Source organism: Cryptosporangium sp. NPDC048952, from assembly GCF_043197895.1.
In the GTDB taxonomy this organism is placed as follows: Bacteria; Actinomycetota; Actinomycetes; order Mycobacteriales; family Cryptosporangiaceae; genus Cryptosporangium.
Map to the genome: position 1 here is coordinate 83,958 of NZ_JBICTY010000003.1, position 57,671 is coordinate 141,628.

General features: G+C 70.3%; 50 protein-coding genes and 1 tRNA gene (1 of these 51 only partly in view). 34 read left to right on the forward strand and 17 right to left on the reverse strand.

What is annotated here, in order from left to right; genetic code table 11:
• Positions 1-462 precede the first annotated feature (462 nt).
• From ACGFY5_RS16475 to ACGFY5_RS16490, 4 genes are all read right to left on the reverse strand, one after another.
• A tRNA-Arg gene (locus ACGFY5_RS16475) sits at positions 463-534 on the reverse strand.
• A 55-nt stretch (positions 535-589) separates the two neighbouring features.
• Positions 590-1,150: a DUF3105 domain-containing protein gene (locus ACGFY5_RS16480; RefSeq protein WP_392720650.1), complete on the reverse strand. Its 561-nt coding sequence runs from the start codon at positions 1,148-1,150 to the stop codon at positions 590-592.
• A 485-nt stretch (positions 1,151-1,635) separates the two neighbouring features.
• Complete coding sequence (locus tag ACGFY5_RS16485; protein WP_392720651.1) at positions 1,636-2,439, reverse strand: DUF305 domain-containing protein; 804 nt, start codon at positions 2,437-2,439, stop codon at positions 1,636-1,638.
• A 13-nt stretch (positions 2,440-2,452) separates the two neighbouring features.
• On the reverse strand, positions 2,453-3,307 hold the full coding sequence (locus ACGFY5_RS16490) for a DUF3105 domain-containing protein (RefSeq protein WP_392722477.1): 855 nt from the start codon (positions 3,305-3,307) through the stop codon (positions 2,453-2,455).
• 585 nt (positions 3,308-3,892) lie between these two features.
• Between ACGFY5_RS16490 and argS the strand changes: the two genes are divergently transcribed.
• From argS to ACGFY5_RS16610, 24 genes are all read left to right on the forward strand, one after another.
• Entirely contained in the window at positions 3,893-5,548 is a 1,656-nt protein-coding gene (gene argS, locus ACGFY5_RS16495; protein WP_392720653.1) for an arginine--tRNA ligase, read from the forward strand.
• 55 nt (positions 5,549-5,603) lie between these two features.
• Complete coding sequence (lysA, locus tag ACGFY5_RS16500) at positions 5,604-6,992, forward strand: diaminopimelate decarboxylase (RefSeq protein ID WP_392720654.1); 1,389 nt, start codon at positions 5,604-5,606, stop codon at positions 6,990-6,992.
• Between the two features lie 23 nt (positions 6,993-7,015).
• A complete protein-coding gene (locus tag ACGFY5_RS16505; protein ID WP_392722479.1) occupies positions 7,016-8,314 on the forward strand; it encodes a homoserine dehydrogenase in 1,299 nt (432 codons plus the stop codon).
• A complete protein-coding gene (thrC, locus tag ACGFY5_RS16510) occupies positions 8,311-9,399 on the forward strand; it encodes a threonine synthase (RefSeq protein ID WP_392720656.1) in 1,089 nt (362 codons plus the stop codon). The genes ACGFY5_RS16505 and thrC overlap by 4 nt, the downstream gene beginning before the upstream one ends.
• A 122-nt stretch (positions 9,400-9,521) precedes the next feature.
• Positions 9,522-10,442 carry a homoserine kinase gene (gene thrB, locus ACGFY5_RS16515; RefSeq protein ID WP_392722481.1) on the forward strand — a complete coding sequence of 307 codons (921 nt, stop codon included), beginning with the start codon at positions 9,522-9,524 and terminating at the stop codon, positions 10,440-10,442.
• 398 nt (positions 10,443-10,840) lie between these two features.
• Positions 10,841-13,231 (forward strand): transcription termination factor Rho, encoded by a 2,391-nt coding sequence (gene rho, locus ACGFY5_RS16520; protein WP_392720657.1) that lies wholly within the window; start codon positions 10,841-10,843, stop codon positions 13,229-13,231.
• 85 nt (positions 13,232-13,316) lie between these two features.
• Complete coding sequence (locus tag ACGFY5_RS16525) at positions 13,317-14,081, forward strand: family 16 glycosylhydrolase (protein WP_392720659.1); 765 nt, start codon at positions 13,317-13,319, stop codon at positions 14,079-14,081.
• A 273-nt stretch (positions 14,082-14,354) separates the two neighbouring features.
• Positions 14,355-14,585 (forward strand): 50S ribosomal protein L31, encoded by a 231-nt coding sequence (gene rpmE, locus ACGFY5_RS16530; protein WP_392720661.1) that lies wholly within the window; start codon positions 14,355-14,357, stop codon positions 14,583-14,585.
• Positions 14,586-14,667: 82 nt separating this feature from the next.
• Positions 14,668-15,744 (forward strand): peptide chain release factor 1, encoded by a 1,077-nt coding sequence (gene prfA / locus ACGFY5_RS16535; protein WP_392720662.1) that lies wholly within the window; start codon positions 14,668-14,670, stop codon positions 15,742-15,744.
• Positions 15,745-15,865: 121 nt separating this feature from the next.
• Entirely contained in the window at positions 15,866-17,299 is a 1,434-nt protein-coding gene (gene mptB / locus ACGFY5_RS16540; protein ID WP_392720663.1) for a polyprenol phosphomannose-dependent alpha 1,6 mannosyltransferase MptB, read from the forward strand.
• A gap of 10 nt (positions 17,300-17,309) precedes the next feature.
• Positions 17,310-18,173 (forward strand): peptide chain release factor N(5)-glutamine methyltransferase, encoded by an 864-nt coding sequence (gene prmC / locus ACGFY5_RS16545; RefSeq protein ID WP_392720665.1) that lies wholly within the window; start codon positions 17,310-17,312, stop codon positions 18,171-18,173.
• Complete coding sequence (locus ACGFY5_RS16550; protein ID WP_392720666.1) at positions 18,170-18,865, forward strand: L-threonylcarbamoyladenylate synthase; 696 nt, start codon at positions 18,170-18,172, stop codon at positions 18,863-18,865. Before prmC ends, ACGFY5_RS16550 begins: the two co-directional genes overlap by 4 nt.
• Positions 18,862-19,452: a phosphotyrosine protein phosphatase gene (locus ACGFY5_RS16555; RefSeq protein ID WP_392720668.1), complete on the forward strand. Its 591-nt coding sequence runs from the start codon at positions 18,862-18,864 to the stop codon at positions 19,450-19,452. The genes ACGFY5_RS16550 and ACGFY5_RS16555 overlap by 4 nt, the downstream gene beginning before the upstream one ends.
• A 216-nt stretch (positions 19,453-19,668) precedes the next feature.
• Positions 19,669-20,142, forward strand: a complete 474-nt coding sequence (locus ACGFY5_RS16560; RefSeq protein WP_392720669.1) for a hypothetical protein — start codon at positions 19,669-19,671, stop codon at positions 20,140-20,142.
• Positions 20,142-20,582, forward strand: a complete 441-nt coding sequence (locus tag ACGFY5_RS16565; protein WP_392720671.1) for a hypothetical protein — start codon at positions 20,142-20,144, stop codon at positions 20,580-20,582. Before ACGFY5_RS16560 ends, ACGFY5_RS16565 begins: the two co-directional genes overlap by 1 nt.
• A complete protein-coding gene (gene atpB / locus ACGFY5_RS16570; protein WP_392720673.1) occupies positions 20,579-21,370 on the forward strand; it encodes a F0F1 ATP synthase subunit A in 792 nt (263 codons plus the stop codon). Before ACGFY5_RS16565 ends, atpB begins: the two co-directional genes overlap by 4 nt.
• 73 nt (positions 21,371-21,443) lie before the next feature.
• A complete protein-coding gene (gene atpE, locus ACGFY5_RS16575; protein WP_073250254.1) occupies positions 21,444-21,647 on the forward strand; it encodes an ATP synthase F0 subunit C in 204 nt (67 codons plus the stop codon).
• A gap of 5 nt (positions 21,648-21,652) precedes the next feature.
• Positions 21,653-22,219, forward strand: a complete 567-nt coding sequence (locus ACGFY5_RS16580; protein WP_392720675.1) for a F0F1 ATP synthase subunit B — start codon at positions 21,653-21,655, stop codon at positions 22,217-22,219.
• Entirely contained in the window at positions 22,219-23,121 is a 903-nt protein-coding gene (locus tag ACGFY5_RS16585) for a F0F1 ATP synthase subunit delta (protein WP_392720676.1), read from the forward strand. The genes ACGFY5_RS16580 and ACGFY5_RS16585 overlap by 1 nt, the downstream gene beginning before the upstream one ends.
• A gap of 83 nt (positions 23,122-23,204) precedes the next feature.
• Entirely contained in the window at positions 23,205-24,827 is a 1,623-nt protein-coding gene (atpA, locus tag ACGFY5_RS16590; protein WP_392720677.1) for a F0F1 ATP synthase subunit alpha, read from the forward strand.
• A 3-nt stretch (positions 24,828-24,830) separates the two neighbouring features.
• Positions 24,831-25,763: a F0F1 ATP synthase subunit gamma gene (locus tag ACGFY5_RS16595; protein WP_392720679.1), complete on the forward strand. Its 933-nt coding sequence runs from the start codon at positions 24,831-24,833 to the stop codon at positions 25,761-25,763.
• Positions 25,763-27,220, forward strand: coding sequence for a F0F1 ATP synthase subunit beta (gene atpD / locus ACGFY5_RS16600; protein ID WP_392720680.1), 1,458 nt, complete (start codon positions 25,763-25,765; stop codon positions 27,218-27,220). Before ACGFY5_RS16595 ends, atpD begins: the two co-directional genes overlap by 1 nt.
• A 76-nt stretch (positions 27,221-27,296) precedes the next feature.
• Complete coding sequence (locus ACGFY5_RS16605) at positions 27,297-27,581, forward strand: F0F1 ATP synthase subunit epsilon (RefSeq protein ID WP_392720682.1); 285 nt, start codon at positions 27,297-27,299, stop codon at positions 27,579-27,581.
• 28 nt (positions 27,582-27,609) lie between these two features.
• On the forward strand, positions 27,610-28,038 hold the full coding sequence (locus ACGFY5_RS16610) for a DUF2550 domain-containing protein (RefSeq protein ID WP_392720684.1): 429 nt from the start codon (positions 27,610-27,612) through the stop codon (positions 28,036-28,038).
• Here the strand turns inward: ACGFY5_RS16610 and ACGFY5_RS16615 are convergent.
• Positions 28,028-28,600, reverse strand: a complete 573-nt coding sequence (locus ACGFY5_RS16615) for a cob(I)yrinic acid a,c-diamide adenosyltransferase (protein ID WP_392720685.1) — start codon at positions 28,598-28,600, stop codon at positions 28,028-28,030. The genes ACGFY5_RS16610 and ACGFY5_RS16615 overlap by 11 nt on opposite strands.
• Positions 28,601-28,680: 80 nt before the next feature.
• Between ACGFY5_RS16615 and murA the strand changes: the two genes are divergently transcribed.
• A complete protein-coding gene (gene murA / locus ACGFY5_RS16620; RefSeq protein ID WP_392720687.1) occupies positions 28,681-29,964 on the forward strand; it encodes a UDP-N-acetylglucosamine 1-carboxyvinyltransferase in 1,284 nt (427 codons plus the stop codon).
• Here the strand turns inward: murA and ACGFY5_RS16625 are convergent.
• Entirely contained in the window at positions 29,961-30,272 is a 312-nt protein-coding gene (locus ACGFY5_RS16625) for a hypothetical protein (RefSeq protein ID WP_392720689.1), read from the reverse strand. The two genes, murA and ACGFY5_RS16625, sit on opposite strands and share 4 nt — an antisense overlap.
• A 171-nt stretch (positions 30,273-30,443) precedes the next feature.
• Here ACGFY5_RS16625 and ACGFY5_RS16630 point away from each other — a divergent pair, with 171 nt between their 5' ends.
• Together ACGFY5_RS16630 and ACGFY5_RS16635 are read left to right on the forward strand one after the other, a co-directional pair.
• A complete protein-coding gene (locus tag ACGFY5_RS16630; RefSeq protein ID WP_392720690.1) occupies positions 30,444-30,728 on the forward strand; it encodes an STAS domain-containing protein in 285 nt (94 codons plus the stop codon).
• Between the two features lie 91 nt (positions 30,729-30,819).
• Positions 30,820-32,820: a protein meaA gene (locus tag ACGFY5_RS16635; RefSeq protein ID WP_392720692.1), complete on the forward strand. Its 2,001-nt coding sequence runs from the start codon at positions 30,820-30,822 to the stop codon at positions 32,818-32,820.
• On the opposite strand, the gene ACGFY5_RS16640 is transcribed toward ACGFY5_RS16635, so the two are convergent.
• The 3 genes from ACGFY5_RS16640 to nucS all read right to left on the reverse strand — a co-directional run bounded on the left by ACGFY5_RS16640 (position 32,805) and on the right by nucS (position 35,218).
• Positions 32,805-33,821, reverse strand: a complete 1,017-nt coding sequence (locus tag ACGFY5_RS16640) for an arginase family protein (RefSeq protein WP_392720694.1) — start codon at positions 33,819-33,821, stop codon at positions 32,805-32,807. The genes ACGFY5_RS16635 and ACGFY5_RS16640 overlap by 16 nt on opposite strands.
• 93 nt (positions 33,822-33,914) lie before the next feature.
• Entirely contained in the window at positions 33,915-34,535 is a 621-nt protein-coding gene (locus ACGFY5_RS16645) for a DUF4126 domain-containing protein (RefSeq protein WP_392720696.1), read from the reverse strand.
• A 23-nt stretch (positions 34,536-34,558) separates the two neighbouring features.
• Entirely contained in the window at positions 34,559-35,218 is a 660-nt protein-coding gene (nucS, locus tag ACGFY5_RS16650; RefSeq protein WP_392722483.1) for an endonuclease NucS, read from the reverse strand.
• 104 nt (positions 35,219-35,322) lie between these two features.
• Here nucS and ACGFY5_RS16655 point away from each other — a divergent pair, with 104 nt between their 5' ends.
• Positions 35,323-36,729: a DUF2252 domain-containing protein gene (locus tag ACGFY5_RS16655; RefSeq protein WP_392720698.1), complete on the forward strand. Its 1,407-nt coding sequence runs from the start codon at positions 35,323-35,325 to the stop codon at positions 36,727-36,729.
• 382 nt (positions 36,730-37,111) lie between these two features.
• Here the strand turns inward: ACGFY5_RS16655 and ACGFY5_RS16660 are convergent, their stop codons facing one another.
• The 3 genes from ACGFY5_RS16660 to ACGFY5_RS16670 form a co-directional block, all read right to left on the reverse strand.
• Positions 37,112-37,846 carry an SGNH/GDSL hydrolase family protein gene (locus ACGFY5_RS16660; protein ID WP_392720700.1) on the reverse strand — a complete coding sequence of 245 codons (735 nt, stop codon included), beginning with the start codon at positions 37,844-37,846 and terminating at the stop codon, positions 37,112-37,114.
• A 67-nt stretch (positions 37,847-37,913) separates the two neighbouring features.
• Positions 37,914-39,464, reverse strand: a complete 1,551-nt coding sequence (locus tag ACGFY5_RS16665; protein WP_392720702.1) for a methyl-accepting chemotaxis protein — start codon at positions 39,462-39,464, stop codon at positions 37,914-37,916.
• Positions 39,465-39,628: 164 nt separating this feature from the next.
• Positions 39,629-41,731, reverse strand: coding sequence for a S9 family peptidase (locus ACGFY5_RS16670; RefSeq protein ID WP_392722485.1), 2,103 nt, complete (start codon positions 41,729-41,731; stop codon positions 39,629-39,631).
• Positions 41,732-41,802: 71 nt separating this feature from the next.
• Between ACGFY5_RS16670 and ACGFY5_RS16675 the strand changes: the two genes are divergently transcribed.
• Positions 41,803-42,798 carry an LLM class flavin-dependent oxidoreductase gene (locus ACGFY5_RS16675; RefSeq protein WP_392720704.1) on the forward strand — a complete coding sequence of 332 codons (996 nt, stop codon included), beginning with the start codon at positions 41,803-41,805 and terminating at the stop codon, positions 42,796-42,798.
• 46 nt (positions 42,799-42,844) lie between these two features.
• On the opposite strand, the gene ACGFY5_RS16680 is transcribed toward ACGFY5_RS16675, so the two are convergent.
• On the reverse strand, positions 42,845-44,368 hold the full coding sequence (locus ACGFY5_RS16680; RefSeq protein ID WP_392720705.1) for an aldehyde dehydrogenase family protein: 1,524 nt from the start codon (positions 44,366-44,368) through the stop codon (positions 42,845-42,847).
• 204 nt (positions 44,369-44,572) lie between these two features.
• On the opposite strand from ACGFY5_RS16680, the gene ACGFY5_RS16685 reads away from it, so the two are divergent.
• The 3 genes from ACGFY5_RS16685 to ACGFY5_RS16695 all read left to right on the forward strand — a co-directional run bounded on the left by ACGFY5_RS16685 (position 44,573) and on the right by ACGFY5_RS16695 (position 48,129).
• A complete protein-coding gene (locus tag ACGFY5_RS16685; RefSeq protein WP_392720706.1) occupies positions 44,573-46,246 on the forward strand; it encodes a 3-hydroxyacyl-CoA dehydrogenase family protein in 1,674 nt (557 codons plus the stop codon).
• A gap of 295 nt (positions 46,247-46,541) precedes the next feature.
• A complete protein-coding gene (locus tag ACGFY5_RS16690; RefSeq protein WP_392720707.1) occupies positions 46,542-47,339 on the forward strand; it encodes an alpha/beta hydrolase in 798 nt (265 codons plus the stop codon).
• Between the two features lie 13 nt (positions 47,340-47,352).
• On the forward strand, positions 47,353-48,129 hold the full coding sequence (locus tag ACGFY5_RS16695) for an alpha/beta fold hydrolase (RefSeq protein WP_392720709.1): 777 nt from the start codon (positions 47,353-47,355) through the stop codon (positions 48,127-48,129).
• Between the two features lie 46 nt (positions 48,130-48,175).
• Here ACGFY5_RS16695 and ACGFY5_RS16700 read toward each other — a convergent pair whose 3' ends face one another.
• The 4 genes from ACGFY5_RS16700 to mce all read right to left on the reverse strand — a co-directional run bounded on the left by ACGFY5_RS16700 (position 48,176) and on the right by mce (position 55,979).
• Positions 48,176-52,465, reverse strand: coding sequence for a hypothetical protein (locus ACGFY5_RS16700; protein ID WP_392720710.1), 4,290 nt, complete (start codon positions 52,463-52,465; stop codon positions 48,176-48,178).
• 157 nt (positions 52,466-52,622) lie between these two features.
• Complete coding sequence (locus tag ACGFY5_RS16705; protein ID WP_392720712.1) at positions 52,623-53,984, reverse strand: cell division protein DivIVA; 1,362 nt, start codon at positions 53,982-53,984, stop codon at positions 52,623-52,625.
• Positions 53,985-54,141: 157 nt separating this feature from the next.
• Positions 54,142-55,473 carry a crotonyl-CoA carboxylase/reductase gene (ccrA, locus tag ACGFY5_RS16710; RefSeq protein WP_392720714.1) on the reverse strand — a complete coding sequence of 444 codons (1,332 nt, stop codon included), beginning with the start codon at positions 55,471-55,473 and terminating at the stop codon, positions 54,142-54,144.
• 71 nt (positions 55,474-55,544) lie between these two features.
• Positions 55,545-55,979 (reverse strand): methylmalonyl-CoA epimerase, encoded by a 435-nt coding sequence (mce, locus tag ACGFY5_RS16715; protein ID WP_392720715.1) that lies wholly within the window; start codon positions 55,977-55,979, stop codon positions 55,545-55,547.
• A 161-nt stretch (positions 55,980-56,140) separates the two neighbouring features.
• On the opposite strand from mce, the gene ACGFY5_RS16720 reads away from it, so the two are divergent.
• Both ACGFY5_RS16720 and meaB read left to right on the forward strand, forming a co-directional pair.
• Positions 56,141-57,337: an acetyl-CoA C-acetyltransferase gene (locus ACGFY5_RS16720; protein WP_392720717.1), complete on the forward strand. Its 1,197-nt coding sequence runs from the start codon at positions 56,141-56,143 to the stop codon at positions 57,335-57,337.
• 7 nt (positions 57,338-57,344) lie between these two features.
• Positions 57,345-57,671: the 5' portion of a methylmalonyl Co-A mutase-associated GTPase MeaB gene (gene meaB / locus ACGFY5_RS16725; RefSeq protein WP_392720719.1), read on the forward strand. The gene runs 642 nt beyond the window's last position; only the first 327 of its 969 coding nucleotides appear in the window; its start codon is at positions 57,345-57,347; its stop codon lies off the right edge, out of view.

The window sequence follows — 57,671 nt, forward strand, 5'->3', positions numbered from 1 at the left end:
GCGGGAGGTCCGGTGCGGCGCGGGCGTCGCCGCGGGAGGTCCGGTGCGGCGCGGGCGTCGCCGCGGGAGGTCCGGTGCGGCGCGGGCGTCGCCGCGGGAGGTCCGGTGCGGCGCGGGCGTCGCCGCGCGGGGTGCTTCGCGTAGGAGTTCACCGAAGGAGTGCCCGCGGTGGCTCCGATGTCGACGTGCCCGATTGGTCGGGGGCTCACCGCGAGTTGTCGGGCCTACGACCGATTTGCGGGCCTACCTCGGCCGATCGTTGGGCCGGGAACTCGTCGTTAGCCGGAAAACCCGTCGGGGCCGACGTGTTGCGGCCGCGTCAGATCGTCTTCACTCGTCGTGAACGCTCTGACCGGGCCGCCCGGACGGACGGGCCGAAGGCTCGGCTCACACAGTCCGCGATCCCGGCCATCGGCAGTACTTTCCGCGCATCGGCCACTGACCGCCGCGGCGTTCTTTGGGTGCCCCCGGCAGGATTCGAACCTGCGCCCCCGCCTCCGGAGGGCGGTGCTCTATCCCCTGAGCTACGGGGGCTCAGGAACGGCTAAAGCCTAGCAGCCGCCGCGTGAAGCTTGTGCATCGGGCGGGATCAGCGGGTGGCTGTGGTGCCGTTGCTGCATGTGGCGCCCGGCTCGATCGACGCCTCGATGCGGTACTTCTCGAGGAAGGCGTCGATGCGGTCGTCGGCGGCGTCGCCGACCTTCAGTTGGTAGCCCCAGGCTTGGAGGGAAACCGGCTGGTCGAGGCCGGGGAAGGGGCTCATCAGCGTGTAGTCGTTGCCCTTCACCTTGGTGGCCAGATCGGCGACCTGGTCGGCCGGGAGGTCGGGGCGGTAGGTGATCCAGACGGCGCCGTGTTCGAGGCTGTGGACGGCGTTCGGGTTGCCGATCGGGGCGGCGTAGACGTCGCCCTGGCAGTTCTGCCATTCGGCGGCGTGGTTGCCGCCTACCGGCGGGGACACCGGGTAGGTGACGTCGCCTACGACGTGCTGTTGGGTGAGCATGTCGGGTCGGGTAGCGCGGTAGTCGACTACGCCGTCGATGGCGGCGGTTGCGGTGCCGGTGGCGGTGTTGGCGCTGTCGCGCAGGAGGAACAGGCCGGCGACGGCTGCGCCGCCGCAGAGCGCGAGCACGACGACGACACCGATCACGATGCCGGCGATGAGTTTGCCGTTGCTCTTCTTGGGTGCGGGTGCGCCTGGATAGCCCGGTGCGCCTGGATAGCCCGGTGCGGGCTGTGGGTAGCCGCTGGGCGGGTAACCGCCGGCCGGGTAGCCGGGGTGCGCGGCTGGGTCTGGGTAGCCGGGGTGTGTTGTGGCGCCGGGCTGCGTCGGAAAGGGCGGCTGTGCTGGGAATCCGGGCTGTCCGGGGCCGGGCGGCGCTGAGTAGCCGGGGTACTGGGAGGCTCCCGGCGGTGCCGGAAAGCTCGGAGGGGGAGGAAGCGGCGGAGTCGCCGCCCCCTCGGGCGGCGGCATGGGTGCCGCGCTCTCGGCGCCGCTGGTGGGGACCGGGTCGGCCGCGCCGAACGGGCCGCTCGCAGGGGGCGGGCTGTCTGTGGGGGGCGGGGATTTGGCGGGAGGTGAGCCGTCGGTGGGAGACGGGGGCTTGGCGGGGGTGCCGTCTGGTGGTGTCCAGCTCATTTCGACCCGCTCAAGCGCTTCTGCTCCTGCTGCAAGGCGTCGATCTCCGACTCCTGCGACTGTTTGATCTGGTTCGCCAGGTACAGCACCTGGTCGTCTTTCGCCTGTTCGAGCGCGGCGTCGGCCATGTGGATGCCGCCCAGGTGGTGCGCGATCATCAGCTTGATGAACAGCTGATCCCTCGCGGTGCCGGTGAGCGTACGCAGCTGCTGGAGCTGCTCGTCCGTGGCCATGCCCGGCATTCGCCCGTCGACGATCAGAGCACGGCCGCCGTCCGGCATCCAGGCCATCTGGGGTTCCGTGGTCGTCGGGTTCAGGTCCCAGTTCCGCAGCCAGCCGATCATCAGGCCGATCTGGGCCTGCTGGGTGAGCGTGATGTCGACGGAGATTTGACGGAGCGGGGCGTCGTCGGTGACCCGGTATTCCAGGGACGCCATCGTCACGGCCTGGGCGTGGTGGGTGAGCATGTCGCGGGTGAAGCCCGCGTCGGCCGAGTCGTCGGCGGGGCGGTGGGGGAGGCCGACCCAGACGCCGATGCCGAAGCCGATGGCCAGCACGAGGACGCCGGCCATCGCGGCGCGGAAGATCCGCGTCTTCCGCCCGGCCCGCGACCGCCCGCCTTCCGCGTCGTCGTCGCCCTCGTCGAGGTCCGCGTCCCCGTCGTCGTCCATGTACGCGGACGACGACGCGGCGCGCGTTTCCAACGCGCCGGGGAGGGCGGCGGCGTCGGCCGACATGTCGGCTGCTTCCAGCTCGTCGAGCCGACGCCGCGCGCTCGCGAACCCCCGTCCGTGCGCCACTACGTGCTCCGAATCAGCTGCCGGTGTTCGCGTCCGCGTCGCCGTTCTCCTGCGGCGTGTCACCGGTCACGGTGACGCCGTTGGAGCAGGCCGCGCCGGATTCGACGCTCGCGTTCAGCCGGAACTGGGTGATGAACTCGTCGATCCGCTTGTCGCTCGCGTTGTCGACCTTGAGCTGCAGGCCCCAGGCCTGCAGGGAGATCGGCTTGTCGAGCCCCGGGTACGGGCTCATCAGCATGTAGTCCTTGCCCTTGACCTTCTTGGCCAGCTCCTCGATCTGAGCGGCCGGGAGGCTCGGGTTGTAAGTCACCCACACCGCACCGTGCTCGAGGCTGTGCACCGCGTGCTCGTTCGGGATCTGCTTGGTGTAGACGTCGCCCTGGCAGTTTTCCCACGACCCGTTGTGGTTGCCACCCGCGGGCGGGCTGGTCGCGTACTTGACCTTGCCGGTGACGTGGTTCCGCTCGGTGACCCACTTCGCGTCTTGCGCGCGGTAGTTCTGCATGCCGTCGATCTGCTGCGCGCGACGCTCACCGAACGGCTGGCTGGCGTCCCACGAGTACCAGATGCCGTAGCCGACGATGCTCAGCGCCACGATGCCGACGATGCCGCCCAGGACGATGTTTCCCCAGGGCAGGCCCGTGCTCTTGACTTTCACCGGCTGTCGGCCGCGGCCACCGCCGCCCTTGCCGGCCGGACCCTTGCCCGGCCCACGGCCGCCCGGGCCCTTGCCGCCGCCGGATCCGCCGCGCCCGGGTGCGGTCTTCGCGCCCGCCTTCGTCCCCGTGGCCTTTGCCCCGGTCGTCTTCGCAGCGCCGGGCTTGGAAGCCCCGGCCTTCGCAGCCGCCTTCGGCGCGCCCGCCTTCACAGCCGAGTTCGCAGCGCCAGCCTTCGCCGCGCCACCCTTGGCCGTGCCCGCCTTGGCCGCGGTCGCCTTCGTCCCGGTCGCCTTGCTCGCGCCCGGCTCCGCCGAGCCAGCCGCATCCGCGCCCGGCTCCGCCGAGCCAGCCGCATCCGCAGGAGCAATGGTCGCGTCAGCGGTCTTCTCGCGCGTCAAACCGATCGCGTCGGAATCCGAGATCACGTCGGTATCCGAGATCACGTCGGGAGCCGAGGAAGCCGACGGCTCGTCGGTGATCGCTTCGTCGCTGGCAGGAGCCGTGGGTTCGACGCTCTTCGGAGCGGGCGACTTACCGGAGGAGCCGCGCTGCGGCCGCTTGCCGGAACCGGACCTGCGCTGCGTGCTGTTGGACGGCATGGGACCTTTCATGACTTCCGTGCGCGGGCTCGCTCTACCAACGAAGCCTCAGGGAGGGTGCTCACCGAAACCCGACCGATCAACGATCATCGGCCACGCCTCGTTCCGCGCGCTCGCCCGAAGGGCACGGGCACGCGTGCGCTCGCCCCACGGTAGCGGGCGGGGCTGTCCTACGACGCTCGATAGCATGACGTAGTGACTCCCGATGCCCTTTCGGCCGCGATCCTGACCGCGGCGCGTGCCGTCTTCGCCGACCGCGGACTCGACTCCGCGGTACTGCCCGACTCGGTGGCGGTGGAGCGACCGCGCAACCCGGAGCACGGCGACTACGCCACGAACATCGCGCTCCAGGTAGCGAAGCGAGCCGGCGCCAAACCGCGCGATCTGGCCGGGTGGCTCGCCGAGGCGCTCCAGAGCACGGACGGCATCAAGACCACCGACGTCGCCGGCCCCGGCTTCCTCAACATCACGCTCGACGCCGCGGCGCAGGGCGAACTGGCGCGCACGATCGTGACGAGGGCCGAGACCTACGGCCGCACGGACACGCTGCAGAAAAAGCGCATCAACCTCGAGTTCGTCTCGGCGAACCCGACCGGACCGGTACATATCGGCGGTGTTCGCTGGGCGGCGGTCGGTGACTCGCTGGCCCGCCTGCTCGAGGCGTCCGGCGCCGAGGTCACCCGCGAGTACTACTTCAACGACCACGGTGCGCAGATCGACCGGTTCGCCAAGTCGCTCCTCGCGGCGGCGAAAAACGAGCCCACGCCCGAGGACGGTTACGGCGGCGACTACATCGCCGAGATCGCGGCCCAAATACAACAGGCCCATCCCGACGTGATGCAGAGCGACGACCCGCAGGAAGCTTTCCGCCAAAAGGGCGTGGACCTCATGTTCGACGAGGTGAAGCGCAGCCTGCACGACTTCGGCGTCGATTTCGACGTGTACTTCCACGAGAACTCGCTGTTCGAGTCCGGTGCCGTCGAGCGGGCCGTCGCCACGCTGCGTGAACATGGTCACATCTACGAGAAGGACGGCGCGGTCTGGCTGCGCACCACCGACTTCGGTGACGACAAGGACCGTCCGATCATCAAGAGCAACGGCGAGGCCGCGTACATCGCCGGTGACGCCGCGTACTACCTCGACAAGCGGGCTCGCGGCTTCGAGATCTGCATCTACATGCTCGGTGCCGACCACACGGGTTATGTCCAGCGGCTGCGGGCCCTCGCGGCCTGCGCCGGCGACGACCCCGACTACAACATCCAGGTGTTGATCGGGCAGCTGGTCAACCTGGTCAAGGACGGTCAGCCGGTCCGGATGTCCAAGCGGGCCGGCACGGTCGTGACGATGGCCGAGCTGGTCGACGCGATCGGCGTCGACGCGTCCCGGTACGCGCTCGCGCGCTCCAGCGTCAACCAGACGATCGACATCGACCTCGACCTCTGGGCCCGGCGCACCAACGACAACCCGGTGTTCTACGTCCAGTACGTCGCGGCCCGGACGGCGGCCGTCATCCGGAACGCGAAAGACGTCGGCATCGTGCTCGACGAGAGCACGTTCAAGCCCGAACTGCTCACCCACGAGCGCGAATCGGCGCTGCTCGGTGCCCTCGGTGAGTTCCCCCGCGTCGTCGCCGGCGCCGCGGAACTGCGCGAGCCGCACCGGGTCGCCCACTACCTGGAGTCGCTCGCGGCCACCTATCACCGCTGGTACGACGAGTGCCGGGTGATCCCGAAGGGAGACGAGGAGATCACCGACCTCAACCGGACCCGGCTCTGGCTCAACGTGGCCACCCGCACGGTCGTCGCGAACGGCCTCGGCCTGCTCGGCGTGTCTGCACCGGAGCGGATGTGAACCGCCGTCGTCGGACGCCGAGCGTGTCTGCTGCTGCGTACCCGAGGGGGCGGATGTGAGGGCGCACCCGGCCGGACCCCGGCACGCAGAGGTTCTGCCCGCCGCGCACCTGGGTGGCCCGGCCCAGGACCTCAACCGGCTGGACCCAGCGATCTGGCCGGCCAACGCCACCCGGGAAAACGGCGTTCTGCACCTCGGCGGCATCGACGTCCGCGACCTGGCCGCCGAGCACGGCACGCCCGCGATCGTCCTCGACGAGGGTGACTTCCGGTCGCGGGCGAAGGCCTACGCCGAGGCGTTCGCCGGTGGCGACGTCTTCTACGCCGGCAAAGCGTTCCTGAGCCGCGGAGTCGCCCGCTGGGTGAAAGAAGAGGGCCTCCACCTGGACGTCTGCACCGGCGGAGAACTCACCGTCGCCCTCGCGGCCGGCTTCCCGCCGGAGAAGATCGCGCTGCACGGCAACAACAAGTCGCACGCCGAGCTGCAGAAAGCCGTCGAGAACGGCGTCGGACGAGTCGTGCTCGACTCCTACGTCGAAATCGTGCGCCTCGCGGACATCGCTCAAAAAGCCGGAAAGACCATCAAGGTCCTGGTCCGCGTCACCGTGGGCGTCGAGGCCCACACCCACGAGTACATCGCCACCGCCCACGAGGACCAGAAGTTCGGCTTCTCGCTGAGCGGCGGCGAGGCGGCCGAGGCCGTGGCGCGCGTGCTGCGTCAGCCCGGTCTCGAACTGGTCGGCCTGCACAGCCACATCGGGTCACAGATTTTCGACACGTCCGGCTTCGAGGTCTCCGCACACCGGCTCGTCGGGCTGCTCCGCCAGATCCGCGACGAGCACGGCGTCGAGCTGCCCGAGCTCGACCTCGGCGGCGGCCTGGGCATCGCGTACGTCGACGGCGACACTCCGATCGAGGTCGACGTCGTCGCGAAGGAGTTGCGGCGGATCGTCGAGACCGAGTGCGCGAACGCCGGGCTCCCGCTGCCGCGCCTCGCGGTGGAGCCGGGCCGCGCGATCGTCGGCCCGGCCGGCGTCACGCTGTACGAGGTGGGCACGGTCAAGCCGGTCGAGGTCGGCACCGGCACGCGTACCTACGTCAGCGTCGACGGTGGCATGAGCGACAACCTGCGCACCGCGCTCTACGACGCCGAATACACGTGCGTGCTCGCCTCGCGCGCCAGCGACGCACCGCCGATGCTGGCCCGCGTCGTCGGCAGGCACTGCGAGAGCGGGGACGTCGTCGTGAAGGACGTCTGGCTACCCTCCGACACGGTGCCGGGCGACCTGCTGGCCGTCGCCGCCACCGGCGCGTACTGCCGGAGCATGGCCAGTAACTACAACCACACGCCGCGTCCGCCAGTGGTCGCGGTGGCTGACCGGGCCGCCACGGTCCTGGTCCGCCGTGAGACGGAGGACGACCTCATGCGGCTGGACGTCGGATGAGCAAGGAGCCTGCCAAGCAACCTTTGAAGGTTGCGATTCTCGGTTGCGGCACGGTCGGCCGTGAGGTCGTCCGTCTACTGCAAACTCAGTCCGACGATCTGAGGGCGCGCATCGGTGCGCCGCTGGAGATCGCCGGGATCGCGGTGCGCCGCGGCGGCCGCGACCGTGGTGACCTGGGCATCGACCCCGCGCTGTTCACCACCGACGCCCACGCGCTGGCGGTGCGCGACGACGTCGACCTGGTCGTCGAGGTCGTCGGCGGCATCGAGCCGGCCCGCAGTTGGCTGGTCGACGCGCTGAAGGCCGGCAAGTCCGTGGTGAGCGCGAACAAGGCGCTGCTGGCCGAGGACGGCGCGACGCTGCAGGACGCCGCCGCGGCCGGGGGAGCAGACCTCTACTACGAGGCCTCCGTCGCCGGTGCGATCCCGATCATCCGGCCGCTGCGCGAGTCGCTGCACGGCGACCGGGTCACCCGCGTGACCGGCATCGTCAACGGGACGACGAACTACATCCTTTCCCAGATGGACTCCACCGGCGCCGGCTTCAACGAGGCGCTGGACGAGGCCACCGAGTTGGGTTACGCCGAGGCCGACCCCACCGCGGACATCGAAGGCTTCGACGCCGCCGCCAAGGCCGCGATCCTCGCGTCGCTGGCGTTCCACACCCGTGTCACGGCGGCCGACGTCTACCGCGAGGGCATCACCGAGGTCACCGCCGCGGATGTGGCGAGCGCGAAGGCCATGGGCTCGACGGTGAAGCTGCTCTGCATCGCCGAGCGGCACCTCGACGAGAACGGCGGGGAGTCGGTGAGCGTCCGGGTGCACCCGGCGATGCTTCCGCGCACGCACCCGCTCTCCTCGGTGGGCGACGCCTTCAACGCGGTCTTCGTCGAGGCCGACGCCGCTGGTCAGCTGATGTTCTACGGGCGGGGCGCCGGTGGCGCGCCCACCGCCAGTGCCGTGGTGGGCGATCTGGTCGCGGTGGCACGCAACCGGCTGGCAGGCGCCCGCGCCACCGCCGAGTCGCCCTACGCGGACCTGCGCATCCGCACGGTCGCCGACGCGCTCACGCGCTACCACATCTCGCTCGACGTCGCGGACAAGGCGGGTGTGCTCTCCGAGGTGGCAGCCGCCTTCGCCGGTCACGACGTCAGCATCTCCACGGTCCGGCAGGAGGGGCGTGGCGACGACGCGACGCTCGTGGTCGTGACGCACACCGCCACCGACGCCGCACTCGCGGCCACCGTGGACGCGTTGCGCGAACTGCCGATCGTCCGGAACGTCGTGTCCGTCATGCGAGTCGAAGGGGGAGAGGTCAGATGATTCCGGCCGGAACCACCAGGAGCGGGTCGAGACCGGCCTGGCGTGGGATCATCGAGGAGTACCGGGAGTTCCTGCCGGTCTCCGACGACACGCCCGTCATCACCCTGCGGGAAGGTGGGACGCCGCTCTTCCCGGCGCCGATCCTCTCCGACCGCACCGGGTGCGAGGTCTACCTCAAGATCGAGGGCGCCAACCCGACCGGTTCCTTCAAGGACCGCGGGATGACGATGGCGATCACCAAAGCCGTCGAAGAAGGCGCCAAGGCGGTGATCTGCGCGTCGACCGGAAACACGTCGGCGTCGGCCGCCGCGTACGCGGCGCGCGCCGGGCTGGTCTGCGCGGTGCTCGTGCCGCAGGGCAAGATCGCGCTCGGCAAGATGGCGCAGGCGCTGGTCTACGGCGCAAAGCTGTTGCAGGTCAACGGCAACTTCGACGACTGCCTGCAGTTGGCGTCGAAGCTCGCGCTGGAGTACCCGGTGAGCCTCGTGAACTCGACGAACGAGTTCCGGCTCGAGGGGCAGAAGACCGCGTCGTTCGAGATCGTCGACGCGCTGGGCGACGCACCCGACGCGCACTTCCTGCCGGTCGGCAACGCCGGGAACATCACCGCGTACTGGCGTGGGTACGTGCAGACCGCTCAGCACGGCTGGGCGTCGAAGAAGCCGGTCATGCGTGGGTTCCAGGCCGCAGGGGCGGCGCCGCTGGTGTCCGGTGAGGTCGTGCGCGAGCCGTCGACGATCGCGACCGCGATCCGGATCGGCAACCCGGCGTCCTGGACGAAGGCGATCGCGGCGCGCGACGAGTCGGGCGGCAACATCGAGGCCGTCACCGACCGCCAGATCCTGGCGGCGTACCGGCTGCTCGCCCGCTCCGAGGCCGTGTTCGTCGAGCCGGCGTCGGCGGCGTCCGTGGCGGGCCTGCTCGCCGCGTCCGAGGCCGGGACGCTGGAGCGCGGCCAGCGGGTCGTCTGCACTGTCACCGGCAACGGCCTGAAGGACCCCGACTGGGCCATCTCCGGAGCCCCCGCGCCCCGCACGGTCCCCGTCGACGCCGCCGTAGCAGCAGCCGAGCTGGGCCTCGCGTGAGCGCGGCGCCGTCGGCCGGCAGCCCGTCGGCCGCGGCCACGGGCGCGCCGGCTACGGCGGCCGGGGCCCCGCAGGCCGGGGCCGGTGCGGCTGCCGAACGGCCGACGTTCGAACGTGCGGCGGTGGTCGTACGACCACCGGCGACGACCGCGAACATCGGGCCGGGGTATGACGCGCTGGGTGCGGCGCTGAGTTTGCACGACGAGATCGAGATGGCGGTCGTCGACAGCGGGCTGAGCGTCGAGCTGGCCGGCGAGGGCGCGGACGACCTGCCCCGCGACGAGCGTCACCTGCTGGTCCGCGCGGCCCGCGCGGCGTTCGACCGCCTCGGTGGCCAGCCGTCCGGGCTCCGGCTGCGCTGCGTGAACCGCATTCCGCAGGCCCGCGGCCTCGGTTCCTCCTCCGCCGCGGTGGTCGGCGGCATCGTGGCGGCCCGCGGCCTGGTGGCGAACGGCGTCGAAATTCTTGACGACGCAGCCGCGCTGGCGCTGGCCGCCGAGATCGAGGGCCACCCCGACAACGTGGCGCCGTGTCTGCTGGGCGGCGTCACGATCGCCTGGACCGACGAGGTGACCGGCCTGGCCCAGGCCGCCCGGATGGATCCGGTGGCCGGACTGCACCCGGTGATCTGCGTCCCCACAACGCGCGGTTACACCGCGGAGAGCCGCAGCCTCCTGCCCGCAGAGGTGCCGCACGCCGAGGCCGCGGCCAACGCCGGCCGAGCTGCGCTGCTGGTCAGGGCCCTGACAGCGGTCCCAGAACTGCTGCTGCCCGCGACCAGGGACTGGCTGCACCAGGACTACCGCCGCCCGTCGATGCCGCAGAGCCTCGAGCTCGTCGACGCTCTGCGCGCCGAAGGCATCCCGGCCGTCGTGAGCGGCGCCGGCCCGACAGTGCTCGCGTTCGCGCGGACGCCCGAGACGGATGATGTGGAGGCGGTTGCGGCGAAGGTTGCCGGTTCGGCTACCTTTGCGGTAACCGCGGTGAGCGTTTCGACGCTCGGTGCGGTGGCTAACCTGATCCCGAGCCTTGACCAGCAGTGATGCGGGTGTGACGTAGCCCGCAGAAGTTCCACGACGCCGTCCAGGTGCCGATGGGAACACGCCGGTGGCGGGATGTGTTGCTGCGAGTGGACTTGGACGTCTACGCTGCTAGGCAGCACAGCCGCCCTCGGGCGCGCGATCACGCCGGGCCGAGTGTCTTCTTAGAGCTCCCGCCGGCAACTCCAACCGAAGCAGCGGGGGCGGCACCTGACCGCAACCGGCGCTGAGGTCGAGCCAGAGAGCGCTCCACCACGGCACCCTCTGAGGTGGTCAGGCGTGGTTGTCCCCGAACCATCCGTCTCTTGGCGAATGGTCTCAAGACCGATCGAGAGACCGGTTGCTCCATACCCGGCCGAACGGCTAATCCAGCCGTCGCCCGTCGCAGGGAAGGACCCCCATTGAGCGACACCACAGATATCGCCCCTCAGTCGCAGGACGCTTCTGCGGCGGCGGGCACCCTGGCCCAGGCGCCGACCGTCGCTGCCGACGGGGCAGGTGCCGCCGCGGCCGGCGCCCCGGCGGCCAAGCCTCGCCGTCGGGCGGGGGGTTTGTCCGGCAAGCTGCTTCCCGAGCTGCAGCGGATGGCCGCTGAGCTGGGCATTCCGAGCACCGCCCGGATGCGTAAGAGCGAGCTCGTCGCCGCTATCGAGGCTCGTCAGGCCGGAGGCCCCGCCGCCGAGTCGGCCGCGCCCAAGGCCAAGGCCGAGAAGCCCGCTTCCGTCCGCAAGACCGTGCCCGCGCCCCGTGCTGCTGCGTCCGACGCGCCCGCCGAGCAGTCGGCCCTCCCCGTGGACGCGGAGCCCGCGGTGGCTGCCGCCGCCCCGACCCGTCGTCGTCGTGCCGCGACGCGCGCCGCCGGTGCGCCCGCGAACGACGCCCCCGTCGCGTCGGCGCCGGTCGTCACCGCCGAGCCGCAGGCCTCCGCTCCGGCGCAGGCTGCCGCTCCCGTACAGGCCGCAGCGCCCGTCGAGGTTGCTCCGGTCGAGCAGCCGGCCGTCGCCGGCACCGACGCACCTGCCGTCGAGGACGGCGCCCCGCGCAGCCGCCGCGAGCGCGGCGACCGTTCGGAGCGCACCGACCGCGGTGACCGGTCCGAGCGCACGGACCGAAGTGACCGTGGCGACCGCGGCGAGCGTCCCGACCGCGGCGAGCGTCCCGACCGCAGCGACCGCGCTGACCAGCGCGGAGACCGCGACGAGCAGCGTGACGACAACAGCCGTGACGACAACCAGGGCGGAGAGCGCCGAGAGCGTTCCCGTGACCGTCGTCCGTCGGCCGACGGCGACCGCCAGGGCGGACGCGGCGGCGACGACAGCGGCGAGCGTTCGCAGGGCGACCGCGGCGACCGCGGATCGCGCAACCGCGACCGCAACCAGGGCGATCGCAACCAGGACCGCGGTCAGAGCGACCGCAACCAGGGCGACCGCAATCAGGGCGACCGGGGCCAGAGCGACCGCAGCCAGAACGATCGCAATCAGAACGACCGGAACCAGAACGACCGGAGCCAGAACGTCGACCAGGACGGCGACGACGACGGCGAGGGCGGCAGCCGCCGTCGGCGCGGACGCTTCCGCGAGCGCAACCGTCGCGGCGGCCGCACCGACAACCGCAACGAGCGCTTCGCCGGCGACGAGCAGCAGCCGCAGGTCGCCGACGACGACGTCCTGATCCCGGTCGCGGGCATCGTCGACATCCTCGACAACTACGCGTTCGTCCGCACCTCGGGCTACCTGACCGGCCCGAACGACGTCTACGTCTCGATGTCGCAGGTCCGCAAGAACGGCCTGCGCCGCGGTGACGCGGTCACCGGTGCGGTCCGCCAGCCCCGCGAGGGCGAGCGACGCGACAAGTACAACGCGCTGGTCCGGCTCGACACCGTCAACGGTGTCCCGCCGGAGGAGGCCCGGCGGCGTCCGGAGTTCCACAAGCTCACGCCGCTGTACCCGCAGGAGCGGCTCCGCCTGGAGACCGAGCCGAACATCATGACCACCCGGGTCATCGACCTGGTCATGCCGATCGGCAAGGGTCAGCGCGCGCTGATCGTCTCTCCGCCGAAGGCCGGTAAGACCTCGGTGCTGCAGGCGATCGCGAACGCGATCGCGAAGAACAACCCCGAGTGCTACCTGATGGTCGTGCTCGTCGACGAGCGGCCCGAAGAGGTCACCGACATGCAGCGGTCGGTGAAGGGCGAGGTCATCGCCTCGACGTTCGACCGCCCGCCGTCCGACCACACGACTGTCGCGGAGCTCTCGATCGAGCGTGCGAAGCGCCTGGTGGAGCTCGGGCACGACGTGGTCGTGCTGCTCGACTCGATCACCCGCCTCGGCCGCGCCTACAACCTGGCGGCCCCGGCGTCCGGCCGGATCCTGTCCGGTGGTGTCGACTCGACGGCGCTCTACCCGCCGAAGCGGTTCCTCGGTGCGGCGCGCAACATCGAGAACGGCGGCTCGCTGACGATTCTCGCCACTGCGCTGGTGGAGACCGGTTCCACGATGGACACGGTGATCTTCGAGGAGTTCAAGGGCACGGGTAACGCCGAGCTCAAGCTCGACCGCAAGATCGCCGACAAGCGGGTCTTTCCCGCTGTCGACGTGGACGCGTCCGGCACCCGCAAGGAGGAGATCCTGCTGGCGCCGGACGAGATGGTCATCGTGCACAAGCTGCGCCGGGTGCTGCACGCACTCGAGCCGCAGCAGGCGATCGAGATGCTGCTCGACCGGTTGCGGAAGAGCTCGACGAATATCGAGTTCCTGATGCAGGTGCAGAAGACGACGGTCTCGAACGACTGACCCACTCGTTCGACACGCACGGGCCGATCCCTTTCGAGGGTCCGGCCCGTGCGGTGTTTTAGACCGTTTTGGGTAGTCTTCCCGTATGCGGAGGGGGCTGGTGATCGCGCTGGTGATGGCGTTGACGCTGACCGCCTGCGGCACCGCGACGGTGCGGTCGCGGGATGCGTCGATGCCGACCGGCGATCTGGCCGGATGGCGCCGGGTCCTGAGCGACGACTTCGCCGGCACCCGCCTGAGCAGCCGCTGGGTGGCCTACGACGGGCAACCGTCGGGCGACCCGGCCGGTTGGTTCGACCCCGCCCACGTGACCGTCTCCGGCGGCGTACTGACGATTCGCGGCGCCCACCAGAAGACCCGCAAGCGGTGGGTCACCGGCGGCATCTCCACCCAGCGCAGCCTCGAGCAGACCTACGGCAAGTACCAGGTGCGCTTCCGGGCCGACAAGGGGCGCGGAATCGCCTACGCGTTCCTGCTCTGGCCGGTCGACGACAGCTGGCCGCCGGAAATCGACTTCGCCGAGGACAACGGCGACAAGCGCGACCGCCTTTACACGACCGTGCACGCGATCGGTGGCTCCCAGATCGAGAACTCGACGAGTGCGGACTTCAGCCAGTGGCACGTGGCCGGCGTCGAGTGGACGCCGGGGCGGATCGCCTACACGATGGACGGGAAAGTCTGGGCCACCGTCCACGACGACCGGGTACCCGACCAGCCGATGGCGCTCGCGCTGCAGAGTCAGGCCTGGTATTGCGGTCACACGTGGCAGCGATGCCCCGACTCCACGACCCCCGACGAGGTGAATCTGCAGGTGGACTGGGTGGTGGCGTACGCCAGGCGCGCCGCGTGAGCGACGACACCGACTGTGAGTGCGGGCACGCCCAGCGGGCCCACCGTCACTACCGCGGCGGCACCGACTGCTCGCTCTGCGACTGCCGCCGCTACCGCAGCGCCACGGGCCTGAGCGCCTGGATCAGGGCGCGCCTGAAGCGATCCTGACCAGCGGGGAATGCGTGGTTTCCCGATGTGGTTGTCCGTCTGACACACTGGACCTCATCGGTGCCGGTTCACGCTGCGCTCCACCTGGACCCCGGCGACCCGGCACCACGAGAGAAGAGGAACCATGAAGCCCGACATCCACCCGCAGTACGTCGAGACGCAGGTCGTCTGCTCGTGCGGGAGCACGTTCACCACGCGCAGCACCGCCACCGGCGGCACGATCAACGCCGACGTGTGCTCGCAGTGCCACCCGTTCTACACGGGTAAGCAGAAGATCCTCGACACCGGTGGCCGCGTGGCTCGGTTCGAGCGTCGCTTCGGCAAGCGCCAGGCTGCCGGCGCGTCCGACAAGTAGCGTCCCGAAAGCGCCCGCCTGCCCTGAAAAGGGCAGGCGGGCGCTTTGTTTTCGTCCCGGAAGTCGCTACGAGAGAGACACGATGACCGACACCCGTACCGACCGGCTGAGCACGATCCTCGACGAATACGCGTCGCTCGAGCAGGAACTGGCCGACCCGGCGGTCCACGCCGACCAGAGCCGTGCCCGCGAGCTCGGACGCCGGTACGCCGAGCTGGGCCCTGTGGTGGCCACGGTCCGCGAGATCGAAGCGGTGCAGGGTGACCTGGAGACTGCCCGCGAGCTGGCCGCCGACGACCAGGCGTTCGCCGCCGAGGCCGACGAGCTGGCCGAGCGGCTCCCGGCGCTGGAGGCGAAGCTGCGTCAGCAGCTCCTGCCGCGCGACCCGGACGACAGCAAGGACGTCATCCTGGAGATCAAGGCCGGAGAGGGCGGCGAGGAGTCCGCGCTGTTCGCCGGCGACCTGCTCCGGATGTACCTGCGCTACGCCGAGCGCGAGGGGTGGAAGACCGAGGTCATCGACTCGACGGGTTCCGACCTCGGCGGCTACAAGGACGTCTCGGTCGCGGTGAAGAGCCGGGCGGGTGCCGAGGGTGGCGTCTGGGAGCGGCTGAAGTTCGAGGGTGGCGTCCACCGCGTGCAGCGGGTGCCGGTCACCGAGTCCGCCGGGCGGATCCACACGTCGGCCGCGGGTGTGCTGGTCATGCCGGAGGCCGAGGAGGTCGACGTCACCGTCGACCCCAACGACCTGCGGATCGACGTCTACCGGTCCTCCGGTCCGGGTGGGCAGAGCGTCAACACGACCGACTCGGCGGTGCGCATCACGCACCTGCCGACGGGCATCGTCGTGTCCTGCCAGAACGAGAAGTCGCAGCTGCAGAACAAGGAGTCCGCGCTGCGCATCCTGCGGGCCCGGCTGCTGGCGCAGGCCCGGGCCGACGCGGACGCCGCCGCGAGCGACGCCCGGCGCTCGCAGGTGCGCACTGTCGACCGCTCCGAGCGGGTGCGCACGTACAACTTCCCGGAGAACCGGATCTCCGACCACCGGGTCAATTTCAAGGCCTACAACCTCGACCAGGTGCTCGACGGAGACCTCGATGCGGTGCTCAACGCACTCGTCGAGGCCGACAACGCGGCTCGCCTGGCGTCAGCGGACTAGGACGGGGCCCGAGCATTTTCATTTCTGCGTTACCGTACGGCCACTCCGCCGCCGTCCGGGTTGCTCACAAGTCTGGCTGGGTGTGTCTGCCGACTGATTGAGCAATCCCGCGAGGAGCGCCGTGTCCGTCTTATCCAGGATCACCTGGGCTGGAACGTTTGCCTCCGTCGCGATCGCGATCGGCGTCACGCGTGCCGGCACGGCTACCGGCGCGAACCCGCCCGACGGCCCGCTGGCGCTGTGGCGTCCCGACGCCCATCACCCGGTCGGCTGGGCCGTGCTGGCGCTGTTCGGCCTCGCCGTGCTGGCGCTGGCGTTCCTGCGGCTGTACCGGCTCGCGGAGGCCCGCTCGGTCGACGTCAGCACGGTCGCGACGATCGCGGCGTGGTGGGCCGCGCCGATGCTGCTGGCGCCGCCGGTGCTCAGCCTCGACGTCTGGTCGTACTTCGCCCAGGGCATCATGGTCGGCCAGGGGCTGGACCCCTACTCGTACGGGCCGTCGCTGCTGGGCCCCGGCCACATCCTGGACCCGGTCTCGCCGGTCTGGCGCGACACCCCGGCGCCGTACGGCCCGCTGATGCTCGCGACGCTGCACGGCGTCGTGACGCTCTCCGCCGGGCACATCTCGGTCGCGGCGCTGCTGTTACGCGGACTGGTGCTGGTGGCCGTCGTCGCGGTGGCGGTGCTCGTGACGAGGCTCGCGCCCCCGGACGAGCGGGCGCTCGCGCTCACGCTGGTCGCGGCGAACCCGCTGGTCGTCGTCCACCTCGTCGGCGGTGCCCATCTGGACGCCCTACTCGGGCTGATGGCCGCGGTGACGATCTATGCGGTTCGGCGGCGCTGGTACCTCGTCGCCGCGCTGGCCGCCGCGTGCGCGTTCTCGGTGAAGCTGCCGGGCATCCTGCTCGTCGGCTACCTGCTCGCCCACCTGGTGCGGCAACCGGTTCCGATGCGGCGCCGCATGGCGGCGGTGGCGACGATCGGGATCGTGGTGCTCGGCTGCTCGCTGCTCGTTCCGCACGGGTGGGGCTGGCTCAGCGCGATGGACGTGCCGGGGCGCATCCGCATCTACTGGGCGCCGGCGTCGCTGGTCGGCTCTCTGCTGTACCTGGTCACCGGAGGATCGGTGTCGTTCACCGACACGCTGGCGCTGGCCCGGTCCGTCGTCGCGGCCGCGGGGGCGATCGCGATCGCGGGGCTGCTCTGGCGGGCCGGTGCCGAGCCGAACTGGCGCAAGGCGGGCGCGCTGGTCGGTGCCGCGCTGCTCGTGCTCGCGTCCTCGGCGCCGGTGATGCACGCCTGGTACGTGGTCTGGGGTGGCGTCCTGCTGGCGGCCTGTTCCGGTGCCCGCGCCCGCCGCTGGGCGGTCGTGCTGGGCGCCGCACTCTGCTTCAGCGCGGTCCCCGATCAGCTCGGCGGCACGCTCTGGAGCGTGCTCGCCGTCCCGCTGTGCCTGTCGCTGGTGGTCGTGGACGCCGTGCGGACGGTGTTCCCGGCGCTGACCCCACGGTGGGCACCGGCACCGGCACCGGCCGCCGTGGTCGACACCGCATAGGGTTTCTCCCGTGCAGACACCGCTGGCCCCTGCGCTCTCCGGTGCCGTCCGCCGGCTGACCGACGCCGGTGTGGCGTCACCGCGGTTCGACGCCGAGGAGCTCGCCGCGTTCGTGCTCGGCGTCCCGCGGAGTCGGCTGTTGCTGGCCGACGGGTTCGACCAAGCAGCAGTGGCCCGCTTCGACGAGCTCGTCGCGGAACGCGCCCGGCGGGTGCCGCTGCAGCACCTCACCGGCCTGGCCGGTTTCCGCCACCTGGAGCTCGCGGTGGGGCCCGGGGTGTTCGTTCCCCGGCCGGAGACCGAGCTGCTGGCGGGGTGGGCCATCGAGCACGCCAAGGGCTCGATCGTCGTCGACCTGTGCAGTGGATCGGGAGCCATCGCGCTCGCAGTCGCCAACGAATGCCCGGACGCCACGGTCTTCGGCGTCGAGCGGGAGGAGCTGGCGCTGGCCTGGGCGCGGCGCAACGCCGAGACCCGCCGCGCCGCGGGGGACCGGCCGGTGACGCTGGTCCACGGCGACGCCACGGCGTCCGATGTGCTCGCCGAGCTCGACGGCACCGTCGACGTCGTCGTCACGAATCCGCCCTACGTACCGGACGGCTCGACGGTGAGCCCCGAGGTGGCCGACCACGACCCCGCGGCCGCGCTGTGGGGCGGTCCGGACGGGCTGGACGTCGTCCGGTTGCTGCTCGACCGGGCGGCCGCGCTGCTGCGACCGGGCGGCGTCATCGGTATCGAGCACGCGGACGTGCAGGGAGGGTCCCTGCCCGCGCTGGTCCGACGCCGCCCGGAGTTCGAGGACGTCGTGGACAACCGGGACCTCGCCGACCGTCCCCGCTTCACCACCGCGCGCCGCCGTAAGCTGGCCGGGTGACCAGGACCTACCAGTGCTCCGACCCGGCCGATCGCACGGCCGGAATCGCCGCGGCGGTCGACGCCGTACGCCGCGGTGACCTGATCGTGCTGCCGACCGACACCGTCTACGGCATCGGTGCGGACGCGTTCACGCCGACCGCAGTGGATTCGCTGCTCACCGCGAAACAGCGCGGGCGGGACATGCCGGTGCCGGTCCTGGTCGGGAACCGACGGACGCTCGACGGCCTGGTGATGGCGGTGCCGCCGACGGTGCACGACCTGGTCGACGCGTTCTGGCCGGGCGGTCTGACCATCATCGTCGAGCAGGCGCCGTCGCTGGCCTGGGACCTGGGCGACGCCGACGGCACGGTTGCCGTCCGGATGCCGCTGCACCCGGTCGCGCTCGAGGTGCTCGAAGCCACCGGCCCGATGGCGGTGTCCAGCGCGAACGTGTCGGGGCAGCCGCCGGCCACCACTGCCGAGGAGGCGCGCGACCAGCTCGGGTGGCTCGTCGAGGTGTATCTGGAAGCCGGCTCCTGCGGGGACCCGGTCGCGTCGACGATCGTCGACGTCACCGGCGAGGTGCCGCGCGTGCTGCGGCAGGGTGCGCTCGACCTGGCGACGCTGCGCGAGGTCGTGCCGACCCTGCTCGACAAGGACGGCCACGGCCCCGACGACGAGCCGGCGGTACCGGCGGCCACCGAAGCATGAGCGACCGTTTCAGTGTCCTGATGGTCTGCATGGGCAACATCTGCCGGTCGCCGATGGCCGAGCGGCTGCTGCGGCTGCGCCTCGAGGAGCGTCTGGAGAACAGCGATCTGGTCGTGGTGCACGGCGCCGGCACCGGTGCGTGGCACGAGGGCGAGCCGATGCACGTCCAGTCCGCGGAGGAGGTGCTGGCCCGCGGGGGAGACCCGGCCGGGTTCAGCGCCCGGATGCTGACCACCGCGATGCTCGCCGAGCAGACGGATCTGGCTCTCACCGCAACGATCGAGCAGGTCGAGTTCATCTCCGAAATGGACCCGGCGGCCGCACCGCACACTTTCGTCCTCGGTGAGTTCGCTCGCCTGGCCGCGCGGGTTCCGGAGGACGAGCTGCCGACGGGCGACCTCGTGGCGCGTGGCCGGGCCCTGGTGGCCGCTGCCGACCGCTTGCGGGACGGGGCGGAGCCCAAAAAGGCACACAGGTCCGACGAGGTCCCCGACCCGTGGGGCCGCGCACCCGAGTACTTCACCGCGGTGGCCGACCAAATCGACGACGCGGTGACAGTGCTCGCCGACCGACTGTCGGGGGAGTAGCCCCCACGGAGTGGCGCGGGGCGAGTACGGTGGCCCGAGCCACTCGCGAGGGTGGTCCGAAGGCATGCCCGGACCCCCGCGAAAACACGGTACGAGCGTTCGTGATACGTTTCACGAGCTAGTCAGATACGCGATTTGCACCCGCTGAACGCCGCCCTGACGACCCCGACCGACGAACTCGGCGCACCGAAGCGCCGCGCCGACCGGAGCCGCCTCATGTCTCGTGCACCTCTCGCACTCGCGATCCTCGTCGTACTGCTGGGCGGAGCCTTCGCTCTCGGCGGTACCGAGGCGCTGGCCGGTGCGGCCGTCGGCCTGGTGCTGGTCGTGCTGTTCCTGGCCGCGGGCCGGATGCCATTCCTGGTCGACGCGCAACTCGCGCCGGGTCTCGCCTATCTCGTGCTCGGCATCAACTACGTGTTCCGGGTCGTCCTGCTCCTGGTGGCTCTGGTCGCTCTCAAAGACCAACACTGGTTGGACGCCCGAGCGCTCGGTGTCGTCGTGATCGCCGGTGCGTTGGTGTGGAATGCGATGGCGCTACGTCGTCATCTCGCCGCCGCCGCATCGAGCAATACGACCTCTGAGGTAATCGACGACGAGTCGTCGGACGTGAACACTAAAGAAACAACGACGACAGCGCCGGACGACAACAATTCGACGCCGACTCGAACAGTGGGAGGTGGCCGATGATGGCCGATGCCGACCACGAAGAACGATCACTGGAAGTCAACCCTGACGTGCCTGAGAGTGACGCCGCCGAGAGGGAGCGTAAGCGCTGGCAGGAGGCCTCAGCAGTGCCCGCGGTCGATCCGTGGCACGTGGTGAGTTACCTCATTTCCGGCGTCACGATTTGGGGCGGCATCGGATGGCTGGCGGCGCGTTGGCTGGACATTCCTGCACTCATCGGAGTCGGATTCATCATCGGGGGGGTGCTCGGAATCTGGCTGACATACATCCGGTACGGTAGGCCGCAATCCGGGTCATCGACTTCGATGCCCGCTGCCCAGCCTGATCTGCCACGCGCCTCGGCTCCGAACCGCTCCCGGAACGCTTCGGGAGCACGGCGCGCCGAGCGACCGTCAGGGCCGCCGCCGTCGTCAGACACCACCGCCGAGGAGGAGAAGCCGTGAGCACCCAGCTCCTTGCCGCCGGGCCGGGATTCGAAGCGCCGGGCCCGGCCGACTTCGAGTTCCCGCCGCTTTTCACGGTCGCGGGCTTCGAGTTCACGAAGCCGATGTTGATCATCGTGCTCGGCACCATCGTGGTCGCTGCGTTGTTCTACGCCGCCGCCCGTAACCCGAAGCTCGTCCCGGGCAAACTGCAGTTCGCCGGCGAGCAGGCTTACGGGTTGGTCCGCAACAGCGTCGTGCTCGACTCGATCGGCGTGAAGAACGGCAAGAAGTTCGTGCCGTACATCGTCACGACGTTCTTCTTCATCCTGATACTGAACATCTCCGGCATCATTCCGGTGCTGCAGTTCCCGGCCTCGTCGAAGATCGCGATTCCCGCGTTCCTCGCGGTGATCTCCTGGATCATCTACAACGCCGTCGGTATCCGTCGGCAGGGTTTCGTCGGCTATTTCAAGAACATGTGCTTCCCGCCTGGGGTGCCGTGGCCGATCTACTTCCTGCTGGCCCCGCTGGAGTTCTTCTCCACGTTCATCATCCGGCCGTTCACGCTCGCCCTTCGTCTTTCGATGAACATGTTCGCCGGCCACCTGGTGCTGCTTCTCTGCATCCTCGGTGGCGAGTACATGCTCACCGAGGGCACCGGGGCGCTGCCGTTCCTGAGCCCGGTCGGCTTCCTCGGCGGGATCGTCCTGACCTTCTTCGAAGGCTTCATCCAGATCCTGCAGGCCTACGTGTTCGCGCTGCTGTCGGCGCTGTACATCGCCGGCGCCATGGAAGCCGAGCACTGACCCTGAATTACCGCCCGCCGCGCAACCCACCCCGCAGCGGCGGCCATTCACCCATCGAGAAGGGAACGCAGCAATGGAAGGCAACCTGAACATGGTCGGCTACGGGCTGGCCGCCATTGGTCCGGGTATCGGTATCGGCCTGATCTTCGCCGCGTACATCGCCGGTGTGGCTCGCCAGCCCGAGGCCCGGGGCACGCTCCAGGGCATCGCGATCCTGGGCTTCGCCCTGGCTGAGGCGCTTGCCATCATCGGTATCGGTCTCGCGTTCGCGCTCTGACGACCATGTCAGCGACGACGGAGATCGTGACTCTCCTCGCGTCCGAGGACGGCGAGGTAAACCCGCTCCTCCCGCACACGTCCGAGCTCATCGTCGGACTGATCGCATTCGCTCTGCTCTTCTGGTTCCTCGCGAAGTTCGTCTACCCGATGTTCGAGAAGACGTACGCGGAGCGCTCGGAAGCGATCGAAGGCGGGATCAAGCGGGCCGAAGAGGCTCAGGCCGAGGCCAAGGCAGCGCTCGAGCAGTACCGGGCGCAGCTGGCCGACGCGCGGGGCGAGGCCGGCCGCATCCGCGAGGATGCGCGCGCCGAGGGCGCACGCATCATCGAGGAAATGCGGGCCGAGGCCCAGGAGCAGGCCGCTCGCATCGTCGAGCGTGGCGAGGAGCAGCTGGCTGCCGAGCGGCAGCGGCTGGTCACCGAGATCCGTGCCGACATCGGCCGTATCGCGGTGGACCTGGCCGGCCGCATCGTCGGTGAGTCGCTGGCCGACGAGGCCCGGCGCACCGGCACGGTCGAGCGGTTCCTCGACGACCTCGACACGACCACCACCACCGGGGGGCGGCGCTGATGCAGGGCGCTAGCCGGGACTCCCTGGCCGGGATTCGGTCGCAGCTGGCCGAGATCACCCGGGCCGGAGCCGCTCCGGCCGCCGAGACGGCGCCGGGCGGTGCTTACCCGGCGGGTTCCCGTCCGGCGGGCGCCGCCGGTGCCTCGGCGCCGGCCGGAGTCGACCGGGTCGCGCTCGCCGCGGACCTGCGGTCGGCTGCCGCCCTGCTCGGGCGCGAGCCCGGGCTGCGGCGCGCGCTGGCCGACAACACCAAGCCGGAGGAGGCCCGTACGGGCCTGCTCGAGGCGCTGGTGGGTCAGCGGGTCGGCGCGGGTGCGCTCACCGTCCTCCGGGCCGCTGTCGCGGCCCGGTGGTCGCGGGCACACGACCTGGTCGACGCCGTCGAACTGCTGGCGGTCGACGCCGAGCTCACCGAGGCGGAGGCCACCGATTCGCTGGCCGACGTCGAGGACCAGCTGTTCCGCTTCGCGCGCATCGTCGACGGCACCCCGCGGCTCGGGCAGTTGCTCGCCGACGCCACGGCGCCGGTCGAGCAGCGGACGGAGCTGGCCACGGGCTTGCTCGAAGGCCAGGCGAACCCGGTGACCGTGCGCCTGGCCGCCGTCGCCGTCCACGGCCTCGGCGGCCGCGGGTTCGACGCATCGCTGCAGCGTCTCGTCGAGCTGACGGCCGCGCGGCGCGACCGCGAGATAGCGTATGTGACAGCAGCCGCACCGTTGACTCCTGCGCAGGAGGAGCGGTTGGTTGCGCGTCTGGCCGCGATCTACGGGCGATCGGTGTCGTTGAAGGTCGAGGTCGACCCCTCGCTACTCGGTGGGGTGACGGTACGGGTCGGTGACGACCTGTACGACGGGAGCGTTGCCCGACGCCTCGAGCAGGCGCGCGGCGCGCTGGCGAACTGACGCACCGCGGCATCCCACCTACCAGACGTGCAGGCTCGGTCAGCTCAGTCGCTGACCACAAGACGAGATCGAGGAACTATCAGATGGCCGAGCTGACCATCTCCTCCGAGGAGATCCGCGGCGCGATCGAGCGTTACGTCTCTTCCTATTCACCCGAGGTCTCCCGCGAGGAGGTCGGTGTGGTCGCCGATACCGGCGACGGCATCGCCCACGTCGAGGGCCTCCCCTCGACGATGACCAACGAGCTGCTGCAGTTCGAGGACGGCACCCTCGGGATGGCGCTCAACCTCGAGCCCCGCGAGCTCGGTGTCATCATCCTCGGCGACTTCGCGGGTATCGAGGAGGGCCAGACGGTCCGCCGGACCGGGCAGATCCTGTCCGCGCCGGTCGGTGACGGCTTCCTCGGCCGCGTGGTCGACCCGCTGGGCAACCCGATCGACGGCAAGGGCGAGATCCAGGCGGAAGGCCGCCGGATCCTGGAGCTGCAGGCCCCCACGGTGGTCCAGCGCCAGCCCGTGAAAGAGCCGCTGCAGACCGGCATCAAGGCCATCGACGCGATGACCGCGATCGGCCGGGGCCAGCGGCAGCTGATCATCGGTGACCGTCAGACCGGCAAGACCGCGGTGGCGATCGACACGATCATCAACCAGCGGGCCAACTGGGAGAGCGGCGACCCGAAGAAGCAGGTCAAGTGCATCTACGTCGCGGTCGGCCAGAAGGGCTCGACGATCGCTTCGGTGCGCGGCGCCCTCGAAGAGGCCGGCGCGATGGAGTACACGACGATCGTCGCTGCTCCGGCGTCCGACCCGGCGGGCTTCAAGTACATCGCCCCCTACACCGGTTCGGCCATCGGCCAGCACTGGATGTACCAGGGCCAGCACGTCCTGATCATCTTCGACGACCTCACGAAGCAGGCCGAGGCCTACCGGGCCGTGTCGCTGCTGCTGCGCCGCCCGCCGGGCCGTGAGGCCTACCCGGGTGACGTCTTCTACCTGCACTCGCGGCTGCTCGAGCGTTGCGCGAAGCTGTCCGACGAGCTGGGTGGCGGCTCGATGACCGGTCTGCCGATTATCGAGACGAAGGCCAACGACATCTCGGCCTTCATCCCGACCAACGTCATCTCGATCACCGACGGCCAGGTCTTCCTCGAGACCGACCTGTTCAACGCCGGTGTCCGCCCCGCCATCAACGTCGGTACCTCGGTGTCGCGCGTGGGTGGTTCGGCGCAGGTCCGCGCGATGCGTTCGGTCGCCGGTCGTCTCCGCCTCGACCTGGCTCAGTACCGCGAGCTGGAGGCCTTCTCGGCGTTCGGTTCCGACCTGGACCGGGCGTCGCGCAACCAGCTGGAGCGCGGTTCGCGTCTGGTCGAGCTGCTCAAGCAGCCCCAGTACTCGCCGTTCTCGGTCCCGGAGCAGGTCGTCTCGGTGTGGGCCGGTACCACCGGTCAGCTCGACGACATCCCGGTCGCCGACATCCGCCGGTTCGAGACCGAGTTCCTCGACTTCATCCGCCGGAACAAGGCCGACATCTTCTCGACGATCGAGAGCACCGGCAAGCTCGAGGACGACACGGCGCAGTCGCTCACCGACGCGATCACCGAGTTCAAGCAGCAGTTCGAGGTCGGTGCGAGCAGCGACCAGGTGATCGAGGCGAAGGACGAGGACTCGGCCGAGAGCGTCACCCGACACACCGATCAGGAGGGCTGATCCGTGCCCGCCTCGCTTCGGGTGCTGCGACGCCGGATCAAGTCGGTTCAGCAGACAAAGAAGATCACCAAGGCGCAGGAGCTGATCGCCACTTCGCGGATCGCGAAGGCGCGCGCCCGGGTCGAGGCGTCGCGTCCCTACGCCGAGGCGATCACCCGGGTGCTCACCGCGCTCGCGACGAACTCGTCGTCGATCGACCACCCGCTGCTCAACGCACGGGAGCGCATCAAGCGGGTGGGGATCCTCCTCATCACCAGTGACCGCGGCCTGGCCGGTGGCTACAACGCCAACGTGATCCGCCGGGCCGAGCAGCTCATCGCTCAGGTCCAGTCGGAGGGTCAGCAGCCGGTTCTGTACGTGATCGGCCGTAAGGGCGCGGCGTACTTCCGGTTCCGCAACCGGGACATCGAGCGGTCCTGGACGGGCTTCTCGGAGTCGCCGGACTACGACGACGCCAAGGAGGTCGGCGAGTTCCTCGTGCAGACCTTCCTGGCCGGCGCGGACGACACGCTGGACGGGCCCGGCCTGGACGGCGTGCACGGGGTGGACGAGCTGCACCTGGTCTCCACGGACCTGGTCTCGATGATCACCCAGCGTCCGGTCGCGCACCGCTTCGCGCCGATGGACGTCTCGGAGGAGGCGCACCCCGAGGGGCCGCGGCCGATCTACGAGTTCGAGCCGGAGCCCGAGCAGCTGCTGTCGGCGCTGCTGCCCAAGTACCTGAACACCCGCATCTACGCGGCTCTGCTGGAGTCCGCGGCCTCGGAGTCGGCGTCGCGCCGGCAGGCGATGAAGTCGGCGAGCGACAACGCCGGTGAACTCGTCAAGAGCCTCAGCCGCGAAGCCAACGCGGCGCGCCAGGCCCAGATCACCCAGGAGATCAGTGAGATCGTTGGTGGCTCCAACGCTCTCGCCACTGCAGGAAGTGACGACTGATGACTGCCACCACTGTTGAGAACACGGCCGGGACGGAGTCCGAGGCCGCCAGCGGCCGCGTCGTAAGCGTGCGCGGCCCCGTCGTCGACGTCGAGTTCCCCAAGAACGCGATTCCCGACCTCAACAACGCCCTGCACGTGAAGGTCGACGTGGAGAGCATCGCGAAGACCCTGACCCTCGAGGTCGCCCAGCACCTGGGTGACAACGTGGTCCGGACGATCTCGATGCAGCCCACCGACGGCCTGGTCCGGGGCGCCGAGGTCATCGACACCGGCGCGCCGATCAGCGTTCCGGTCGGCGACATCACCAAGGGCCGCGTGTTCAACGCGCTCGGTGAGGTGCTCAACCTCAAGGAGGGCGAGCAGTTCGAGGTCACCGAGCGCTGGCCGATCCACCGTGACCCGCCGGCCTTCGATCAGCTCGAGAGCAAGACCGAGATCTTCGAGACCGGTCTGAAGGCGATCGACCTGCTGACGCCGTACGTGCGCGGTGGAAAGATCGGCCTGTTCGGCGGTGCCGGCGTGGGCAAGACGGTGCTCATCCAGGAGATGATCATCCGTGTCGCCAACAACTTCGGTGGCGTCTCGGTGTTCGCCGGCGTGGGTGAGCGCACCCGCGAGGGCAACGACCTCATCCTGGAAATGGACGAGAGCGGCGTTCTGGAGAAGACCGCGCTGGTCTTCGGCCAGATGGACGAGCCGCCGGGCACGCGCCTCCGGGTCGCGCTCGCCGCGCTGACGATGGCGGAGTACTTCCGCGACGTCCAGAACCAGGACGTGCTGCTGTTCGTCGACAACATCTTCCGGTTCACGCAGGCCGGTTCCGAGGTGTCGACGCTGCTCGGCCGCATGCCGTCCGCCGTGGGTTACCAGCCCACGCTGGCGGACGAGATGGGCCAGCTGCAGGAGCGCATCACGTCGACGCGCGGTCACTCGATCACCTCGATGCAGGCGATCTACGTTCCCGCCGACGACATCACCGACCCCGCGCCGCACACGGTGTTCGCGCACCTCGACGCGACCACCACGCTGTCCCGGGCGATCTCCGACAAGGGCATCTACCCGGCGATCGACCCGCTGGACTCCACCTCCCGGATCCTCGACGCGCGTTACGTCGGCGAGGAGCACTACCGGGTGGCCGCGCGTACCAAGGAGATCCTCCAGCGGTACAAGGAGCTCCAGGACATCATCGCGATCCTCGGTATCGACGAGCTCTCCGAGGAGGACAAGCTCCTCGTCGGTCGGGCCCGTCGGATCGAGCGGTTCCTGTCGCAGAACACCTACGCGGCGGAGCAGTTCACCGGCATCCCCGGCTCGACGGTGCCGATCAAGGACACCATCGAGGCGTTCAAGGCGATCGCCGCCGGTGACCTGGACAAGTACCCGGAGCAGGCGTTCTTCATGTGCGGCGGCATCGACGACGTGGAGAAGAAGGCGGCCGAGCTCGCCAAGGAGTGAATTCGCTGAACGTCTGACCCGCGGGTCCCGGGCCGTCGGCTCGGGACCCGCGTCCGAACGAATCGAGGAGTCTGTCGTGGCGGATCTGCAGGTCGAGGTCGTGTCCGTCGAAGAGAAGATCTGGTCCGGCGAGGCATCGATCCTGATCGCTCGCACGACCGAGGGCGAACTGGCCATCATGCCGGGGCACACGCCGCTGCTCGGTGAGCTGGTCGACCCGGGCGAGGTGCGCGTGCGCGCCACGGACGGCGAGCACAGCTGGACGGTGCACGGGGGCTTCCTGTCGGTCACCTCGGAAGGCGTTTCGGTGCTTGCCGAGACCGTGAGCACCCCCGAGGGTGCTCCCGCCGGGCAGTACTGAGGCCCAGGGGCGCGGGGGAGCACGGCGTATGGCGACTGTGCTCGAAGGCGTCGCGCTCCTGTTCGTGCTGGGCTTCGGCCTGTTGGCGGTGTTGTTCGTCCGGCGGGTGCTGATCACCCGCAACGGGGCGGTGGAGTTGTCGGTGCGCCTCTACCGGGCACGCCTCGGACGCGGGTGGGCCCTCGGGCTCGCCCGGTTCTCCGGTGACCAGCTGCGCTGGTACCGCCTCTTCAGTTTTTCCCCGTGGCCGCGCCGCGTCCTGACCCGCCGGGAACTGGTGGTGGTCGGGCGGCGTGACCCCAGCGAGCAGGAGACGCTCGCGTTGATGACCGGGTCGGTGGTGCTGGAGTGCACCGACCGCCACGGTCCCGTCGAACTGGCGATGAGCGGCAGCGCGCTCACCGGCTTCCTGAGCTGGCTCGAGTCGGCCGCTCCAGGTTCCTTCCCTACGCGCTAGCGCCGGGGCGCCAGAGGACGTCGTTTCCCTCGTTCGCGACGCGCGACAGGATGAACAGCAGGTCGCTCAGCCGGTTCAGGTACTTGGCCGGGAGCGAATGCGTGGTATCCGGCTCGGCCTCGAGCAGCGTCCAGGTGGACCGCTCGGCGCGCCGGACGACGGTGGTGGCCTGGTGCAGCAGTGCGGCTCCCGGCGTGCCGCCCGGCAGGATGAAACTGTCGAGTTTGGGCAGTCGGGCGTTGAACTCGTCGCACCAGCCCTCGAGGCGCTCGACCTGTGCCTCCGTGACCCGCAGCGGTGGGTACTTCGGTTCGGGATCGACCGGCGTCGCGAGATCGGCGCCGACGTCGAACATGTCGTTCTGAATGGGACGCAGGACGCCGGCCAGCTCCGAGCTGAGTTGACCGAGCGCGAGCGCCACACCGATGACCGCGTTCGCCTCGTTGACGTCGGCATAGGCCCCGATCCGGGGGTGCGTCTTGGGGACGCGGCTCATGTCGCCGAGGTTAGTCGTACCGGAATCGCCGGTTTTGGTGTAGATACGAGTCAGGTGCACGGCCATTCTCCGAGGTTATCCACCGGACGGCCAGACCGTTGTGGACATGACGCAGAGCACTTCCCGCAGGCCCGTAGGATGGCCCGGTGGAGCTATTTCGTGTGACAGGTGGGACCCCGCTGGTTGGCGAGGTCACGGTCAGTGGTGCCAAGAACAGCGTCCTGAAGCTGATGGCGGCCTCATTGCTCGTCGAGGGCCGCACGGTGCTCACGAACGTCCCCCGCATTCTCGACGTGACGATCATGAGCGAGGTGCTCCGGCGTCTGGGCTGTGAAGCGACGCTCGAGGACGACACGTTGACGATCGACGTGCCGGAGCAGCCGGGTACCGAGGCCGACTACAACCTGGTTCGCCGGATGCGCGCCTCGATCAACGTCCTGGGCCCCCTGCTGGCCCGGCGCGGTGAGGTGCGTGTGCCCCACCCGGGCGGTGATGCCATCGGATCGCGGGGGCTCGATTACCACATCGCCGGCCTGGAGCGGATGGGCGCGGAGATCACCAGCGAGCACGGCTTCGTGGTGGCGCGCGCGTCCCGGTTGCACGGTGCCCGCATCTGGCTGGACTTCCCGAGCGTCGGTGCCACCGAGAACATCCTGATGGCCGCCGTGCTGGCCAAGGGCACCACGGTGATCGACAACGCGGCCCGCGAGCCCGACATCGTCGACATCTGCTCGATGCTCAGCGAGATGGGGGCCGAGATCACCGGCGCCGGCACGTCGACGCTCGAGGTCGAGGGCGTCGAGGAGCTGCGTCCGGTCACGCACCGCACGGTTCCCGACCGGATCGTGTCCGGCACGTGGGCGTTCGCGGCCGCGATCACCCAGGGCGACATCACGGTGCGCCGCGGCGAACCGCGTCACCTGGAGATCGCGCTCGACAAGCTCAACCAGGCCGGTGCGCAGATCGACTTCCTCGATCCGATGGAGCCCGCCGAGGGCTTCCGCGTCCGGATGGAGCGGCGTCCGCGCGCCGTCGACATCGTGACGCTGCCCTACCCGGGCTTCGCCACCGACATGCTGCCGATGGCGATCACGCTCGGCGCGGTGGCCGACGGGCCGTCGATGGTCACCGAGAACGTGTTCGACGCGCGCTTCATGTTCATCAACGAGATGCTGCGCCTCGGTGCGGACGTCCGCACCGACGGCCACCACGCGGTCGTCCGCGGCAAGGACTGGCTGTCCGGTGCTCCGGTCCGCGCCACCGACATCCGCGCGGGCGTCGGTCTCGTGATCGCGGGCCTGCGCGCCGACGGTGTGACCGAGGTGGCCGACGCGTTCCACATCGACCGCGGCTACCCCGATTTCCTGAGCCAGATGCGGGGCTTGGGCGCGACGATCGAGCGCATCACGGTGGAGGACGAAGAGTTCTAGTGGGTGCTCCCGGGCCCGACCAGGGTCCGGGCCTGCTGGAGGTCGGCCGCGAACACCAGCACCCGGACGCGGCCGCGGCCGGCGTCGGCGGTGGTCGAGCGGATGTTGGCGTCGGAGAGCACGGCGCGTAGCGCGTTGGCCTCACCGGCCGAATTGCCGACGGCGACCTCGTGGAGCAGGCCGAAGTCGGAGCTCTTCCCGTCCGGCGACGGGCCGGAGATTCGGCCCGTTCCGTACGTCCACCGCAACATCAAGGCCAGGAACGCCACCACCACGAAGGCGAAGACCACGGCCGCGAACCCCGTCACGTCTCCAGTGTGCCAGCCGGGAGCCAGGCTGACGATGCCGAAAGTGCTGCTGAGCTTCACCTGTTTGGGTGGGCTGATGTCCTAAGCCAGGATTGCCCTAATTGCTGCTTGTTAATGGATAATGCAGCATGATGCGCTGTTAGTGCAGCCGGGTACTAGAGGGGGCTCCGGATGAGCCAGCTGGTCGTCGCCGGTCCGCGGCTCGATGCGGCCACCGTCAATTCGTTGCGAGGGTGTCTGGACGAGGCGTTGCGATCGGGTTCCGGCCCGCTGATCCTCGACCTCACCGGCGTCCAGACCGTCGACGCGATCGGACTGGGCATGCTGCTCGGTGTCGAGCGCCGGGCGGCGGGTGCGGGACGCCAGCTGTTGCTGCGGAACGTGCCGCCCCGGGTCGCCCGCCTGCTCCGCGCCCTCGGCCTGCACCGGGTCCTGACGACCGAGATGCTCGTCTGACTCGATACACCAGGCAACGTGTGGCGTGCGCCATGGCGGTTCAGCGGTTACTCGTCAGTAGAATTTGCGGCACCGACGCCGGAGGTGCCCGATGCCGTACCCGTCCTCGCCGGATCGTGACCGTCCGTGGGTGATGCGGACCTACGCCGGGCACTCCTCGGCGGCCGCGTCCAACGCGCTCTACCGGCGCAACCTGGCCAAGGGCCAGACCGGCCTGTCGGTGGCGTTCGACCTGCCGACGCAGACCGGCTACGACCCGGACCACGAGCTGGCCCGCGGTGAGGTCGGCAAGGTCGGCGTGCCGATCTCGCACCTCGGCGACGCCCAGATCCTGTTCGACGGCATCCCGCTCGACAAGATGAACACGTCGATGACGATCAATGCGACAGCGATGTGGCTCCTCGCGCTCTACGAGGCCGTTGCGCTGGAGCAGGGCGCCAAGCTGGAAGACCTCACCGGCACCACGCAGAACGACATCATCAAGGAGTACCTGAGCCGGGGCACGTACGTGTTCCCGCCGGGGCCCAGCCTGCGGCTGATCACCGACATGATCGCCCACACGGTCGTCCACCTGCCGAAGTGGAACCCGATCAACATCTGCTCGTACCACCTGCAGGAGGCCGGTGCGACGCCGGTGCAGGAGGTCGCCTACGCGATGTCCACAGCCATCGCGGTACTCGACGCGGTCCGCGACGCCGGGCAGGTGCCGCAGGAGCGGATGGGTGACGTCGTCGCGCGCATCTCGTTCTTCGTCAACGCGGGGATGCGGTTCATCGAGGAGACGTGCAAACTGCGCGCGTTCGCCCAGCTCTGGGACGAGGTCACGCGCGAGCGGTACGGCGTGGAGAACCCCAAGCACCGGCGGTTCCGCTATGGCGTCCAGGTCAACTCGCTCGGCCTGACCGAGGCGCAGCCGGAGAACAACGTCCAGCGGATCGTGCTGGAGATGCTCGGCGTGACACTCTCGCGCAACGCACGCGCCCGGGCCGTTCAGCTGCCGGCTTGGAACGAGGCGCTGGGCCTGCCCCGCCCCTGGGACCAGCAGTGGGCCCTCCGGATGCAGCAGGTGCTCGCGTTCGAGAGCGACCTGCTCGAGTACGACGACATCTTCGACGGCTCGACAGTGATCGAGGCCAAGGTGGCGTCGATTCTGGACGGCGCTCGGGCCGAGATCGCCCGGGTGCAGGAGATCGGCGGCGCGGTCGCGGCGATCGAGTCCGGCTACATGAAGGGCGAACTCGTGCGCTCACTGGCCGAGCGGCGCGCCCGCGTCGAGGCCGGCGACGACACGATCATCGGCGTCAACAAGTACACCGAGACCGAGCCGAGCCCGCTGACCGCCGGCGGTGGCACCGAAAAAGCCATCTTCACCGTCGACGCCGGCGTCGAGCAGGCGGCGTGCGAGCGGCTGGCGGCCTGGAAGGCCGACCGTGACCAGAACGCCGTCGACGCCACGCTGGTCGCCCTCGCCGACGCCGCCAAGAACGGCACGAACCTGATGGAACCGACGCTCGCGTGCGTGCGGGCCGGCGTCACGACGGGGGAGTGGGCGGACGTCCTGCGGGACGTCTTCGGCGAGTACCGGGCGCCGACCGGGGTCTCCGCCGCCTCGAGCCCCGCGGCCGGCCAGGATGCGCTCGCCGCGGTCCGGGAACGGGTCCGCTCCACTGGCGAGCGACTCGGCGGTCGGCTGCGGATGCTCGTCGGCAAGCCTGGCCTGGACGGGCACTCCAACGGCGCCGAGCAGATCGCCGTGCGGGCGCGCGACGCCGGCTTCGAAGTGGTCTACCAGGGGATCCGGCTGACGCCCGCGCAGATCGTCGCGGCGGCTGTCGCCGAGGACGTGCACGTCGTCGGCCTGTCGATCCTTTCCGGGGCGCACGCGCTCGCGGTGCCCACGGTGATCGAGGGCCTCCGCGCGGCGGGCCTCGACGACGTGCCGGTGATCGTCGGCGGCATCATCCCGGAGGACGACGCCGCGATGCTCAAGGCGGCCGGTGTCGCGCGGGTGTTCACGCCGAAGGACTACGGCTTGAACGAGATCATGGACGAGATCGTCACGGTGATCAACGAGATTCAGACGGCGGTCTGAGTCTGGGTGAGTGCGTCCAGGGCCGACCCCGACGGCGTAGCGGTCTTCACCGGCAGCGCGCCCACGGACGCGACCAGGTAGTCGGCGAGGTGCGCCGCGCCGATCCGCTCGATGTCGTTGTCGGCGTCGTACCCGGTGACGCTCCAGCCGACCAGGCCGGGTGTTCCCAGCGCGGCCCGGGTCATCGCGGTGAGCTGCTCCCACGACAGGCCGCCGGGGAGTGCGGAGCCGACGTGGGGCAGGGCGTGCGTCGAGAGCACGGTGAGGTCGACGTGCAGCCACCAGTCGTCGGCCGTGCGCGAGATGTGCTCGATCGCCTCCGACACGTGCCGCGCGAGCGCGGGGCCGGTGGCCGGCTGTGCGGCGTTGGCGCCGAGGTCCTCGTCGGACTTGACCAGGATGCTGCCCGACAGCGACGGGATGCCCGCCGCACTGAGCTCGGCGCCGTCCCGGGCGCCGAGCACGGCGACCGCACCGGGAGGGACCAGCGGCAACCGTCGGGACAGGCCGTTGGAGAGCACCGCGTTGGTCTGTGCGAGCAGCGCCAGGCCGAGCGTGCAGTCCGACGCCAGCCCGGTCGGCGACTTGTCCGGCGGCCAGGCGGACTCCCGTCCCGCCAGGACCAGCAGGCCGGCCGTGCCGGGCGACTCGGACTCGCTCGCGCGGTGCCCGGTGGCGACCAGGCCGCCCAGCAGGATCGGGTTGTCGCCACCGAGCAGCAGGGGGAGGTGCCCGTCGGTGTGGCTCGCGGAGACCGCGTCGGCCACGCCGTCGATCATCGCGGCGAGCGCGGCCTCGTTGAGCAGGCCGGTCTCGGAGCTGCGGATCAGCGACCGTTCGCCGCCGATGACCGGAGAGGTCTCGAACGGGGTCCAGCCGGTCGGCAGCGCCTCCCTGATCCGTCCAATGAGCCCCTGCGCGTGCACGGCGGCCGGCCCTGCCGCCGCGCCGCCGGCTCTACCGGTAGCGCTGAACGGCACGCTGACGATGTCGATCTCCATCAAGCCCCCCAGGACGGTCGTACCCCTGTCTCCGACCGTGACATGACTCCTCTGCTCCGGGCTACACCTGGAGGAGTGAGGTGGTCCCAAATGTTACCTAAGTGAAGTCTGAGAGTGAAAACGCTCGGTTTTCCGGCGGCGCCGTGCACGCACTGCGCGGAAAGCCCACCAGAAGAACGCGATCATCACGGCCAGCGCGACGACGACGAGGATCGGCGCGAGGAGGGCGAGAAGCGACATACCGAGCGCGGCGACGTCCTCCAGCGTGCTGACGACCGGTGCGGCGAACCCCCCGCTCGCGGCGTTCACGGCCGGTCGCGCGGTGGCCTTACCGGCGTGCACGATCAGCGCGAGTACGACACCGACGGCGACCGGCACCCACGCCCCACCCGAGAAGAAGCTGCCCGGGTCGCTCACCGTCACCGAGTCCGACGTCGCGGTGGCTCCGAACGCGAGGCCACCCGCGGTCGGGCGCACGACGGTCTGCACGACATCGTTGATCGAGTCGACGATCGGCACCTTGTCGGCGACCATCTCGACACAGAGCAGGACGGCGAGGATCACCAGCGCCCAGCCGCCGTCGAGCCACTGCCAGCCGGCCGGCAGCGTCACCGTGTCGGTGAAGCGCGAGAGCAGACCGAGCGTCAGCAGCGGAATGTAGGCGTTGAGACCGGACGAGGCGGCGAGGCCGGTACCGGTCAGGAGTTCGAACACGAGTCCACGGTAGGGCTCGAAAGCTAGAACAGTTTCCCGTCGCTGTCGTCGATGCCGCGCAGGGCGTCGTAGTTGAGCGTCACGCACCGGATGCTGCGGTCGGCGGCGAGTACCGACGCCTGCGGTTTGATCTGCTGTGCGGCGAACACACCGGCGACGGGCGCGAGCAGCGGATCACGGTTGAGCAACTCCAGGTAGCGGGTGAGCTGCTCGACGCCGTCGATCTCGCCGCGTCGCTTGATCTCCACCGCGACGGTGCCGCCGGTCGCGTCCCGGCAGAGGATGTCCACCGGGCCGATCGCGGTGGGGTACTCGCGGCGGATCAGCGTGTAGCCGTCGCCGAGGGTCGTGATGTGCTCGGCCAGCAGGCGCTGCAGGTCGGCTTCCACGCCGTCCTTCACCAGGCCGGGGTCGATGCCCAAATCGTGGGTCGAGTCGTGGAACACCTCCTCGATCGTGATCCGGAGCTCCTCACCGGCCTTGTTGATCACCGTCCAGGCGCCGGGCTGTTCCTCCAGCCGGCACGGCGGGCTCATCCAGTTCAGCGGCTTGTAGGCCCGGTCGTCGGCGTGGATCGACACCGAACCGTCGGACTTGACGAGCAGCAGCCGCGTCGCAGGCGGGAGGTGGGCGGTGAGTCGACCGATGTAGTCGACGGAGCAGCGGGCAATGACCAGGCGCACGGCGAACCAGGCTAGGCCATCCCGCGCGGCGGCGTGCAACACGGCCAGTCGGGACTCGGACATCCGGCCGTAAAACCTGCCGGCCCAGCGCTAACGTCGGAGAGGTGAGTGCACCGGCCAACAGATTTGTCAGCCACGTCTTCGGCACCTGGTCCGACCCGCTCGAAGTCGCCACCGCCGGCGTCGCGCTGCGGGAGAAGACGCCGGTCAGCGCATGCGCCGTGTACGAGCGCCGTGCTGACCGCCCGGACCCCGTCGCGTTCGTCGAGGCGACGAACGAGGGCCGGGTCGACGAGCTGATCGCGCTGCGCGTCGGCCGGATGGTCGCCTCGCCGTTCGCGTTCCTGCGGGGGAGCGCCGGGCTGATGGCGGCGGATCTCGCCGGTACGCCCACGTCCGGCATCAACGCCTGGATCTGCGGTGACGCCCACGCGTCGAACTTCGGGCTGTACGCGTCCCCCGAGCGTCGCCTGGTGATGGACGTGAACGACTTCGACGAGACCGTCGTCGGGCCGTGGGAGTGGGACCTCAAGCGCCTGGCGGCCAGCCTCGTCGTCGCCGGTCGCGAGGCGGGCGTGGACGAGGAGCGGGTCCGCACGGCCGCGTCCGACGCCGCGCGCACCTATCGGGCGGCGCTGCGCGAGCTGGCGCAGATGTCGCTGCTCGAGGCGTACTACCTGACCACGGATGAAAAGACCATTGATCATTTCGACGTCGATCAGCTCGGCGAAGTGTTCAAGCGGATCGGCAAGAAGGCGCGGAAGAACACCAGCCGCCGGGTCGTGGAGAAGTTCGCCGAGCGCGCCGAGACCGACCACTGGCGCTTCGTCGACGCCCCGCCGATCCTCACGCACGTCGGCCCGGCGACGGAGCAGGCGGTGCTCGACGGTCTGGAGTCCTACGCCGAGGGGTGCCTGGACGACGAGCTGAAGGCGCTGCTGGCCCGGTACTCGGTGACCGACATCGCGCACCGGGTCGTCGGGCTCGGGAGCGTGGGGCGGCGCAGCTACATCGTGCTGCTGCACGGCAACGGCGACGACGCGCTGGTGCTGCAGGTGAAGGAGGCCGGTCCGTCCGCGCTGGCGCCGTACGTCGACGCGACGCCGTACGCCCACAACGGCGAGCGGATCGTCCGGGGTCAGCGGTGGATGCAGACGGTCAGCGACATCCTGCTCGGCTGGACGACCGTCGACGGCCGGCCGTTCCTGGTGCGGCAGTTCCGGGACATGAAGGGGAGCATCGACCCCGCGCTGCTCAAGCCGAACCAACTCGACGACTATGCGCGGATCGTCGGGGCGGTGCTCGCGCGGTCGCACGCGCAGTCGGCCGATCCTCGGCTGCTCACCGGCTACGTGGACGGTGCGACGACCCGGACGCCGGGTGGCATGGGGTTCGACGAGGCGATCGCGGCGTTCGCTGTCGCGTACGCCGATCAGACCGAGGCCGACCACGACGCGCTGGCCGCGGCGGTGCGGGCAGGACGACTCCCGGCGATCTTCGAGGACGCGTGATCGACACCGGAGTCGGGTAGTGACAGGCTCATGAGCATGGTTATCGGAATGACCGATCCGACGCAGCCGCGGGTGCCACCCCTGCCCATGCCCGGTCCGCCGGTCCCGCCGCCGGCCCCCGCGCCGGTTCCGGTCCCGCCGGGCCCCGGCGGCCCCGTGCCTGGCGGCCCTGTTCCCGGCCCGGGTCCCGCGCCGCAGCCGAATCCGGACCCGATCCCGCCGGACCCCGAGCCTCAGCCCCACCCCGACCCCTACCCACCACCTTCTTAGTGGGCGGCCCGCTCAGAACGACGCTGCCAGGCGAGCGCGAACCCTTGAGTATGCACCTATACGTGGCGGATTCGCGCTCGACTGGCAGCGCCGCTCTGAGCGGGCTCCAGGTTCAAACCGCTGCTTGCGCCTGGCGGCGCTCGAGAAGCGATTCGGTGACGAAGGTGGTGGCGGAAGCGGCTAGGCGGCGGGCCCAGGTGCGGTAGCCGAGCGGCGACGGGTGGAAGCGGTCGACCGCGAAGAACTGTGCCGTGTTCGTGGGCAGCGGCCCCGGCAGCAGGTGACAGAGGCCGGGGGCCGTGGCGCACAGGCGCGCCAACTGGCGGTCGAGCAGCATCGCGTACCCGCCGAGCGACCAGCGCACCACCCGCGGCAGAGACCCGAACCGGTGCACCGGCGGAATGCTCACGAGCAGCACGGGCACCGGCCGGCCCAGCCGCTCGCGCAGGACGTCGACAAGAACCGTCACGTCGGCCCGCCAGGCAGACGGGCGCCGGAGACGCAGTGCGTCGTTGGTGCCCGCGGAGAGCACGACGAGGTCGGCGTCCAGCCGCTCGGCCTGCGAGGCAACGAGCTCGGTGAGGCCACGGACGGTGTCGCCGCTGCGGGCGAGCACCCGCCACGACACCGGCTGCTCGGTCTGCTCGGCCAGCGCGGCCGAGAACTGCCCCGCGAGCGCCTCCTCGTGGTGCGCCGCGCCGACACCGGCGACCGACGAGTCACCGACGAACAGGACGGAGAGTCCGGCGCCCTCCGATGTCGACCCGGAGAGCGGGCCGCCCGCATCCGGCAGGTGGGGGATCCGCCGTGAGATCGCGGTGTGCAGGCGTCCAACCGGTTGCGTCATCCGTGCTCCCTCTTGCGTTCACCATCTGTTCAGCGAGCGGCAGTGTGCCACGCGAAGGTGAACAAACTCAGCGGGTGACGAAGCGGCCGATCATCGTCCGGAGTTGTTCGGACATCGCGGCCAGGTCGGAAGCGGCCTCCCGGGCACGTTCCACGCCCTGGGTCGTGGACGTCGTCGCGGACGCCATCGCGCTGATGTTCGTCGCGATCACGTCGGCTCCGCTGGCGGCCTCGCCGACGCTGCGGGTCATCTCCTGAGTGGTCGCGCTCTGCTCCTCGACCGCACTGGCGATCGTCGCCTGGTACTCGTTGATCCGCTCGATGACCTCCGCCACGCGGCTGATCGCCTCGACCGCGCTGCGGGTGTCGGTCTGGATCGCCGCGACCCGCGTTCCGATGTCCTCGGTGGCCTTCGCGGTCTCCTGCGCGAGTTCCTTGACCTCGTTCGCGACGACCGCGAAGCCCTTTCCGGACTCGCCGGCCCGGGCCGCCTCGATCGTCGCGTTGAGAGCGAGCAGGTTGGTCTGCTCGGCGATCGAGCTGATCAGCCCCAGCACCTCGCCGATCTCCGCCGACGACGTGCCGAGCCGCTCCACCGTGCTGGTGGCCTGCCGGGCCTCGTCGACGGCGGTGGCCACCACGCCGACGGCCTCGGTGGTGTTGCGGGCGATCTCGGAGATCGCGGCACCCATCTCCTCCGCGCCGGCGGCCACCGAGTTGACGTTGCGCGCGACCTCGTCGGCGGCGGACGAGGCCACCGTCGTCTGGGTGCTGGTGTCGTCGGCGGCGTGGGCGATGCTGGCGCTGGCGTCGGACAGCTGCTGGGAGCTCCGCGTGAGCGCGGTCGCGTTCTCGCCCACGGCGTCGAGCACCTCACGGATGCTCGCGGTCGCCGCGTCCAGCGAGACCGCCATCTGCCCGACCTCGTCGCGGCTGGAGATGCCGGCCGAGCGGGTGAGGTCGCCGCTGGCCAGGCCGTCGAGCACCGCGCGCATCCGGGCGACCGGGCGGGTGATGCCGCGGACGATCGGGATCGCGAACAGCAGGAGGAGCGCCAGGGCGGCGACCACGGTGAGCATGACCGCCCGGGTCGCCGACGTGGAGGTGGCACTCATGTCGGCCCGCTCCTGCACGATCGCGGCGTCGACGGCATCGTGCAGGGCTTCGAGCTTGTCGTCGACGGCGTGATTCGTCTCGGCGATCTGTCCCTCGTTCGCGCGGGCCGCGGCGTAGTTCGTGCCCGCGGTGGTGACCAGCGTCGTCACCGTCGTCGTGAACGTCTTCAGGTCGGGACCGATCGCGTCGAACTGCGCCTGCAGGTTCGCGGGCAGCCCGGCGTCGTTCACCGCGGCCACCGCCTCGTCGATCGAGGCGGCGTCGTCGGTGGTGTCCTTCTTCACCGACGCCGGGTCGTCGGTCTCGATCAGCGACCGGTAGCCGTCGACCTTCAGCTCGGCGTTCCGCGTGTCGACGTGGTTGAGCGCGGCCTTGGCGACCTCCAGCGAGCGGATCTGCTCCGACTGGTCGGTGAGCTGGGCCTGGGAGCGGAGCCCGATCGCGCCGACGGCCAGCGCGCACGCGACACCGACGACGATGAGCACGCTCAGCTTGACTGCCATCCGGAGGTTCTGGAACCCCTGCATCAATCGGGTCACAGTTCCCTGTCGGCGCGTTCACCCGCCAGCTGAGAGTTTGCGGCGTTAACAGGTGTAGGTGGCGACTGAGCGGGTAAGGGGGTGTCCCCGGCGGCCCGGACGCGTGCCGGGCGTCCGGGCAGCCGCAGTCAGTGGGAAGCCCCCACGACGTCGATGATGAACGCGGTCGCGAACGCGGCCTCGCGCCAGGCGTCGTAGCGGCCGCTCGGCCCGGAGTGGCCGGCGCCCATCTCGGTGCGCAGCAGCACGTCGCTCGCGCCGACCGCGCGGAGCCGGGCGACCCACTTGGCCGGCTCGTGGTAGAGCACCCGGGTGTCGTTCAGCCCCGCGAGCACGAGCAGCGCCGGGTACTGCCGTGCCTCGACGTTGTCGTACGGGGCGTACGACCGGATGTACGCGTAGGCCTCCGGGTCGTGCAGCGGATCGCCCCACTCCTCCCACTCGGTGACGGTCAGCGGCAACGACGGGTCGAGGATCGACGTCAGCGCGTCGACGAACGGCACGTCGGCGACGATCGCGCGGAACGCCTCGGGCGCCATGTTCGCGATCGCGCCCATCAGCAGACCGCCGGCACTGCCGCCCCGGGCGACCAGGCGCTCGGTGGACGTCCAGTTGGCCTCGACGACCCGGTGGGCGGCCGCGATGAAGTCCGTGAACGTGTTCTTCTTGCGCAGGAGCTTGCCGTCGTCGTACCAGTGACGGCCGAGCTCACCGCCGCCGCGGATGTGCGCGACCGCGAACACGAAGCCCCGGTCGAGCAGCGAGAGCCGCCCCACCGAGAACCACGGGTCCATGCTGATCTCGTACGCGCCGTAGCCGTAGAGCAGGCAGGGCGCCGACCCGTCCCGCGGGGTGTCCTTCCGGGCGACGATCGAGATCGGCACCTTGGTGCCGTCGGCGGCGGTGGCCCACTCCCGATGTTGCTCGTAGGCGTCGGGGTCGTATCCGTCGAGCACCGGCTGCTGCTTGCGTAGCGTCAGCTCGCCGGTGGCCAGGTCGCAGTCGTAGACGGAATCCGGCGTGACCAGCGACGTGTAGTGCAGGCGGAACTGCGTCGTCTCGTAGTCGGGATTGCCGGCCGGCGCGACCGTGTAGACCGCCTCCGGGAACGTCAGGTCGCGGGGTTCCTCGCCGTCAGCGAGCACCCGCAGCCCGGTCAGACCGTCCCGACGCAGTTCGACGACGATGTGGCCGGCGAACGCATCGAAGTCGGAGAGCCGCACGGCCGGGTCGTGGGGGATCAGCGGCGTCCATTCGGCCGGTGCGTCGAGCGGTGCGGTGGCCAGTTCGAAGTTCTCGGCGCCGTCGTTGTGCAAGACCAGGAAGTGGTCGCCCTGGTGGTCGACGGAGTACTCGACACCGTCACGACGGGGCGCGATCAGAGTCAGCTCGGCCCGCGGGGTGGTCGCGTCGAGGACGTGCACCTCGCTGGTCGTCTTGCTGCCGGCCTGGATGACGATGTAGGCCTCGCTGCGGGACAGGCCGACGCCCACCCAGAACCGCTCGTCGGGCTCCTCGAACACGAGCGTGTCCTGGTCGGCCGGGGTGCCGACGGTGTGCCGCCACACGCGGTGCGGGCGCCACGCGTCGTCGACGGTCAGGTAGAAGAGCTCGGTGGCGTCAGCCGACCACGCCGTGCCGTAGGAGGTGTTCGGCACCTCGTCGGCGAGGTCCTTACCCGTCTCCAGGTCGCGGATGCGCAGCGTGAAGCGCTCGTCGCCGGCGAAGTCCGTGGAGTAGGCGAGCAGCCGGTCGTCGGGGCTGATGTCGAACGCGCCCAGCGAGAGGAACGCCTCGTCGCCGACGAGCGCGTTCTCGTCGAGCACGACCTCTTCACCAGGGAGCGGGGTGCCCTCCGATTCCCCCGGCGGAGCCGGATCGGACGTCACCGCCGGGGGAGTGAGCTGGCCGGGCTCGGCACGCAGGCGGCAGTGGATCGCGTACTGCTTGCCCTCCTCGGTGCGGCTGTAGTGCCACCAGGCGCCCTTGCGGCTGGGCACCGAGAGGTCGGTCTCCTGCGTGCGGCGCTTGATCTCGTCGAACAGCGTTTCGCGCAGGTGGGCGAGGTGCGCCGTGGCCTGCTCGGTGTACTCGTTCTCCGCGGTCAGATACGGGATCGTGTCGGGATCCTCCCGGTCGGCCAGCCACGCGTAGTCGTCGACGACGTCGTCGCCGTGAAAGCTCCGGGTGAACGGAATCCGCTTGGCGACGGGAGGAGTACTCATGCGCAGCACCGTACTTGGTCGGACCGACGATTCGCTGAAACGGGGAATGTCTCCGGATGGGTGGGGTTAATACCGGCATGGCGCCTGTTTCAGTACTCGACTTCGTCGGCATCCAGTACGGCGGTACCGCTACCGAGGCGATCGATGCGAGCGTGCAACTGGCGCGTGACGTCGAGCGGCTCGGGTATCAGCGGATCTGGTTCTCCGAGCACCACAACTCGCCGACGCTGGCGTGTACCGCCCCGGAGTTGCTGATCGCCCGGGTCGGGGCCGCGACCAGCACGCTGCGGGTCGGTGCCGGCGGCATCATGCTCCCGAACCACGCACCGCTGAAGGTCGCCGAGACGTTCCGGACGCTCGAGGCGATGTTCCCCGGGCGGGTCGACCTCGGGTTGGGGCGCGCGCCGGGCACGGACGGACTCACCGCGCTGGCGCTGCGGGGGTCCGAGGAGAAAGTGATGGGGAACGAGTTCCCTCAGCTCATGGGGGAGCTGCTGGCGTTCCTCACCGACGGCTTCCCCGACGACCACCCGTTCCGGCGCGTGCAAGCGACGCCGGTCGTGCCGGGGCTGCCGTCGCTGTGGGTGCTCGGGTCGAGCGACTACGGGTCGCGGTTCGCCGCGGTGAACGGGCTGGCGGCGAGCTTCGCGCACCAGATCAACCCGGAGCTGGCCGGTCCGGTGCTGCGGGCCTACCGACGTGACTTCCGGCCGTCGGAGTTCCTGGACGCTCCGCGCAGCAGCGTGTCGACGATCGCGTTCGCGTCGGAGGACGCGACGGAGAACGAGGAGTTCGCGGCCTACTGGACGTTGAACATGGCGAAGCTGCGGTCGGGGAGCCCCGGGCCGATCTCGCCCGAGGAGCTGCGTGAGTTCGCGGCCTCGTCGTCCTACCCGGCGGCGCGGGAGGGCATGGCGGGCCGCCTGAACGTCGGCACGCCCGATCTCGTCGCCGACCGGCTACGCGCGCTGCTCGAGGAGACCCAGGCCGACGAGCTGATCCTCGCCTCGCCGGCCCCGAGCTTCGAAGCCCGTACCCGCTCCTACGAACTCCTCGCCAAGGAGCTCCTCTAGCCGCGGAGGCATGAACGCTTTGGTGGGCCATGGCCCACCAAAGCGTTCAGCGCTTGGGCGCGCCCCGTCCGTAAAGCGTGCGCAGGGTGCGGGCGAGGAGCGCGTTCGTCTTGTCGGTGCGGCCGAACGTGTAGATCGCCAGTGGAAGTGCGTAGCGCTGGCGGGCGATCGACTTCGGGCGGGTGAACTCGCGCAGACCGTCCTCGCCGTGGATGCGGCCGAACCCGGAGTCGCCGACGCCGCCGAACGGCAGCGACGCCACCCCGGCGAACGACAGCACCGAGTTCACCGACGTCATGCCCGACCGGATCCGGCGGGCGAGCTCGATTCCCCGCCGCTTCGAGAACACCGCGGCGCCGAGCCCGTACGAGGTGGCGTTCGCCTTCTCGACCGCCTCGTCCATGTCGCGGACCTTACTGACGGTGAGCGTCGGGCCGAACGTCTCCTCCTGGACGGCCGCGGAGTCCTCCGGTACGTCGGTCAGCACGACCGGCCCGACGAACGGCCCGTCGACCGACTCCGCACCGCCCACCACTGCCCTCCCGCCGCGGGCGAGCGCGTCGTCCACGTGCCGGCGGATGACGTCGAGCTGTGCGGGCATCGTCGCCGGCCCGTACGCGGCGTCGGCCGCCTCACCGGGCGTGACGTCCTTCGCGGCGGCCGTCAGCTTCGCGAGGAACGGCTCGTAGACCGCCTCGTGCACGTACACCCGCTCGGTGCCGATGCAGGTCTGGCCGCCGTTCGACATCCCGGCCCAGACCGCTGCCTCGGCCGCGGCGTCCAGATCGGCGTCGGCGTCGACCAGCAGCGGGTCCTTGCCGCCGCACTCGATCAGCACCGGCGTCAGCGTCTCGGCGGCGGCCGCCATGATCTTCTTGCCGGTCGCGGTGGAGCCGGTGAACGCGATCTTGTCGACGCCGGCCGCGGTGAGCGCCGCACCGGTGTCGCCGCCGCCGTAGATGCCGGTGAACACCGGTTGTTCCGGCACGACCTCGGCGAACGTGTCGACCAGCCACTGACCGACCAGCGGCGTGTACTCGCTCGGCTTGAACACGACCGCGTTACCCGCGGCCAGCGCGTAGGCGATCGACCCCATCGGCGTGAAGACCGGGTAGTTCCACGGCCCGATCACACCGACGACGCCGAGCGGCTGGTACTCCAGCGACGCGGCGATGTTCGACGAGAGCATCCCGGACGGCACGCGCCGGGGCCCGAGCACCTTGGCGGCCTTCTTCGCGGCCCAGTCGATGTGGTGCACCGTGATCAGCAGTTCGAGCATCGCGTCGTCGGTGGGTTTGCCGTTCTCGCGGTGCATGAGGTCGGTGATCCCGTCGAGGCGCTGCGCGATCAGCGCCCGCCACGCCAGCAGGCGGGCACGGCGTCCGGCGAACCCGAGCCCGGCCCACCAGCGCGACGCCGTGCGTGCGGCATCGACGACGGTGCGGACGCCGGCGGGATCGGTCACCGCGACGCGCCCCACCTCGACTCCGGTGGCGGGGCTCGACGAGACCAGGAAGCCGTCGACGAACGTCGGTGTGCCGGGGCGTGCCGTGGGCTCGGTCACGGTCATCGGGACCTCCGTCTGGGTGGTGGCTCGTCCGGAGTCTAGGACCGATCTGACCCGCCGGTAAGGCGAACTTGACTCGCGAGTAACCCAGGTGACTCGGTTCAGATGGGGGCAAGGGGTGTGATGCGGACCATGGTCCGGCCCAAGTTACTGGTCGGTATGTCAAGCTCGGCGCCTCCACCACGGCCAGCTAGGAGAGGGGCGACCGTGTCCAGGGACTTCGCGCGCATCGGAATTGTCGGACTGGGAACGCTGGGAGCGGAACTCGCGGAGGCACTGTCCCGCGCCGGTCTGGAAGTAGTGGGTGTCGACCCGGACGAGGCGGCACGAGGTCGGGTGAGCGTCCCGGTCTCCGCGGGGATCGACGCGCTGACCGACGTCGATCTGGTGATCGAAGCGGTGCCGGAGCAGCTGGCGCTCAAACAGCGGGTCTTCGCTGCGCTCTCCGACGTCGTGCGACCGGACACCGTGCTGGCCACCGCCGCCTCGGCGCTGTCGGTGACCGAGCTGGCGGTGGCGGCCGCCCATCCGCACCGGGTGCTGGGGCTGCACTTCATCGGCGACGCGCTGGTCGAAGTCGTCCGGACGGTGTTCACGGACCCGGACGTCGTGGACGACGCGGTGGCGCTGCTGAGCGGGCGGCTGGGCCGGAACCCGCTGATCGTGGGGGACCGGCCGGGGCGGATCACCTCGTCGCTGCTGTTCGCGTACCTCAACCAGGCGGTGTCGTTCGTCGAGTCCGGGTACGCGACCCGCGACGACGTCGATGCCGCCATGCGGTTCGGCTGCGGGCTGCCGCTCGGGCCGCTCGCCGTCGTCGACCGGATCGGGCTCGACACCACGTTCGACGTGCTCACTGCCCTGCATGCGCAGAGCGGCGACCGGCGGCACGCGCCCGCGCCGCTGCTCAAGCAGATGATCGCGGGCGGGTTACGCGGAGTGAAGACCGGTCGGGGTTTCTACACGTACGCCGACGGCGTTCCGGTGGCCGACGTCTCCACCGGCGGAGCCGAAGTGGTTACGCGGACCGTGGGAAAGGTCGGCGTGGTCGGGTCGGGGACGATGGCGACCGGGATCGTGGAGGTGTTCGCCAAAGCCGGCTACGACGTCGTGTACGTCACGCGGAGTGAGGCCAAGTCCGCGTCGGTGCTCGCCGCGCTGACGAAGTCGTTGGATCGGGCTGTCTCCAAGGGGAAGCTTTCACCGTCCGACCGGGATGCGGTGCTCGGCCGCGTGACCGGCAGCGCTGCGTTTGACGACTTGAGTGACGTCGATCTGGTGGTCGAAGCAGTTGTCGAGGACCTGACAGTGAAGCGGGAGCTGTTCGCGACGCTCGACGCGGTGTGCAAGCCGGGGTCCGTGCTCGCGACGACGACGTCCAGCCTGCCGGTGATCGAGTGCGCTACCGCGACGAAGCGGCCACAGGACGTCGTCGGGCTGCACTTCTTCAATCCGGCGACGGTGATGAAGCTGGTCGAGATCGTGTCGACGGTGTCCACGGCGCCCGACGTGGTGGCGACCGCGCATGCCGTGACCACATCGCTGGGCAAGCACCCGGTGGACTGCCGCGACCGGGCCGGTTTCATCGTCAACGCGCTGCTGTTCCCGTACCTGAACGACGCGGTCGCGATGCTCGACGCGCACTACGCGGACGCCGACGAGATCGACACCGCGGTGACGCTCGGGTTCGGGTACCCGATGGGGCCCTTCGCGCTGCTGGACGTGGTGGGGCTGGACGTGTCGCTGGCGATCCAGAAGGAGCTGCACGCAGAGTTCCACGAGCCCGGGTTCGAGCCGGTACCGCTGCTGTCGCACCTGGTGGCCGCCGGCTATCTGGGCCGGAAGACCTCCCGGGGCTTCCGGGACTACGCGCGCAAGTAGTTTTGGAGGGTGAGCCCTCGGCACAATCGTTCCCGGCGTGGGGATTCCGGTCCGCGCGACCCGTACGTCCCGGTCGTCGACACGGTCGAGGACGGGTGGGTCGTGCGGCAGCTGGCCGGCACGTCCAGTACGAAGACGTATCGCTGCCCGGGCTGCGACCAGGAGATCCGGCCCGGGACGGCGCACGTCGTGGTCTGGCCGGAAGCCGGCTCCTGGGCGGGCCAGGCGACCCCCGACGACCGCCGCCACTGGCACTCACCTTGTTGGCAGCGGCGACACCGACGACGATGAGCGCGTGGCTCGTATTGCTTCTAATTCGGTTCTGCCGGCCGAGCGCCGGGACATCACGCTGCACACCGCCGACGGGCTGACGCTCGTCGGGGAGCTGGCGCTGCCGGTCTCGCGGCCGCCGGTCGCGACGCTGGTGTGCCTGCATCCCCTGCCGACACACGGCGGCATGATGGACAGCCACATCTTCCGCAAGGCGGCATGGCGCCTGCCCGCGCTGGCCGACGTCGCAGTGCTGCGGTTCAACACGCGGGGGACGACGTCGGCGCGGGGTACCTCGGAAGGAAGTTTCTCGGGGGCCGTCGACGAGAAGTTCGACGTGGGCGCCGCGATCGAATTCGCGGAGTTCGAGGAGCTCCCGTCGCCGTGGTTGCTCGGGTGGTCGTTCGGGACGGACCTGGCGTTGATGTACGGGTGTGATCCGGGGATCGTGGGCGCGATTCTGCTGTCGCCGCCCCTGCGGTTCAGTCAGCCTTCGGACCTGGAGGTCTGGGCGGCGTCCGGGAAGCCGGTGACCGCGCTGATTCCGGAGTTCGACGACTACCTCCGCCCCTCGGAGGCGGTTTCGCGGTTCGCGCCGCTGACGCAGGCGGAAATAGTCCCCGTGGACGGTGCGAAACACCTCTGGGTGGGTTATGCGGAACGGGTGTTGGACGAGGTGGTGGCACGGATCGTGTCGCCCGACGCGGTCCCGCTCCCACGTGAATACGACGGCCCGATAGAGACTGGGGACGCCAGCCGGTACGCCGACCAGACCGTGGCGGCGTTCGCGGACGTGCCTCGCCCTTCGCCGCGGGCCGAATAACGCAGGGGGAACCGTGACGGTCGAGCTGACGTACCAGGAGAGCGGGCACGGCACGCCGTTGGTGCTGCTGCACGCGTTCCCGCTCTCCTCGGCGATGTGGGCCACCCAGCACTGGCTGCTGGCCGACACCTGCCGGTTGATCACGCCGGACCAGCGCGGGTGGGGCGACTCCCCGCTGGGCGACGAGGAGCCGTCAATGGACGTGCTGGTCGACGACCTCGCGCTTCTGCTCGACGACCTGAAGCTCGACCGGTTCGTGCTCGGTGGGGCGTCGATGGGTGGGTACGTCGCAATGCATTTCTTGCGACGTTATCCGCAGCGGGTGAGGGGGCTGGTGCTCGCCAACACGAAGGCGACGGCCGACAACGACAACGCCGCAGCGAACCGGATCGGGATCGCGCACGCGCTGGAGCACACGCACTCGGCCGAACCGTTGATCGAGAGCGTGTTCACGAATCTGCTCGGGGAGACGACGCGGACCGCGAAGCCCGCGGTGGCCGAGGCGGTGAAGGCCGCGATCCGGGCCACGCCGCCGGATGCCGCGGCGTGGGCGGAGTACGCGATGGCGTCGCGGCTCGACTCGCTGGAGGTTTTGCGCGGGGCGGAGGTGCCGGCGTTGATCATCTCGGGGGAGGAGGATGCGTTGATCACCGACAAGGATGTGTCGGCGATGGCATCGGCGCTGCCGGATGTGCGGGTGGTGGAGATACCGCATGCGGGGCACATGACCGCGATCGAGGATCCGACCGCGTTCGACGGAGCGGTCCGAACGCTGCTGGCGCGCGTCTGAGCAGTGCACGGTTCGGGCCCTTGTCGGGGCGCGAAGTGTGCAGCGCTCAGGCGGGTTTGCCGTCTCGGCGGTCGTTGCTGCGGTCGGCGCGCCAGGTGAGGTCGAGGGTGGGGCCGACCCCGACCGCTGCGCGATCTTCGTCCACGAGCCCCAGCATCGACCGTGAGCGGTTGCCGCGGTCACCCTCGTCGCGTCCGCCGTCTTTTCCTGTCGACGCGGGGGAGCCCGGCGTTTGAGCACCGGCCGGGGGCGCCTGGCCTGGGGTAGGAGGCGCCGAGGTCTGCCCCGGGCTCGTGGGTGTGCGCGGCGCGGGCATCGGGGTCCGGCCGGGAGGGGCCGGGGGCGTGGTGGCTGCGGCGGAGGTCGGGGTGGGGGTGCGGTCGGAAGTGCGTTCCGCGGCCGGGGGCGGGGCGGGAGCCGGGAGCACCGGTGGGCGTGCCGGTGAGGTGGGCACGGGTGTCGGGCTCGCAGCCAGCCGCGCGCCCAGCGTCTGCCGCGGCAGACCAGGCTTGGCAGCCTCAGCCGTCATCGGCTCCGACCGCGCGGGCCCAGACTTCGCCGCCTCCGAGCGCGCCGACTCGGATTTCGCCGGCTCCGACCGGGTGGCCTCGGATTTCGCCGGTTCTGAGCGTGCCGGTTCGGGCTTGGCTGGTTCTGAGCGTGCCGGTTCGGGCTTGGCTGGTTCTGAGCGTGCCGGTTCGGGCTTGGCCGGTTCTGAGGGTGCCGGCTCGGGCTTGGACGAATCCGAGCGCGTCGGCTCGGGCTTGGTCGGCTCGGGCTTGGTCGGTTCCGGGCGGGTGGGCTTGGAGTTCGCCGAGTCGGTGTCGGCGGGCTCGGCCGGATCTGAGCGTGCCGGCTCGGGCTTCGCGGACTCCGCGGTGCGGGGTGTGTTGCCGTTCGGCGTGGCGCTGTCGGCCTTCTCCGCGTCGCCGCTCGAAGGCGGCGTCAAGCCCGTCTCGCTCCGGGCGAGCCGCACAGTAGGCGTCGCCGGCGGCGCCGCCGCGCTCGCATTCTCCGAGGAAGGAGCCTTCGGCTGGGGGGCCGGCTCGGACTGCATCACGGCGGACAGGTTCGCGAACATGCCTCCGCCCAGGCCCGACAACGCGTCCTGAAGGCGGTTCATCTCGCCATTGATCTGCTCCCGGCGCTCGATCAGCGCCTCGACCTCCGCCTTGAGCCGCGCAGCCTCCTTCCGCGCCCCAGCAACAGTCTTCTCCGCCTCCTCGCGCGCCTTCCGCATCGTGCTGTGCGCCTCGAGCCCGGCCTTCTCCTTCGTGTTGCGCGCCCGCAACTCCGCATCCCGCTTCATCGTCGCGCCCTGCGACCGCGCGTTCTCCACCGTCTGCTTCGCGTTCGTGTTCGCGTCGGCGGTGATGCGCTCGGCCTCGGAGATCGCCTCCTGGATGATGCGCTCCGACCGCGCTGCCGCCTCCTCGGTGGCCGACCGCGACAACTCCTCGCTCTCGGCGTGCACCCGCGCCGCGTACTCGTCGGCCTCGGTGGTGGCCGCGGTCGCGACCTGCGTCGCCTCGGACAGCAGTTTCCCGGCCTTCGCCTCCGCCGTCGACACCAGCTCGGCCGCGGTGGCCTGGGACTGGGCCGTCACGTCGGCGGCGGCCTTCTCGGCGGTCGCGCGGTGCGTGTCGGCCTCGGTCTTCACGCGTGTGGCGTGCTCGTCAGCCTCCCGGCGGGTGGTCGACGCGTACGTGTCGGCCTCGCCGCGCACCTTCGTGCTGTGCTCGTCCGCGCTGCGGCGGGTGGTCTTCGCATAGTCGTCGGACTCGCGCGCGACCCGCTCGGCGTGGTCGTCCGCGGCCTTCATCGTCTCGGTGGCCAACGCCTCGGCCGTGGACGTCGTCTCGGTGGCCTGTTTCTCGGCCTCCGCGATCAGCTCGCCGGCCTTGCGCCGGGCCACCATCTTCGCCCCGGCGATCGTGGTGGCCGACTCCTGCTCGGCGGCGTTCAGCTTCTCCTGCGCGTCGCGGAGCAGCGAGGCCGACTCGTCGCGGTCTTCCTCGGCCTTGCGCGCGAGCTCCTCGGCCTCCTTGCGGAGCGCGGCGGCCTTCTCCTCGGCGGTGCGGACGAGACCGGCGGCCTTCTCCTCCGATTCCGCGATCGTGTGCGCGGACAGCTCCTCGGCGTCCGCGACGGCCTTCGCGGCGTTGTCCTCGGCCTCGCGTGCCCGCCGGAACACGTCCGCGGTCGCCTCGGCGGCGTCCGCGGCGGCCTGGCTCGCCTGCTCGTCGGCTTCGGTGAGCACCGCTTCGGCGCGCTGCTCGGCGTCGGCAAGAAGTGCGCGGGAACGCTCCTCGGCCTTGGCGACGAGCGACGACGCTTTCTCCTCGCCGGTACTGCGGACCTTCGCCGCGTGCCGCTCGGCATCGGCGACCATCTCCTGGGAACGGCGCTCGGCCGTGGACACCAGGTCGCGGCCCCGCGCCTCGGCGACCGAGATGATCGTGCGGGCACGCTCCTGCGCCTGCGCGACGGTGGTCTCGGCGTTCTCGTTCGCTTCCCGGGTGACCGAGGCGGCTTGCTGCTCGGCCGCGTCGATCATGGTCTGGACCTGCTCGTCGGCCTGCGCGGTGAGCGCGGACGCCGCCCGCTGCGCGTCGGCGACGATGCGGGTGGCCTCTTCGCCGGCCTCGGTGGTGACCGCGGTGCGGTGGGCCTCGGCCTCCGCCGTGAGCTCGGCGGCACGCCGCTGGGCGTCGGACGTGAGTCGTCGGGCCTCCGCGGCGGCGTCGCCGGTGACCCGCTCGGCCGCCGCGTTCGCCTCGCTCGTGACCCGGGTCGCCTCGGCGGCGGCCGCCTCGGTGACGCGGGTGGCCTCGGCGGTGGCGTCGGCCTTCGTGCGGGTGGCGTAGTCGTCGGCGCCCTTGCGGATGTCCCTGGAGTAGTCGTCGGCCTCGCGGGCGACGCGCTCGGCCTGGTCGTCGGCCTGCCGGCGCGCCGCGACGACGTGCTCGTCGGCCTCGCGCCGGGTGTTCTCCGAGTACTCGTCGGCCGCCTGGTGGGTGGACGCGAGATAACCGTCGGCGTCGCTCCGGGTGGCCTCGGAGTACTGGTCGGCGGCCTGGTGCGTGGACGCCTGGTAGCCGTCGGCCTCGGCGCGGGTCGTCGTCGAGTACGTGTCGGCTTCGCGGCGGGTGCTGACCGAGTACTCCTCGGCCGCGAGCCGGACCGTGCTCTCGTGGTCGTCGGCCAGCCGGGCGACGCGCTCCGCGTGGTCGTCGGCTTCCTTGCGGGTGGTCTTGGAGTACTCGTCGGCACCCTGCCGGGCGTCGCGGGCGTAGTCGTCGGCCTCGCGGGCGATGCTCTCGGCGTGGTTGTCGGCCTTCTTGATCGCCGCGGCGGCAGTGACCTCCGCGTCGGCGATCCGCTGGTCGGCCGCAGCGACGCGGGCCTCGGCCTCGGCGATCAGCGCGTCGGCCCGCTCCCGGGCCTCCGCCTCGATCGCGGTGCCGAGCTCGCGGGCCTCGGCGGCGAGCAGTTCGGCCTGCTCTTCGGCCTCGTTCACGGCCGCGGAGAGACGCTCGTTGGCCGCAGTCGTCAGCTGGTTGGCATAAGCCTCGGCGTCCGCGCGGGTGCGGGTCGAGTAGGCGTCCGCCTCGTCGCGGGTGGCTTCGGCGTACTCGTCGGCGCCGGTCCGCACCTCGTCGGCGTAGGCCTCGGCGTCGACCGGGATCGCGGTGGCGCGCTCCTGGGCGTCGGACAGAATCGACTCGGCCCGCCGACGGGCCTCCGCCTCGTTGTCGTCGATGATCTCCTGCGCGCGGGAGATCTCCTCCCGTAAGCCGATCAGGTGATCGACGAGTTCCCGCTCGGCTTCCTCGCGCTGGCGGGTCATCTCCAGCTCGGCGTCGCGGAGCAGACCCCGGGCGTCACGCGCGGCGTCGTCGAGGACGCGGTGCGCGGCCGCCTCGGCCTCGGCGGCGGCGCGCTGAACGGTGTTGCGGGCACCCACCAGCTCGTTCTGCGCGGTGCCGCGGATCTCGTTCGCCTCGGCCTCTGCCAGGTCGAGGATCTGCTGGACGCGTGCGCTGACCTCGGCGTGCGGGTTGCGAACGGCGTACTCGAGCTGCTGGCGCAGGTGGTAGATCTCACCGCGCAGGTGCTCGATCTCGTTGTGCAGACGCTCCACCTGGGCGGCGTACGCGTCGGATCTGCCGTAGGCGGCGTCGCGGTCGGCTGCGACCGCGCTCAGCTCACCTTCCAGGCGGCTGAACGCGTCCTCGACCTGCCGACGTTCGTATCCGCGCAGCACCACTTCGAACGACGGCAATGGTTCGCCGCCGCTCACTGGGAGAAGGCCGTGCCCGTCCTCCTGCGACATGCAGTCATACTCGCATCGTTCCGAGCCAAACCCCCACTACGGCGGTCAGGCGCCCTGCAACACCGGCACATCGTTTCACGCCCGGGCGGGTTGTGTCGGTGACCCGGCCATTGAGCCGGGCCACCGCTCCGATCCGGTGTGCAGCCACCAGGCGGGGTCAGCCCCGACCGTTCGCGCTCGGGGTCTCGGCCGGCTCGACCTTGGCCGCCTCGGCTGCCTTCGCCACCGTGGCCGCCGCCGCGCCTCCGCCGACCAGGCCGGCGAGCATTTCGCGCAGCTGACCCAGCTGGGTGGTGATCGCGTCGCGCTGGCCCGTGAGCTCCGCGACCTGACGCTTGGCCTGGGTCGTGTTGTGCTCGGCGTTCGCCGTGGCGTCGGCCATCAGGCGCTCGGCCTCGGCGCGGGCCTCGTTGACCGTCTTGTCGGCCAGCGCGCGGGCCTTCTCCACGATGTCCTTGGCCTGGGCCTCGGCGGCCTTGCGGCGCGACTCGGTGTGGGCCTCGACCTCGCGGGCGCGGGTCTCGGCGACCCGGGCACGCTGCTCGGCCTCGCCGACCAGCTTCTGCGTCTCGGCGACCGCCGCGGCGTGCCGCTGCGACTCCTCCTGCTCGGACCGCTCGCGACGCTCGGCCAGGTTGAGCTCCAGCTCCTGGAGGTCGTTGTCACGCTTCTCGCGCGCCTCGGCCAGGATGCGGCTCGCCTCGCCGCGCTTCTGCTCGGCTTCGCGGGTGGCTTCGGTGCGCAGCTGCTCGCTCTCCTGGCGCACCGTGGTGCGCAGCTGCTCGGTCTCGGCCTTGACCTTGTTGCGGAGCTGCTCGGTCTCTTGCTTGGCGGCGGCACGCAGCTGGGTGGCCTCCCGCTCGGCGGTCGCCTGCAGCTGAGCCACCTCGCGGTGCACCCGCGCCTTGAGCTCGGCGACCTCGTGGTCGGCCGTCGACCGGGCCTGCCGGACCTCACGGTCGGCGGTGGCGCGGTTGATCTCGATCTCGCGGTTGACCTCGCCGCGGATCTCGGCGGCCTCGCGCTCGGCGCCTTCCTTCACCCCGGTGGCGTCCCGCTCGGCAGCGACCTTGACCGACTGCGCCTCGGCGCGGGCCTTCTCGGTGAGCTCACGCGCCTGGAGGCGGGCGGCCGAGAGCGTCTCCTCGGCCTTCTTCTCGGCCTCGGTGCGGTGCTCGTTGGCCTGCTCCTCGGCCAGCCGCAGCAGCTGCTCGACCCGGGTGCCGAGGCCGGACAACGTCGGCTTCGAGTTCTCCTGGAGCTGCTTCTGCTGGCTGCGCATCTGCTGCTGCAGCGCGGTGAGCTGCTGCTCGACCGCGCGCACCCGGTGCTGGGCTTCCGCGAGCTTCTGCTCGGCCTCGGACTTCGTCGACTGGTGCTGGCTCAGTTCGGTGTTGAGCCGCTGTAAGTGCTCGTTCACCTGGTGCCGGTCGTACCCCCGCAGCGCGATGGTGAAGCCGGGATCAGTGTTCGAGGAGTCGAAGAACGACATGTTGTTGTCGGTGGGGGTCGGCTGCATGCCGCCCACTATCGCAGACCTCGCAGGCCGCATCTAGCGAACCCTGTCTCACATTCGACGCGAAATTCCCACGCGACACACCGTACGGCGGTTCGGCTGATGAACGACTCGACCGAATGCCGGGGGCCGCTCGTCGCGGCCCCCGGCATGGCGGCCGTCAGCGAGACCTGAACCGGTTGATCGCGTCGATGTAGCGGCTGCGCTTCTCGGTGTTCCGGACCCCGAGACCCTCCTGCGGTGCCAGGGCCAGCACACCGACCTTGCCCTGATGGAGGTTCTGGTGGACGTCGTACGCGGCCTGCCCGGTCTGCTCGAGCGGGTACACCTTCGACAGCGTCGGATGAATCTTCCCGGTCGCGATCAGATCGTTGGCGAGATACGCCTCTCGATAGTTCGCGAAATGCGACCCGATAATGCGCTTCAGGTTCATCCAGAGGTATCGATTGTCGAACTGATGGAGATATCCGGACGTCGACGCGCAGGTCACGATCGTGCCACCTTTTCGTGCAACGAAGACGCTCGCACCGAATGTCTCGCGACCCGGGTGCTCAAAAACGATGTCGGGGTCTTTCCCCCCGGTGAGTTCGCGGATTTTCGCGCCGAAGCGACGCCACTCGCGCGGGTCCTGGTTGTGCTCGTCCTTCCAGAACTGGTAACCCTCCGCAGTCCGGTCGATCACCAGGTCCGCGCCCATCGAGCGGACGATGTCCGCCTTGTCCGGACTCGAGACGACGCACACCGGGGTGGCGCCCGATGCCAGCGCCATCTGCGTGGCGTAGGACCCGAGGCCGCCGGACGCACCCCAGATCAACACGGTGTCACCGAGTTTCATGGCGGCGCCGTTGGTGCTGACGAGCTGGCGATAGGCCGTCGAGTTCACGAGTCCCGGCGAAGCGGCCTCTTCCCAGGAGAGGTGATCGGGCTTCGGCATGAGCTGATTGGCCTTCACCAACGCCAGGTCGGCGAGTCCGCCGAAGTTCGTCTCGAATCCCCAGATGCGCTGCTCGGGGTCGAGCATCGTGTCGTCGTGGCCCTCGTACGACTCGAGTTCGACCGACAGGCAGTGAGCGACGACCTCGTCGCCGGGCTTCCACAGGTTCACGCCGGGACCGGTGCGCAGAACGACGCCGGCCAGGTCCGAACCGACGACGTGATAGGGCAGGTCGTGCCGTTTGGTCAGCGGCGATAACCGGCCGTACCGCTCGAGGAACCCGAACGTCGAGAGCGGTTCGAAGATCGACGTCCAGACCGTGTTGTAGTTGACAGCGCTCGCCATCACCGCGACGAGCGCCTCGCCGGGGCCGAGCTCCGGGGTCGCCACGTCCTGCACGTGGAGCGACTCGCGGGGGTCCTTGTCGCGGGTGGTGCGCCCGGCGAACATGTCCACCTCGTCCTTGCGCACCACCACCCCGCGGTAGGACTCCGGCACTTCCAGGCCGCCTACGGCGTCGAGTTCGTCAGCCAGGATCGCTTCGAGGATCTGCTTCACGGTCGGCGCCTCCAGAATTACGGGGGGTCGGGGAGGCGCCGATGTTACTTACCAGTAGCGATTCAGAAAGTTCACCTGTGACCCACTACACCAGGCTCGACGAGTTCGACGAGGACTCCGCCGGCGTCCTTCGGGTGGACGAAGTTGATGCGGGAACCGGCCGTCCCGTTGCGCGGGGCGTCGTAGAGAAGGCGCAGGCCCTTGGCGCGGAGTTCCGCGCTGGTCGCGTCGATGTCGTCGACGGTGTAGGCCATCTGCTGGATGCCCGGACCCGAGCGGTCGAGGAACTTGCCGATCGCGGAGTCGGGCCGCAGGGGCGCGAGCAGTTGCAGGCGCGCGGTCGTCGGGTCGCCGTCGGCCGGCACCAGCATCGCTTCCCGGACGCCCTGCTCCTCGTTGACTTCCTCGTGCTCGGCGACGAGACCGAACGTGTCCTCGTAGAACGCGAGCGCCTCGTCCAGGTCGGGAACGGCGATGCCGACGTGATCGATCCGGCGAATGGCCATCGGTGGCCTCCTCTCAGCGTGACCGCGAAGGTACGCATGCGACCTGCGAAAAGCTGTGGTCTCTCTCACGACTCGGATCAAGCTACTGCTCGGTATGGTGGCGTGACATCCCCGTAATAGTGACCCAGCGTCCCTTGATGAACACAGTGGAGGCGTCTCCCATGACCTCGGTAATCGTCGCCGGTGCACGGACCCCCATGGGACGGCTCCAGGGCTCGCTGAAGGACTTCTCCGCCGCCGACCTCGGCGGCGTCGCGATCAAGGCAGCGCTCGAGCGCGCCGGCGTCAGCCCCGAGCAGGTGCAGTACGTGATCATGGGCCAGGTTCTGCAGGCCGGCGCGGGGCAGAACCCCGCGCGTCCGGCCGCGATCAAGGCCGGGATCCCGCAGTCGGTCCCGTCGATCACGATCAACAAGGTGTGCCTCTCGGGCATCGACGCGATCGCGCTGGCCGACCAGCTGATCCGCGCCGGTGAGTTCGAGATCGTCGTGGCCGGCGGCATGGAGTCGATGACCAACGCGCCGCACCTGCTGCCGAAGTCGCGGGCCGGCTACAAGTACGGCTCGATCGAGGTCCTCGACGCGATGGCCCACGACGGTCTGACCGACTCGTTCGAGAAGATCGCGATGGGGGAGTCCACCGAGAAGTTCGCCGGTGTCGCCGGGCTGACCCGCGAGGACCAGGACGCGTTCAGCGCCCGCAGCCACCAGCGCGCGGCGGCGGCGCAGAAGAACGGTGTGTTCGACGAAGAGATCACGCCGGTGGAGATCCCGCAGCGCAAGGGCGACCCGATCAGCTTCGCCACCGACGAGGGCGTGCGCGCGGACACCACCACCCAGACGCTGGCCAAGCTGCGTGCCGCGTTCGCCAAGGACGGCACGATCACCGCGGGCTCGTCGTCGCAGATCTCGGACGGCGCGGCGGCGGTCGTCGTCATGAGCAAGGCCAAGGCCGAGGAACTGGGCCTGACCTGGCTGGCCGAGATCGGCGCGCACGGCAACGTCGCGGGGCCCGACAACTCGCTCCTGCCGCAGCCGTCGAACGCGATCCAGCACGCGCTGGGTAAGGAAGGTATCGGCGTCGCGGACCTCGACCTCATCGAGATCAACGAGGCGTTCGCCGCCGTCGGTGTGCACTCCGCCCGGGCGTTGGGCCTCTCCGCCGAGGAGATCGACGCCAAGGTCAACGTCAACGGCGGGGCGATCGCGCTGGGGCACCCGATCGGGATGTCCGGTGCGCGGATCGCGCTGCACCTGGCGCTGGAGCTCAAGCGCCGCGGTGGCGGCGTCGGTGCGGCCGCGCTCTGCGGCGGTGGCGGCCAGGGCGACGCCCTGATCGTGCGCGTGCCCAAGGCGTAACCACCCCGTGCGGTACGCAGACGTCGGGGAACTCGTCGTGCAGGCGAGGAACGGCGTGCCTCGCGCGGTCGCGCGGCTGGTGAGCATGGTGGAGAACGCCAGCCCCGCGCTGCGTGAGGTGGCGGCGGCGCTCGCGCCGCACACCGGGCACGCGTACGTCGTGGGGCTGACGGGCTCGCCGGGGGTCGGGAAGTCCACGAGCACGAACGTGCTCATCGCGGCGCTCCGCGAGCACGGCAGGACGGTCGGCGTGCTCGCGGTCGACCCGTCGTCGCCGTTCTCCGGGGGAGCGCTGCTCGGGGATCGGGTCCGGATGGAGCAGCACGCGACCGAC

Excerpts from the sequence above, each read along its gene's own strand:
- thrC (WP_392720656.1), top strand. The coding sequence starts at position 8,311 with ATGATTCCGGCCGGAACCACCAGGAGCGGGTCGAGACCGGCCTGGCGT.
- ACGFY5_RS16525 (WP_392720659.1), top strand. The coding sequence starts at position 13,317 with ATGCGGAGGGGGCTGGTGATCGCGCTGGTGATGGCGTTGACGCTGACC.
- rpmE (WP_392720661.1), top strand. The coding sequence starts at position 14,355 with ATGAAGCCCGACATCCACCCGCAGTACGTCGAGACGCAGGTCGTCTGC.
- prfA (WP_392720662.1), top strand. The coding sequence starts at position 14,668 with ATGACCGACACCCGTACCGACCGGCTGAGCACGATCCTCGACGAATAC.
- ACGFY5_RS16555 (WP_392720668.1), top strand. The coding sequence starts at position 18,862 with ATGAGCGACCGTTTCAGTGTCCTGATGGTCTGCATGGGCAACATCTGC.
- ACGFY5_RS16560 (WP_392720669.1), top strand. The coding sequence starts at position 19,669 with ATGTCTCGTGCACCTCTCGCACTCGCGATCCTCGTCGTACTGCTGGGC.
- ACGFY5_RS16565 (WP_392720671.1), top strand. The coding sequence starts at position 20,142 with ATGGCCGATGCCGACCACGAAGAACGATCACTGGAAGTCAACCCTGAC.
- atpE (WP_073250254.1), top strand. The coding sequence starts at position 21,444 with ATGGAAGGCAACCTGAACATGGTCGGCTACGGGCTGGCCGCCATTGGT.
- ACGFY5_RS16580 (WP_392720675.1), top strand. The coding sequence starts at position 21,653 with ATGTCAGCGACGACGGAGATCGTGACTCTCCTCGCGTCCGAGGACGGC.
- ACGFY5_RS16585 (WP_392720676.1), top strand. The coding sequence starts at position 22,219 with ATGCAGGGCGCTAGCCGGGACTCCCTGGCCGGGATTCGGTCGCAGCTG.
- atpA (WP_392720677.1), top strand. The coding sequence starts at position 23,205 with ATGGCCGAGCTGACCATCTCCTCCGAGGAGATCCGCGGCGCGATCGAG.
- atpD (WP_392720680.1), top strand. The coding sequence starts at position 25,763 with ATGACTGCCACCACTGTTGAGAACACGGCCGGGACGGAGTCCGAGGCC.
- ACGFY5_RS16610 (WP_392720684.1), top strand. The coding sequence starts at position 27,610 with ATGGCGACTGTGCTCGAAGGCGTCGCGCTCCTGTTCGTGCTGGGCTTC.
- ACGFY5_RS16615 (WP_392720685.1), bottom strand. The coding sequence starts at position 28,600 with ATGGCCGTGCACCTGACTCGTATCTACACCAAAACCGGCGATTCCGGT.
- ACGFY5_RS16630 (WP_392720690.1), top strand. The coding sequence starts at position 30,444 with ATGAGCCAGCTGGTCGTCGCCGGTCCGCGGCTCGATGCGGCCACCGTC.
- ACGFY5_RS16635 (WP_392720692.1), top strand. The coding sequence starts at position 30,820 with ATGCCGTACCCGTCCTCGCCGGATCGTGACCGTCCGTGGGTGATGCGG.
- ACGFY5_RS16640 (WP_392720694.1), bottom strand. The coding sequence starts at position 33,821 with ATGGAGATCGACATCGTCAGCGTGCCGTTCAGCGCTACCGGTAGAGCC.
- ACGFY5_RS16660 (WP_392720700.1), bottom strand. The coding sequence starts at position 37,846 with ATGACGCAACCGGTTGGACGCCTGCACACCGCGATCTCACGGCGGATC.
- ACGFY5_RS16665 (WP_392720702.1), bottom strand. The coding sequence starts at position 39,464 with ATGGCAGTCAAGCTGAGCGTGCTCATCGTCGTCGGTGTCGCGTGCGCG.
- ACGFY5_RS16675 (WP_392720704.1), top strand. The coding sequence starts at position 41,803 with ATGGCGCCTGTTTCAGTACTCGACTTCGTCGGCATCCAGTACGGCGGT.
- ACGFY5_RS16680 (WP_392720705.1), bottom strand. The coding sequence starts at position 44,368 with ATGACCGTGACCGAGCCCACGGCACGCCCCGGCACACCGACGTTCGTC.
- ACGFY5_RS16700 (WP_392720710.1), bottom strand. The coding sequence starts at position 52,465 with ATGTCGCAGGAGGACGGGCACGGCCTTCTCCCAGTGAGCGGCGGCGAA.
- ACGFY5_RS16705 (WP_392720712.1), bottom strand. The coding sequence starts at position 53,984 with ATGCAGCCGACCCCCACCGACAACAACATGTCGTTCTTCGACTCCTCG.
- mce (WP_392720715.1), bottom strand. The coding sequence starts at position 55,979 with ATGGCCATTCGCCGGATCGATCACGTCGGCATCGCCGTTCCCGACCTG.
- ACGFY5_RS16720 (WP_392720717.1), top strand. The coding sequence starts at position 56,141 with ATGACCTCGGTAATCGTCGCCGGTGCACGGACCCCCATGGGACGGCTC.